This is a genomic window from Blattabacterium cuenoti, from assembly GCF_014252295.1.
Lineage (GTDB): Bacteria > Bacteroidota > Bacteroidia > Flavobacteriales > Blattabacteriaceae > Blattabacterium > Blattabacterium cuenoti_V.
In genome coordinates, this window is record NZ_CP059215.1 from 389,681 (window position 1) to 444,707 (window position 55,027).

Annotated in this window: 73 protein-coding genes and 1 other RNA gene; 17 read left to right on the forward strand and 57 right to left on the reverse strand. The window is 25.9% G+C overall.

Annotated elements, in window-relative coordinates; genetic code table 11:
* Positions 1 to 45: 45 nt before the first annotated feature.
* From rplQ to rplM, 37 genes are all read right to left on the reverse strand, one after another.
* Positions 46 to 627, reverse strand: a complete 582-nt coding sequence (gene rplQ, locus H0H40_RS01845) for a 50S ribosomal protein L17 (protein WP_185868828.1) — start codon at positions 625 to 627, stop codon at positions 46 to 48.
* 15 nt (positions 628 to 642) lie between these two features.
* A complete protein-coding gene (locus H0H40_RS01850) occupies positions 643 to 1,629 on the reverse strand; it encodes a DNA-directed RNA polymerase subunit alpha (protein WP_185868829.1) in 987 nt (328 codons plus the stop codon).
* A gap of 1 nt (position 1,630) precedes the next feature.
* Positions 1,631 to 2,239, reverse strand: a complete 609-nt coding sequence (gene rpsD / locus H0H40_RS01855) for a 30S ribosomal protein S4 (RefSeq protein WP_185868830.1) — start codon at positions 2,237 to 2,239, stop codon at positions 1,631 to 1,633.
* Between the two features lie 30 nt (positions 2,240 to 2,269).
* A complete protein-coding gene (rpsK, locus tag H0H40_RS01860; protein WP_185868831.1) occupies positions 2,270 to 2,656 on the reverse strand; it encodes a 30S ribosomal protein S11 in 387 nt (128 codons plus the stop codon).
* 15 nt (positions 2,657 to 2,671) lie between these two features.
* On the reverse strand, positions 2,672 to 3,052 hold the full coding sequence (gene rpsM / locus H0H40_RS01865; protein ID WP_185868832.1) for a 30S ribosomal protein S13: 381 nt from the start codon (positions 3,050 to 3,052) through the stop codon (positions 2,672 to 2,674).
* 9 nt (positions 3,053 to 3,061) lie between these two features.
* The gene (gene rpmJ / locus H0H40_RS01870; protein WP_185868833.1) at positions 3,062 to 3,178 is read right to left on the reverse strand and encodes a 50S ribosomal protein L36; all 117 of its coding nucleotides are present in this window, start codon (positions 3,176 to 3,178) and stop codon (positions 3,062 to 3,064) included.
* A 43-nt stretch (positions 3,179 to 3,221) separates the two neighbouring features.
* Positions 3,222 to 3,437, reverse strand: a complete 216-nt coding sequence (infA, locus tag H0H40_RS01875) for a translation initiation factor IF-1 (RefSeq protein WP_014726678.1) — start codon at positions 3,435 to 3,437, stop codon at positions 3,222 to 3,224.
* Positions 3,438 to 3,468: 31 nt separating this feature from the next.
* A complete protein-coding gene (secY, locus tag H0H40_RS01880; protein WP_185868834.1) occupies positions 3,469 to 4,845 on the reverse strand; it encodes a preprotein translocase subunit SecY in 1,377 nt (458 codons plus the stop codon).
* Positions 4,846 to 4,857: 12 nt separating this feature from the next.
* A complete protein-coding gene (rplO, locus tag H0H40_RS01885; protein ID WP_185868835.1) occupies positions 4,858 to 5,328 on the reverse strand; it encodes a 50S ribosomal protein L15 in 471 nt (156 codons plus the stop codon).
* Positions 5,321 to 5,815, reverse strand: coding sequence for a 30S ribosomal protein S5 (gene rpsE / locus H0H40_RS01890; protein WP_185868836.1), 495 nt, complete (start codon positions 5,813 to 5,815; stop codon positions 5,321 to 5,323). The genes rplO and rpsE overlap by 8 nt, the downstream gene beginning before the upstream one ends.
* A gap of 24 nt (positions 5,816 to 5,839) precedes the next feature.
* On the reverse strand, positions 5,840 to 6,163 hold the full coding sequence (gene rplR, locus H0H40_RS01895; protein WP_185868837.1) for a 50S ribosomal protein L18: 324 nt from the start codon (positions 6,161 to 6,163) through the stop codon (positions 5,840 to 5,842).
* A gap of 20 nt (positions 6,164 to 6,183) precedes the next feature.
* Positions 6,184 to 6,729 (reverse strand): 50S ribosomal protein L6, encoded by a 546-nt coding sequence (rplF, locus tag H0H40_RS01900; RefSeq protein ID WP_185868838.1) that lies wholly within the window; start codon positions 6,727 to 6,729, stop codon positions 6,184 to 6,186.
* Positions 6,730 to 6,744: 15 nt separating this feature from the next.
* Positions 6,745 to 7,134 (reverse strand): 30S ribosomal protein S8, encoded by a 390-nt coding sequence (gene rpsH / locus H0H40_RS01905; RefSeq protein ID WP_317167215.1) that lies wholly within the window; start codon positions 7,132 to 7,134, stop codon positions 6,745 to 6,747.
* 9 nt (positions 7,135 to 7,143) lie between these two features.
* Positions 7,144 to 7,413: a 30S ribosomal protein S14 gene (gene rpsN / locus H0H40_RS01910; protein WP_185868839.1), complete on the reverse strand. Its 270-nt coding sequence runs from the start codon at positions 7,411 to 7,413 to the stop codon at positions 7,144 to 7,146.
* Between the two features lie 3 nt (positions 7,414 to 7,416).
* Positions 7,417 to 7,965, reverse strand: a complete 549-nt coding sequence (gene rplE / locus H0H40_RS01915; RefSeq protein WP_185868840.1) for a 50S ribosomal protein L5 — start codon at positions 7,963 to 7,965, stop codon at positions 7,417 to 7,419.
* Positions 7,965 to 8,189 carry a 50S ribosomal protein L24 gene (gene rplX / locus H0H40_RS01920; RefSeq protein WP_185868841.1) on the reverse strand — a complete coding sequence of 75 codons (225 nt, stop codon included), beginning with the start codon at positions 8,187 to 8,189 and terminating at the stop codon, positions 7,965 to 7,967. The genes rplE and rplX overlap by 1 nt, the downstream gene beginning before the upstream one ends.
* 14 nt (positions 8,190 to 8,203) lie before the next feature.
* Complete coding sequence (rplN, locus tag H0H40_RS01925) at positions 8,204 to 8,578, reverse strand: 50S ribosomal protein L14 (protein WP_185868842.1); 375 nt, start codon at positions 8,576 to 8,578, stop codon at positions 8,204 to 8,206.
* A 6-nt stretch (positions 8,579 to 8,584) separates the two neighbouring features.
* Complete coding sequence (gene rpsQ / locus H0H40_RS01930; RefSeq protein ID WP_185868843.1) at positions 8,585 to 8,866, reverse strand: 30S ribosomal protein S17; 282 nt, start codon at positions 8,864 to 8,866, stop codon at positions 8,585 to 8,587.
* The gene (rpmC, locus tag H0H40_RS01935; protein WP_185868844.1) at positions 8,850 to 9,053 is read right to left on the reverse strand and encodes a 50S ribosomal protein L29; all 204 of its coding nucleotides are present in this window, start codon (positions 9,051 to 9,053) and stop codon (positions 8,850 to 8,852) included. Before rpmC ends, rpsQ begins: the two co-directional genes overlap by 17 nt.
* Entirely contained in the window at positions 9,050 to 9,469 is a 420-nt protein-coding gene (gene rplP / locus H0H40_RS01940; protein ID WP_185868845.1) for a 50S ribosomal protein L16, read from the reverse strand. The genes rpmC and rplP overlap by 4 nt, the downstream gene beginning before the upstream one ends.
* Positions 9,470 to 9,475: 6 nt before the next feature.
* Positions 9,476 to 10,171, reverse strand: a complete 696-nt coding sequence (gene rpsC, locus H0H40_RS01945) for a 30S ribosomal protein S3 (protein ID WP_185868846.1) — start codon at positions 10,169 to 10,171, stop codon at positions 9,476 to 9,478.
* Positions 10,172 to 10,178: 7 nt separating this feature from the next.
* The gene (locus H0H40_RS01950) at positions 10,179 to 10,568 is read right to left on the reverse strand and encodes a large ribosomal subunit protein uL22 (protein ID WP_185868847.1); all 390 of its coding nucleotides are present in this window, start codon (positions 10,566 to 10,568) and stop codon (positions 10,179 to 10,181) included.
* A 10-nt stretch (positions 10,569 to 10,578) separates the two neighbouring features.
* The gene (gene rpsS / locus H0H40_RS01955) at positions 10,579 to 10,863 is read right to left on the reverse strand and encodes a 30S ribosomal protein S19 (RefSeq protein WP_185868848.1); all 285 of its coding nucleotides are present in this window, start codon (positions 10,861 to 10,863) and stop codon (positions 10,579 to 10,581) included.
* A 10-nt stretch (positions 10,864 to 10,873) separates the two neighbouring features.
* The gene (gene rplB, locus H0H40_RS01960; RefSeq protein ID WP_185868849.1) at positions 10,874 to 11,698 is read right to left on the reverse strand and encodes a 50S ribosomal protein L2; all 825 of its coding nucleotides are present in this window, start codon (positions 11,696 to 11,698) and stop codon (positions 10,874 to 10,876) included.
* Complete coding sequence (rplW, locus tag H0H40_RS01965) at positions 11,698 to 11,991, reverse strand: 50S ribosomal protein L23 (RefSeq protein WP_185868850.1); 294 nt, start codon at positions 11,989 to 11,991, stop codon at positions 11,698 to 11,700. Before rplW ends, rplB begins: the two co-directional genes overlap by 1 nt.
* A 14-nt stretch (positions 11,992 to 12,005) precedes the next feature.
* Complete coding sequence (rplD, locus tag H0H40_RS01970) at positions 12,006 to 12,635, reverse strand: 50S ribosomal protein L4 (protein WP_185868851.1); 630 nt, start codon at positions 12,633 to 12,635, stop codon at positions 12,006 to 12,008.
* Positions 12,632 to 13,258, reverse strand: a complete 627-nt coding sequence (rplC, locus tag H0H40_RS01975) for a 50S ribosomal protein L3 (RefSeq protein ID WP_185868852.1) — start codon at positions 13,256 to 13,258, stop codon at positions 12,632 to 12,634. Before rplC ends, rplD begins: the two co-directional genes overlap by 4 nt.
* Positions 13,259 to 13,261: 3 nt before the next feature.
* The gene (rpsJ, locus tag H0H40_RS01980; RefSeq protein WP_185868853.1) at positions 13,262 to 13,567 is read right to left on the reverse strand and encodes a 30S ribosomal protein S10; all 306 of its coding nucleotides are present in this window, start codon (positions 13,565 to 13,567) and stop codon (positions 13,262 to 13,264) included.
* Between the two features lie 6 nt (positions 13,568 to 13,573).
* Positions 13,574 to 15,679 carry an elongation factor G gene (gene fusA / locus H0H40_RS01985; protein WP_185868854.1) on the reverse strand — a complete coding sequence of 702 codons (2,106 nt, stop codon included), beginning with the start codon at positions 15,677 to 15,679 and terminating at the stop codon, positions 13,574 to 13,576.
* Positions 15,680 to 15,690: 11 nt separating this feature from the next.
* On the reverse strand, positions 15,691 to 16,167 hold the full coding sequence (gene rpsG, locus H0H40_RS01990) for a 30S ribosomal protein S7 (RefSeq protein ID WP_185868855.1): 477 nt from the start codon (positions 16,165 to 16,167) through the stop codon (positions 15,691 to 15,693).
* A 4-nt stretch (positions 16,168 to 16,171) separates the two neighbouring features.
* Entirely contained in the window at positions 16,172 to 16,549 is a 378-nt protein-coding gene (gene rpsL / locus H0H40_RS01995) for a 30S ribosomal protein S12 (RefSeq protein ID WP_185868856.1), read from the reverse strand.
* Positions 16,550 to 16,617: 68 nt separating this feature from the next.
* Positions 16,618 to 17,436, reverse strand: coding sequence for a type I methionyl aminopeptidase (map, locus tag H0H40_RS02000; protein WP_185868857.1), 819 nt, complete (start codon positions 17,434 to 17,436; stop codon positions 16,618 to 16,620).
* A gap of 17 nt (positions 17,437 to 17,453) precedes the next feature.
* Positions 17,454 to 18,998, reverse strand: coding sequence for a 2,3-bisphosphoglycerate-independent phosphoglycerate mutase (gene gpmI, locus H0H40_RS02005; RefSeq protein WP_185868858.1), 1,545 nt, complete (start codon positions 18,996 to 18,998; stop codon positions 17,454 to 17,456).
* Between the two features lie 12 nt (positions 18,999 to 19,010).
* A complete protein-coding gene (gene tsf / locus H0H40_RS02010; RefSeq protein WP_185868859.1) occupies positions 19,011 to 19,838 on the reverse strand; it encodes a translation elongation factor Ts in 828 nt (275 codons plus the stop codon).
* A complete protein-coding gene (gene rpsB, locus H0H40_RS02015) occupies positions 19,835 to 20,560 on the reverse strand; it encodes a 30S ribosomal protein S2 (protein ID WP_185868860.1) in 726 nt (241 codons plus the stop codon). Before rpsB ends, tsf begins: the two co-directional genes overlap by 4 nt.
* A 19-nt stretch (positions 20,561 to 20,579) precedes the next feature.
* On the reverse strand, positions 20,580 to 20,957 hold the full coding sequence (gene rpsI, locus H0H40_RS02020) for a 30S ribosomal protein S9 (protein ID WP_394366752.1): 378 nt from the start codon (positions 20,955 to 20,957) through the stop codon (positions 20,580 to 20,582).
* Positions 20,957 to 21,400, reverse strand: coding sequence for a 50S ribosomal protein L13 (rplM, locus tag H0H40_RS02025; RefSeq protein WP_185868861.1), 444 nt, complete (start codon positions 21,398 to 21,400; stop codon positions 20,957 to 20,959). Before rplM ends, rpsI begins: the two co-directional genes overlap by 1 nt.
* Positions 21,401 to 21,608: 208 nt before the next feature.
* On the opposite strand from rplM, the gene dnaK reads away from it, so the two are divergent.
* Positions 21,609 to 23,528: a molecular chaperone DnaK gene (gene dnaK / locus H0H40_RS02030; protein WP_185868862.1), complete on the forward strand. Its 1,920-nt coding sequence runs from the start codon at positions 21,609 to 21,611 to the stop codon at positions 23,526 to 23,528.
* Positions 23,529 to 23,552: 24 nt separating this feature from the next.
* Here the strand turns inward: dnaK and H0H40_RS02035 are convergent, their stop codons facing one another.
* The 4 genes from H0H40_RS02035 to rsfS are packed head-to-tail and all read right to left on the reverse strand — an operon-like array spanning position 23,553 to position 27,419.
* Positions 23,553 to 24,224 carry a phosphatidylserine decarboxylase family protein gene (locus H0H40_RS02035; protein ID WP_185868863.1) on the reverse strand — a complete coding sequence of 224 codons (672 nt, stop codon included), beginning with the start codon at positions 24,222 to 24,224 and terminating at the stop codon, positions 23,553 to 23,555.
* A gap of 12 nt (positions 24,225 to 24,236) precedes the next feature.
* Positions 24,237 to 25,055 (reverse strand): phosphatidate cytidylyltransferase, encoded by an 819-nt coding sequence (locus tag H0H40_RS02040; RefSeq protein WP_185868864.1) that lies wholly within the window; start codon positions 25,053 to 25,055, stop codon positions 24,237 to 24,239.
* A gap of 36 nt (positions 25,056 to 25,091) precedes the next feature.
* A complete protein-coding gene (gene ftsH, locus H0H40_RS02045; RefSeq protein WP_185868865.1) occupies positions 25,092 to 27,044 on the reverse strand; it encodes an ATP-dependent zinc metalloprotease FtsH in 1,953 nt (650 codons plus the stop codon).
* Between the two features lie 54 nt (positions 27,045 to 27,098).
* Positions 27,099 to 27,419, reverse strand: a complete 321-nt coding sequence (rsfS, locus tag H0H40_RS02050; RefSeq protein ID WP_185868866.1) for a ribosome silencing factor — start codon at positions 27,417 to 27,419, stop codon at positions 27,099 to 27,101.
* Between the two features lie 242 nt (positions 27,420 to 27,661).
* On the opposite strand from rsfS, the gene H0H40_RS02055 reads away from it, so the two are divergent.
* The gene (locus H0H40_RS02055; RefSeq protein ID WP_238785700.1) at positions 27,662 to 28,279 is read left to right on the forward strand and encodes a biotin--[acetyl-CoA-carboxylase] ligase; all 618 of its coding nucleotides are present in this window, start codon (positions 27,662 to 27,664) and stop codon (positions 28,277 to 28,279) included.
* Here the strand turns inward: H0H40_RS02055 and yidC are convergent, their stop codons facing one another.
* Positions 28,280 to 29,992 carry a membrane protein insertase YidC gene (gene yidC / locus H0H40_RS02060; protein ID WP_185868867.1) on the reverse strand — a complete coding sequence of 571 codons (1,713 nt, stop codon included), beginning with the start codon at positions 29,990 to 29,992 and terminating at the stop codon, positions 28,280 to 28,282.
* Positions 29,989 to 31,626 (reverse strand): CTP synthase, encoded by a 1,638-nt coding sequence (locus H0H40_RS02065; protein WP_185869335.1) that lies wholly within the window; start codon positions 31,624 to 31,626, stop codon positions 29,989 to 29,991. Before H0H40_RS02065 ends, yidC begins: the two co-directional genes overlap by 4 nt.
* A 128-nt stretch (positions 31,627 to 31,754) precedes the next feature.
* Here H0H40_RS02065 and ffs point away from each other — a divergent pair.
* Both ffs and clpX read left to right on the forward strand, forming a co-directional pair.
* An RNA gene (gene ffs / locus H0H40_RS02070) (signal recognition particle sRNA small type) lies at positions 31,755 to 31,855 on the forward strand.
* Positions 31,856 to 31,886: 31 nt separating this feature from the next.
* On the forward strand, positions 31,887 to 33,128 hold the full coding sequence (clpX, locus tag H0H40_RS02075) for an ATP-dependent Clp protease ATP-binding subunit ClpX (protein WP_185868868.1): 1,242 nt from the start codon (positions 31,887 to 31,889) through the stop codon (positions 33,126 to 33,128).
* Here the strand turns inward: clpX and obgE are convergent, their stop codons facing one another.
* From obgE to lpdA, 3 genes are all read right to left on the reverse strand, one after another.
* On the reverse strand, positions 33,129 to 34,109 hold the full coding sequence (gene obgE, locus H0H40_RS02080) for a GTPase ObgE (protein WP_185868869.1): 981 nt from the start codon (positions 34,107 to 34,109) through the stop codon (positions 33,129 to 33,131).
* Positions 34,110 to 34,113: 4 nt separating this feature from the next.
* Entirely contained in the window at positions 34,114 to 34,710 is a 597-nt protein-coding gene (locus tag H0H40_RS02085) for an adenylate kinase family protein (RefSeq protein WP_185868870.1), read from the reverse strand.
* A gap of 154 nt (positions 34,711 to 34,864) precedes the next feature.
* The gene (lpdA, locus tag H0H40_RS02090) at positions 34,865 to 36,262 is read right to left on the reverse strand and encodes a dihydrolipoyl dehydrogenase (RefSeq protein WP_185869336.1); all 1,398 of its coding nucleotides are present in this window, start codon (positions 36,260 to 36,262) and stop codon (positions 34,865 to 34,867) included.
* 92 nt (positions 36,263 to 36,354) lie between these two features.
* Between lpdA and fsa the strand changes: the two genes are divergently transcribed.
* Positions 36,355 to 37,017, forward strand: a complete 663-nt coding sequence (gene fsa / locus H0H40_RS02095; protein ID WP_185868871.1) for a fructose-6-phosphate aldolase — start codon at positions 36,355 to 36,357, stop codon at positions 37,015 to 37,017.
* A 2-nt stretch (positions 37,018 to 37,019) separates the two neighbouring features.
* On the opposite strand, the gene H0H40_RS02100 is transcribed toward fsa, so the two are convergent.
* The 5 genes from H0H40_RS02100 to H0H40_RS02120 form a co-directional block, all read right to left on the reverse strand.
* Positions 37,020 to 37,334 carry a hypothetical protein gene (locus tag H0H40_RS02100; protein ID WP_185868872.1) on the reverse strand — a complete coding sequence of 105 codons (315 nt, stop codon included), beginning with the start codon at positions 37,332 to 37,334 and terminating at the stop codon, positions 37,020 to 37,022.
* Positions 37,331 to 37,840: an outer membrane protein assembly factor BamD gene (gene bamD / locus H0H40_RS02105; protein WP_185868873.1), complete on the reverse strand. Its 510-nt coding sequence runs from the start codon at positions 37,838 to 37,840 to the stop codon at positions 37,331 to 37,333. The genes H0H40_RS02100 and bamD overlap by 4 nt, the downstream gene beginning before the upstream one ends.
* Before the next feature lie 38 nt (positions 37,841 to 37,878).
* The gene (locus H0H40_RS02110; RefSeq protein ID WP_185868874.1) at positions 37,879 to 38,376 is read right to left on the reverse strand and encodes a ferritin; all 498 of its coding nucleotides are present in this window, start codon (positions 38,374 to 38,376) and stop codon (positions 37,879 to 37,881) included.
* A gap of 9 nt (positions 38,377 to 38,385) precedes the next feature.
* Entirely contained in the window at positions 38,386 to 39,267 is an 882-nt protein-coding gene (gene dapA / locus H0H40_RS02115) for a 4-hydroxy-tetrahydrodipicolinate synthase (protein ID WP_185868875.1), read from the reverse strand.
* Between the two features lie 123 nt (positions 39,268 to 39,390).
* Entirely contained in the window at positions 39,391 to 39,663 is a 273-nt protein-coding gene (locus tag H0H40_RS02120) for an RNA recognition motif domain-containing protein (RefSeq protein WP_185868876.1), read from the reverse strand.
* A gap of 132 nt (positions 39,664 to 39,795) precedes the next feature.
* Here H0H40_RS02120 and pncB point away from each other — a divergent pair, with 132 nt between their 5' ends.
* The 7 genes from pncB to groL all read left to right on the forward strand — a co-directional run bounded on the left by pncB (position 39,796) and on the right by groL (position 46,401).
* Positions 39,796 to 40,977 carry a nicotinate phosphoribosyltransferase gene (gene pncB, locus H0H40_RS02125; protein ID WP_185869337.1) on the forward strand — a complete coding sequence of 394 codons (1,182 nt, stop codon included), beginning with the start codon at positions 39,796 to 39,798 and terminating at the stop codon, positions 40,975 to 40,977.
* A 37-nt stretch (positions 40,978 to 41,014) separates the two neighbouring features.
* Positions 41,015 to 42,340 carry a tRNA (N6-isopentenyl adenosine(37)-C2)-methylthiotransferase MiaB gene (miaB, locus tag H0H40_RS02130; protein WP_185868877.1) on the forward strand — a complete coding sequence of 442 codons (1,326 nt, stop codon included), beginning with the start codon at positions 41,015 to 41,017 and terminating at the stop codon, positions 42,338 to 42,340.
* 16 nt (positions 42,341 to 42,356) lie between these two features.
* Entirely contained in the window at positions 42,357 to 43,619 is a 1,263-nt protein-coding gene (locus H0H40_RS02135; RefSeq protein WP_185868878.1) for a sigma-54 interaction domain-containing protein, read from the forward strand.
* Positions 43,609 to 44,094 carry a hypothetical protein gene (locus H0H40_RS02140; RefSeq protein WP_185868879.1) on the forward strand — a complete coding sequence of 162 codons (486 nt, stop codon included), beginning with the start codon at positions 43,609 to 43,611 and terminating at the stop codon, positions 44,092 to 44,094. The genes H0H40_RS02135 and H0H40_RS02140 overlap by 11 nt, the downstream gene beginning before the upstream one ends.
* Before the next feature lie 3 nt (positions 44,095 to 44,097).
* A complete protein-coding gene (gene secG, locus H0H40_RS02145; RefSeq protein WP_185868880.1) occupies positions 44,098 to 44,343 on the forward strand; it encodes a preprotein translocase subunit SecG in 246 nt (81 codons plus the stop codon).
* Between the two features lie 107 nt (positions 44,344 to 44,450).
* Positions 44,451 to 44,729, forward strand: a complete 279-nt coding sequence (locus H0H40_RS02150) for a co-chaperone GroES (RefSeq protein ID WP_185868881.1) — start codon at positions 44,451 to 44,453, stop codon at positions 44,727 to 44,729.
* Positions 44,730 to 44,757: 28 nt separating this feature from the next.
* On the forward strand, positions 44,758 to 46,401 hold the full coding sequence (gene groL, locus H0H40_RS02155; protein WP_185868882.1) for a chaperonin GroEL: 1,644 nt from the start codon (positions 44,758 to 44,760) through the stop codon (positions 46,399 to 46,401).
* 61 nt (positions 46,402 to 46,462) lie between these two features.
* Here groL and H0H40_RS02160 read toward each other — a convergent pair whose 3' ends face one another.
* From H0H40_RS02160 to H0H40_RS02170, 3 genes are all read right to left on the reverse strand, one after another.
* Positions 46,463 to 46,966 (reverse strand): KdsC family phosphatase, encoded by a 504-nt coding sequence (locus H0H40_RS02160; protein WP_185868883.1) that lies wholly within the window; start codon positions 46,964 to 46,966, stop codon positions 46,463 to 46,465.
* 95 nt (positions 46,967 to 47,061) lie between these two features.
* Positions 47,062 to 47,460, reverse strand: a complete 399-nt coding sequence (locus H0H40_RS02165) for a DUF3276 family protein (RefSeq protein WP_185868884.1) — start codon at positions 47,458 to 47,460, stop codon at positions 47,062 to 47,064.
* A 90-nt stretch (positions 47,461 to 47,550) separates the two neighbouring features.
* Positions 47,551 to 49,269, reverse strand: a complete 1,719-nt coding sequence (locus H0H40_RS02170; protein ID WP_185869338.1) for an ABC transporter ATP-binding protein — start codon at positions 49,267 to 49,269, stop codon at positions 47,551 to 47,553.
* A 98-nt stretch (positions 49,270 to 49,367) separates the two neighbouring features.
* Here H0H40_RS02170 and nusB point away from each other — a divergent pair, with 98 nt between their 5' ends.
* The 4 genes from nusB to H0H40_RS02190 all read left to right on the forward strand — a co-directional run bounded on the left by nusB (position 49,368) and on the right by H0H40_RS02190 (position 51,425).
* Positions 49,368 to 50,306 carry a transcription antitermination factor NusB gene (nusB, locus tag H0H40_RS02175; protein ID WP_185868885.1) on the forward strand — a complete coding sequence of 313 codons (939 nt, stop codon included), beginning with the start codon at positions 49,368 to 49,370 and terminating at the stop codon, positions 50,304 to 50,306.
* A gap of 69 nt (positions 50,307 to 50,375) precedes the next feature.
* A complete protein-coding gene (yajC, locus tag H0H40_RS02180) occupies positions 50,376 to 50,699 on the forward strand; it encodes a preprotein translocase subunit YajC (protein ID WP_185868886.1) in 324 nt (107 codons plus the stop codon).
* Positions 50,696 to 51,334, forward strand: coding sequence for a dephospho-CoA kinase (gene coaE, locus H0H40_RS02185; RefSeq protein WP_185868887.1), 639 nt, complete (start codon positions 50,696 to 50,698; stop codon positions 51,332 to 51,334). Before yajC ends, coaE begins: the two co-directional genes overlap by 4 nt.
* Positions 51,318 to 51,425, forward strand: a complete 108-nt coding sequence (locus H0H40_RS02190; RefSeq protein ID WP_185868888.1) for a 30S ribosomal protein THX — start codon at positions 51,318 to 51,320, stop codon at positions 51,423 to 51,425. Before coaE ends, H0H40_RS02190 begins: the two co-directional genes overlap by 17 nt.
* On the opposite strand, the gene H0H40_RS02195 is transcribed toward H0H40_RS02190, so the two are convergent.
* The gene (locus tag H0H40_RS02195) at positions 51,422 to 52,132 is read right to left on the reverse strand and encodes a zinc metallopeptidase (protein WP_185868889.1); all 711 of its coding nucleotides are present in this window, start codon (positions 52,130 to 52,132) and stop codon (positions 51,422 to 51,424) included. The genes H0H40_RS02190 and H0H40_RS02195 overlap by 4 nt on opposite strands.
* An 86-nt stretch (positions 52,133 to 52,218) precedes the next feature.
* Between H0H40_RS02195 and H0H40_RS02200 the strand changes: the two genes are divergently transcribed.
* Complete coding sequence (locus tag H0H40_RS02200) at positions 52,219 to 53,502, forward strand: NAD(P)/FAD-dependent oxidoreductase (RefSeq protein WP_185868890.1); 1,284 nt, start codon at positions 52,219 to 52,221, stop codon at positions 53,500 to 53,502.
* Here the strand turns inward: H0H40_RS02200 and H0H40_RS02205 are convergent.
* Positions 53,484 to 54,515 carry a chorismate-binding protein gene (locus H0H40_RS02205; protein ID WP_317167206.1) on the reverse strand — a complete coding sequence of 344 codons (1,032 nt, stop codon included), beginning with the start codon at positions 54,513 to 54,515 and terminating at the stop codon, positions 53,484 to 53,486. The two genes, H0H40_RS02200 and H0H40_RS02205, sit on opposite strands and share 19 nt — an antisense overlap.
* Before the next feature lie 4 nt (positions 54,516 to 54,519).
* Positions 54,520 to 54,957: a PaaI family thioesterase gene (locus tag H0H40_RS02210; RefSeq protein WP_185868891.1), complete on the reverse strand. Its 438-nt coding sequence runs from the start codon at positions 54,955 to 54,957 to the stop codon at positions 54,520 to 54,522.
* Positions 54,958 to 55,027 lie beyond the last annotated feature (70 nt).

The following is a 55,027-nucleotide window of genomic DNA, read 5'->3' on the forward strand; positions in this document are numbered from 1 at the left end:
GTTCCTCTTGAATCTAAGATCTGTCTAGCATGAATACTTTTAATTTTACTCATCATTCATTTTTTTTGTCTGTTTTTCTTCTACTACATCATTTATTTTTTTTGTCTGTTTTTCTTCTACTACATCATTCATTTTTTTTGTCTGTTTTTCTTCTACTACATCATTTATTTTTTTTGTCTGTTTTTCTTCTACTACATCATTCATTTTTTTATCTGTTTTTCTTCTACTACGTCTAACAGATTTTATTACTTTTTTGGATGTATAAATTTCATTAAAGTCTACTAACTCCATAAAAGACATAATTGATTGGTCTCCAAGCTTAAATCCAATTTTTATAATTCTAGTGTACCCACCAGGACGAATTCTAACTTTATCAAAAATAGATTTAAATAATTCTGAAACCGCTTTTTTATCTCTCAAATAAGAAAAAACATTTCTTCTGGAATGAACTGTATCAATTTTAGATTTCGTAATAATAGGTTCAATATATTTTTTTAAGGCTTTCGCTTTGGCTAAAGTAGTGAAAACTCTTTTTTCCTTAATTAAGGATGAAGCCATATTAGAGAGTATAGATTTACGATGTCCATATTTTCTTCCTAAATGATTATTTTTATTCCTATGATTCATCTATTCTTCTTTTCTTTATTTAAAATCTGACATATCCATTCCAAAATATAATCCTTTTTCTTTCATTTTACTTTCCAATTCATCTAAAGATTTTTTTCCAAAATTTCTCATTTTCAACATATTATTTCTGCTACAACTTACTAAATCTGCTATAGTTTCTATAGATGCATATTTTAAACAATTTTTTGTACGAACAGATAAATCCATATCATTTAATTTAGATTTTAATAAAGTCCGCATACGTAAAAACTCTTCGTCATATTTTTTATCCTTATTAATTTTTTCTTGTTTCTCTTTTCCTATTTTTTCATAAGAAAAAATAGAGAAGTATTGTATTAATATTTTAGATGCTTCCATTAAAGCTGATTTTGGACATATAGACCCATCAGTTTTAATTTCTATAGAGAGATTTTCAAAATCTGTCTTTTGCCCAACACGACAATTTTCTATTGTATATTTAACATTTCTGATAGGAGTATAAATAGAGTCTATAGGAATGGTTCCAATTAAATCATCATTATTTTTTTTATTTTCTTCTGCTGGAACATAACCTCTTCCTTCTTCAATTATAAAATTGATTTCTAATGAAACAGATTCATCCTTGTTACAAATAACTAAGTCTTTATTCAAAATTTGAAATCCGGAAATAAATTTGTTTAAAATACCTCCTGTAACTTTTTTTCCATGATTAATACATGCTTTTACTGTTTCTTTATGAGTTCCTGCAATTTTTCTTTTCAAACGAATTTTTTTAAAATTTAATACTATTTCAGTGACATCTTCAACTACACCCTCTATAGTTGAAAATTCATACTGAACTCCTTTAATCCTAATAAAAGTAACTGCAAAACCTTTTAATGATCCCAATAGAACTCTTCTTAAAGAATTACCTAAAGTAATTCCATACCCAGGTTCTAGTGGTTTTAAATGAAAAACACCTTTACTCTCTGACAATTCAGATATTGCAATTCTATCAGGTTTAACAAAATCTAAAATAGACATATTATTTTGAATATAATTCAACAATAAATTGCTCTTTAATATTTTCAGGGATTTGTTTCCTATTCGGCATTACTCGAAATATACCAAACATATTTTTTTCATCTAAAATTAACCAATCAAGAATTGAGCTTGTTTTTTTTTGAATAGAATCTAATATAACTGGATGTTTTTTTGATTTTTCCTTTACTCCTATTTTATCTCCAGGTTTTAATCTAAAAGATGGAATATTAACTACATGATCATTTACAACAATATGTCTATGAGAAACTATTTGACGAGCGGAAGATCTAGATGGAGCAAAATTTAGACGAAAAACTATGTTATCAAGACGACTTTCACAAGCTTGTAACAGAAGTTCTCCCGTAATTCCTTTTTTTCTAGAAGCTTCAAAAAACAATTTTTCAAACTGACCTTCTAATATTCCGTAAGTATATTTTGCTTTTTGTTTTTCTATTAATTGTATAAAATATTCAGATTTTTTTCCTCTACGACGATTATTTCCATGTTGTCCCGATGGATACTTTCTTCTATCAAAATATTTATCTTCTCCATAAAGAGATTCTCCAAACTTTCTAGAAATCTTAGTTTTGGGACCTATATATTTTGCCATAATTTTACTTTTGAATGAAAAAACATTAAATTATACTCTTCTTCTTTTTGGAGGACGACATCCATTATGTGGAAGAGGTGTTATATCCTTAATCATTGTGACTATAATACCAGAATTACTTAAAGCTCTTATAGCTGCATCTCTTCCTGATCCAGGTCCTTTTACTTTTACTTCTACTTTTTTAATTCCTGCATTTATAGCTTCTTTTGCTACATTTTCTGCTGCTATTTGAGCTGCATACGGTGTATTTTTTTTAGATCCTTTAAAATTCATTTTTCCAGCAGAAGACCATGCTATTACCTCTCCTTTTTTATTAGTTAGAGTTATAATAATATTATTAAAAGTAGATTGAATATGAGCTTCCCCTACAGAGTCAACAACTACTGATCTTTTTTTTCCTGATGATGATTTTGCCATTTAAAGATTATTTTATCATTTTGTAACTTTTTTCTTATTCGCTACAGTTTTTTTTCTTCCTTTTCTTGTTCTACAGTTATTTTTAGTTTTTTGACCTCTTAATGGTAATCCTTTTCTATGTCTAGTTCCTATATAAGATCCTATGTCCATTAATCGTTTTATATTAAACTGTATTTCAGATTTTAATTCCCCTTCTATCTTTACGTTATTAGATATGTATTTTCTAATTTTACTGATCTCTTCATCAGACCAATTTTCAACTTTTTTATTTTCATTTATACCAACAGAACATAAAATCATTTTTGATAAATTTTTTCCTATTCCATATAAATAAGTAAGAGCTATAACTCCTCTTTTAGATATAGGTATGTCTATTCCAGAAATTCTAACAGCCATATTTTTGTATTAACCCTGTTTTTGTTTAAATCTAGGATTTTTTTTATTAATAATCCGTAAACGTCCTTTTCTTCTAATAATTTTACAATTATCAGTCCTTTTTTTTAGAGAAGATCTTACTTTCATGATATATTTATGTATCTCATATTTAAAATAATAATAATAGGTTCTAGTATCTATAAGTTATTCTACCTCTTTCTAAATCATAAGAAGACATTTCCAACCTCACCTTATCTCCTGGTAATATTTTAATATAATGCATTCTCATCTTTCCAGATATATGAGCTTTTACTATACATCCATTTTCTAATTCAACACGAAACATAGCATTAGGTGAAGATTCTATGATTGTTCCATCAACTTCAATATGTTTTTGTTTAGCCATAATATTATTGTTTTTTAATATACAAAAAAAATTATAATCTAGTATTACGATTTTTCATCATCATTAATCCATCATAATGATAATTTAATAGATGAATATTCACTTGTTGTGAAATATCTAAAATAACTCCTACAACAATTAATAATGAAGTTCCTCCATAAAATAATGCAAAATTTTGAGTTATTCCTATACGAAAAACTATAGATGGGAAAATAGCTATTATAGATAACAAACAAGCTCCAGGTAATGTAATTTTAGATAGAATATTATCTATATATTCAGCCGTTTCTTTTCCAGGTCTTACTTTCGGTATATGTCCTCCATTTCTTTTTAAATCATCAGCCATTTGATGGACTGGAATTGTAATAGCTGTATAAAAAAAAGTAAAAATTATTACCAGTATAGAAATTGTTAAATTATACCATAATCCATATATATCTTGAAAAAGATGCAAAAAATTTTTAATTTTTATATTTTTTATGTAATCAGAAAAAGTTAGAGGAAATAACATAATAGCTTGAGAAAATATAATAGGCATAACTCCAGCAGAAGTCATTTTCAATGGAATATATTGATGTTTTTTTTGAATTAACTGACTTCCCAATTCTAAAGATCTATAATGAGAAACATATTGTACAGGTATTTTCCGAATAGCCTGAATAACTATAACAGTAAATAAAATAACCAATAACCACAATAAAAATTCAAAAAACAAAATTATTAATCCTCCATTTCCAATTCCCAACTTACTAAAAATCTCCTTTACTATTGCATCTGGGAAACGTGCTATTATTCCAGACATAATTATTAATGACATCCCGTTTCCTATTCCTTTATCTGTAATCTTATCTCCTAACCACATAGTAAATAAAGTTCCGGAAGTTAAAATTATTATTCCTATAGAAAAAAACATACTTTTACCATAAAAAGTATCTATATCAATTAGATAAGTTTTTTCATTGGATGAAAAAGGAATAAACTGTTGAGTTAAAGAAAGAAGATATACAGGTGCCTGTACTAAACAAATTCCTACCGTTAACCATCTTGTAATAAAATTAATTTTTTTTCTTCCATTTTCTCCATCTCTTTGCAATCTTTGTAAAGATGGAATAATGATACACATCAATTGAATAATAATAGAAGATGAGATATAAGGCATAATTCCTAAAGCTAAAATTGAAGCACGATTAAATGCTCCACCAGTAAAAGAAGATAAAATTTGCATTAATCCTTTAGATCCAGAATTAAATTTTTCCATAAAATCACTAATCCCTAAGGGATTAATCCCTGGAATAGGAATATATGCTCCAAATCGGTAAGTCAATAATAAACTTATAGTTATTATTATTTTTTTTCTTAGTTCTTTAATATTCCAAATTTTTTGAAAAAATGTTAAAAAATTATTCATAATAATTTTTTATCATATGGAAAATGCTTTTCCTCCTGATTTTTTTATAGATAATAAAGCTTTTTTACTAAATTTAGATGCAAATATCTTCAATGGAGAAGATAACTCTCCTCTTCCTAAAATTTTTACTAAATTACTTTTCTTTATTAAATTATTTTTTAATAAAATTTTCTTATTCACCACATCTCCAATTTTTCCTGTATTTACATATTTTTGAATTGTATCTATATTAATTAAAGAAAATTTACTACGTAGATAGTGTCTTCTAAATCCAAATTTAGGGATTCTCCTTTGAAGAGGCATTTGACCTCCTTCAAAACCTATTTTTTTAGAAAATCCAGATCTGGATTTTGCTCCTTTATGTCCTCTTCCACAAGTTCCACCTTTTCCAGACCCTTGACCTCTCCCTAATCTTAATTTTCCTTTATTGGATCCGTTTTTTGGAAACAATTGATTAGTATTGCTAATGTTTTTTTTATCCATTATACACTTTTTTTATAGAAATTCCTCTTTGCTTGGAAATAATATGAACATCTCTCATTTTACTTAACGCTTTAATAGTTGCCTTAATCACATTATGATGATTAGAAGATCCTTTAGATTTTGATAACACATTTCTTAACCCTGCTGCTTCAAGAACAGCTCTTAAAGGTCCTCCTGCTATAATTCCTGTTCCATCAGATGCAGGTTTAATAAGAACACGTGCTCCTCCATATTTAGCTTCTTGATCATGAGGAATAGTACCATTAAAAATACAAACCTTACAAAGGTTTCTTTTAGCCTGTTCTCCTGCTTTATGAATTGCATCAGGAGCTTCTTTTGACTTTCCAAAACCATAACCTACAACTCCGTTCTCATTTCCTTTTATAACAATAGCACTAAAACTAAAATACCTTCTACCTTTAGTGACTTTGCATACTCTTGTTACTCCAACCAATTTTTCTTTTAATTCCAATCCCGTAGATTTCATTTTATATTTTTTTATATTAAAAAATTAAAACTCTAATCCAATTTCTCTAATTCCATCAGCTAAAGATTTAACTCTTCCGTGATATAAATACCTTCCTTTATCAAAAATTAATTTTTTAATTTTCAATTTTTTTATTTTATTACCTATTAATTTTCCAACTTCATTAGATAATTCTGTTTTTGTTTTTTTGTAGTTATGAAATATTTTTTCTTTTGATGATGATGAAACCAAAGTTTTTCCAGAAACATCATCAATAATTTGAACATAAATGCCCCTATTACTTCTAAAAACAGAAATTCTAGGTCTATCTGATTTTCCAAAAATTTTTCTCAGTACTTTTTTTCTCATTTTTTATTAGATCAAAAAAATTAAGCGGATTTTCCTGTTTTTCTACGAATATCTTCTCCTAAATATCTTATACCCTTTCCCTTATAAGGTTCTGGAGGTCTAAAAGATTTAATTTTTGCCGCTATTATTCCTAACAGTTGTTTATCTTTCGATTGTAAAACTAAAATAGTATTTTTTCCTTTTTCAGATTTCACTTCAACGTGAACTTCCTCTGGAATTTGTATCATAATATTATGAGAAAATCCTAAATTCAAATCCAAAATATTTTTATTACAAGATGCTCTATATCCAATTCCCACTAACTCCAACTTTTTCATAAATCCTATTGTAACTCCTAAGATCATGTTATTAATTAAAACACGATATAAACCATGTAATGATTTAGTCAATTTATTTTCCTTAATTCTAGTAATTATTAATTGATTATCTTGAAAATTAAATTTTAATTTTTTAGAAACTTCTCGATTTAAAGATCCCAAAGGTCCTTTTACTGATATTTTATTATCAGATATCATCATGTTAACATTTTCGGGAATCAGAATAGGTTTTTTTCCAATCCTAGACATTTTAAAAAAAATTTATTAATATACGTAACATAATATTTCACCTCCTATTCCCTTTTTTCTTGCTTGTTTATCTGTTATAACTCCGCTTGAAGTAGAAATTATAGCAATTCCTAATCCATTTAACACACGAGGAATATCTTTACATTTACAATATTTTCTAAGTCCTGGCTTACTAATTCTGATTATTTTTTGAATAACAGATGTTTTTCCTTGATAGTACTTCAAAGCTATTTTAATAGTTTTTTTTTCTGTTACTTTTTTATAACCTAAAATATATCCATTATTTAATAGAACATTAGAAATCTCTTCTTTTATTTTAGAATAAAAAACTTCTAAAAGTCTGTGTTTTGCTAAACTAGCATTTCTAATTCTTGTTAAAAAATCTGCAATTGTATCCATAATTATTGATTTCATTTACCAACTAGCTTTCTTAACACCAGGAATCAGTCCTTGAGATACTAAACTTCTAAAAACAATACGAGAAATACCAAATTGCCGCATATATCCTCTACATCTCCCAGTAATAGAACATCTATTTCTTAAACGAACAGGAGATGCATTTCTAGGTAACTTTTGTAACAAATCATAATTTTTTGCTTTCTTTAACATCTTTCTTTTACTAGCATATTTCATTACTATTTTTTCTCTTTTTCTTTGCCTTGCCTTTACTGATTCTTTAGCCATTTTTTATTTTTTTTTAAAAGGAATTCCAAAAGAAGATAACAAATTTTTTGCTTCTATATCCTTTGTAGTGGAAGTTACAAATGTAATATTCATCCCCATATTTTTTTTAATTTTATCAATGTTTATTTCAGGATAAATTATTTGCTCTGATATTCCCATATTATAATTTCCATACCCATCAAAACTACTGTTTTTAACACCATTAAAATCTCTTACTCTAGGTAAAGAAATAAAAATTAATCTTTCTAAAAATTCAAACATCTTTGTTCTCCGTAAAGTAACTTTAATTCCTATAACCATTCCTTTTCTGAGTTTAAAACCAGACTCATCATGTTTAGAATAGCAAAAAACAGATTTTTGTCCTGTTATATTTGTTATTTCTTTCATAGAAAAATCTATGATTTTTTTATCAAAAACAGATAATCCAATTCCTTGATGAATAACTATTTTTTTCAATTTAGGAACCTCCATTACAGTTCTATATCCAAATTTTTTTATTAAATCTGGGACTATTTCTTTCTTATATAACTTTTGTAAGTTAGATTGATACATTACTTATTCAATTTTTTCAAATTGGATATATGAACAGGTGCCTCTTTTTCTATGATACCTCCCTTAGGATTTTTAATATTTGCTTTTAAATGTTTTTTTACCATATTTAATCCACGAATGATTACTTTATTTTTTTTCGATAAAACTTTCAAAACAACACTCTCATTTCCTCTATAATTTCCTGATAAAACTAAAACTTTATCTTTTTTTTTTATTTTTTTCATCACTATAAATATTTTCATAACACTTCTTGTGCTAAAGATATAATTTTCATATACTCTTTTTCTCGAAGTTCTCTTGCTACCGGCCCGAAAACTCTTGTTCCTATCATTTCTCCGGAGGTATTAATCAATACACAAGCATTATCATCAAAACTTATATAAGATCCATCTTTTCTTTTTCTTCTATTTTTTGTTCTAATAATTACAGCCTTACATACTTGACCTTTTTTAATGGAATTTCCTTTTCCTGGAGTAGCTATTTTTATAGTAACAATTATAGAATCTCCTAAAGATGCGTATCTTTTTTTAGTACCTCCTAACACTCTAATTACTAAAGCTTCTTTTGCCCCCGTATTATCTGATACTTTGCAAATGGATTCTTGTTGCAACATATATCATTATTTATTTAATATAGAAACTAAACGCCAACACTTATTCTTACTTACAGGACGTGTTTCCATAATACTAACTATATCTCCATTTTTAGAAATATTTTTTTCATCATGAACCATATACTTTTTTTTCTTCGTAATACTCTTCCCATAATATCTATGTTTTACTTTTTTAATTTCAGATATTATAATAGTTTTATCCATTTTATCACTTATAACTATTCCTTGTTTCTGTTTTCTACTATTTCTACATTTTTTTATAGTGGATTGTTTATTTTTTCTTATCATTGATTATTTTTCTATTTAACTCCGTTTTCAATTGAGCGATTCTCTTCCTAAGAATTCTAATTAACAAAGGATTTTTTTGATTTTTTATGGAATGAGAAAATTTCATTTTTTGAAATGTATTTTTATCAACACTAATTTTTTGAATCAAATCTTTAATAGATAAAGTTTTAATTTCTGAGTTTTTCATATTTTTATTTCATTAGAAAAAATAAATTTCATCTTTATAGGAAGTTTTTGAGCTGCCAATCTTAAAGCTTCTTTTGCTATATTCATCTCCACTCCGTCAATTTCAAATAAAATTCTTCCTGGTTTAACTACAGAAACCCAAAACTCAACAGGACCTTTTCCTTTTCCCATACGTACTTCTTGAGGTTTCTTTGTTGCAGGTTTATCTGGAAATATATTAATCCAAAGTTTCCCTTCTCTTTTCATGTATCTTGTAGCGGCTACTCGTGCTGCCTCTAATTGTTTCGATGTAATCCAAGATCTTTCTAAAGACTTTATTCCATATAAACCTCTAGTAAGAGAGTTTCCTCTATTAGAATTCCCACGAATTCTTCCTTTTTGTTTTTTTTTATATTTTGTCTTCTTTGGCTGTAACATAAAATACTATTTCTTTTTTCTGTGAACATTTTTATTCCCCTTTTGTTTTTTTTGTATTCCTAATAAAGGAGATAATTCCCTTTTTCCATAGATTTCTCCTTTCATGATCCATACTTTAATTCCTATACTACCATAAACAGTATGAGCTACTGCCATATGATAATCTACATCAGCTCGAAAAGTTCCAAGAGAAATCCTTCCTTCTTTATAAGTTTCACATCTAGCCATTTCAGACCCATTAAGTCTTCCAGAAATTTGAATTCTTATTCCCTGGGCACTCATTCTCATAGCAGAAAGAATAAATAATTTAATCGCTTTTTTATACGAAATCCTATTTTCTAATTGTCTAACTAATCCTTTTGCTACTAGTGGAGCATCTAATTCTGGACGTTTAACCTCAGATATGTTGATTTGAACTTCTTTTTTAGTAAGTTTTTTTAATTCTTTTCTAACTGTATCTACTTCATCACCTCCTTTTCCTATTACAAGGGCTGGACGTGATGTACGAATGGTAATGGTTATAAATTTTAAAGTTCTTTCAATAAAAATACGAGAAACTATTCCTTTAGGAAACCTAGCTTCTATATATCTTCTTACTTTAAAATCTTCTTTTATTCTATCCTTATAATTGTTACACCAACTTGATTGCCATCCTGTAATAATACCAAGACGATTAACGATTGGATTTGTTTTTTGTCCCATATAAAAATTACATTTTTTTTCTTTTTCCCAAAACAGCTATAATATTGCTAGATTTTTTTTTAATTTTATGCCCTCTTCCTTGAGGAACAGGACGTAACCTTTTCAAGGTTTTGCCTTGATTTACTCTAATTTCCTTTATATATAAGGAAACTTTTTTTTCATTTTCATTTCTAAAATCAGAATGAGATTCGTTATATTTTCTTTTCCAATTATCCCACAATGAAAGAAGCAACTTTCTTAAAGAGAAAGATATTTTCTTTTTACTACTATATCTTAATAGATCCAAAGCTTCTTGGATTTCTTTATTTCGAATCAAATTTACTACCAACCTCATTTTTCTTGGAGAGCTTCTAATTCCGTTTAGAGAAGCAGAAACTACATTACTTTCTTTTTTCATGTTTATTGCATCAACTCTTGATTTTCAATTTATTTTTAGATCCTGAATGTCCTCTAAAAGTACGAGTAGGAGCAAATTCTCCCAATTTATGTCCAATCATATTTTCAGTTATATACACATTAATAAATTGTTTTCCATTATGGACAGAAAACGTTTGTCCTACAAAATCAGGTAAAATAGTAGATGGCCTAGACCAAGTTTTAATAATAATTTTTTTATCTAATTTTATATTATTCAATACTTTTTTATATAATGTGTGAGATACATAAGGACCTTTTTTTAAAGATCTTCCCATAATTAAAAATTTATTTTTTTCTTCTTTGCAAAATATATTTATTAGAATATCGTTTTTTAGAACGAGTTCTGAATCCTTTGGAAGGTTTTCCCGTTCTACTTCTTGGTATTCCTCCAGAAGCTTTTCCTTCTCCTCCTCCCATTGGATGATCTACAGGATTCATTGCTACCCCCCTAGTCCTAGGTCTTTTTCCAAAATTTCTTTTCTTTCCTGCTTTTCCATACGTTTCCAATTGATGATCAGCATTAGAAACAACTCCAATCGTAGCCATACATTTAATCATAATCATTCTCATTTCTCCAGAAGGCAATTTAATAGTAGCATACTTATCATCTTTTGCAGATAATTGAGCAAAAGAACCCGCACTTCTAGCTATTCTAGCTCCTTTTCCAGGAATAAGTTCTACACAAGATATGTTAGTTCCTAAAGGGATTTCACTTAAAAAAGTAGAATTTCCTATATGAAAAGGTATATTTTTTCCAGAAACAACCTCTTGTCCTATTTTTAATCCATCTACCGCAACTATATATCTTTTTTCTCCATCTTTATAATAAAGTAATGCTATAAAAGAAGATCTATTAGGATCATATTCTATAGATTTTATGATAGCAGGAACTCCAAACTTTCTTCTTTTAAAATCTATCTTTCTATATTTTCTTTTATGGCCACCTCCAGAATAACGTATAGTCATTTTTCCTGTATTATTTCTTCCACCAGACTTACATTTTCCTTTAACTAAAGTTTTTTCGGGGTGATGAACTGTAATATCATCAAAACAATTTACTATTCTAAAACGTTGACCAGGTGTAATTGGTTTTAATTTTTTAATTGACATTAAATTTCTTTTTTATTAAAAAAATCAATTTTCTGGTTCTTTTCAATGTGAATAATTGCTTTTTTCATTTTATTAGTTTTTCCGCAAAGAAATCCTTTTTTAGTATATTTAGACTTATCCTTTTTAGGATAAATCATGGTTTTAACATCTTTTGCAGAAAATCCAAAAATTTTCTTAAATTCTTTTTTTATTTGAATTTTATTAGAATTCACGTTTACAGAAAAAATACAAGAACTAACTTTCTTTTTTTTTTTAGAATCTTTTTCTGTAAGAAAAGGTTTTATAAAAATCATAAAACATATAAAATTTATATAGATAAAAATCTATGAACTTTTTTTATTGAATTTTCAAAAAAAATAATATATGGAAAATTCAACAATAGATAACAATTCAATTCATTTACATTTATCAATTTTAAATTTTCTAAATTTCGTGATGATAAATATAAATTATTATTTTGTTTTCCAATAACCATCAATAATTTTTTATTATTCAACTGTAAAGATTCCAAAATTTTCAAAATTAACTTAGTTTTTGGAACATTTAATTCAATATCTTCAATAATCTTTATCCGATTACATAATAATTTCTGTTCAATAATAAATTTTTTTACACTATTTTTAGTATTTCTATTTAATTTAGGAAAATATTTTTTAGGTCTTGGTCCAAATACTCTTCCTCCTCCTCTAAAAATAGGATTTTTAATATTTCCTTTTCTAGATCCTCCAGTTCCTTTCTGTCTGTGCAATTTTTTAGTACTACCAGATAACTCTCCCCTTTCTTTAGATTTATGTGTACCTTGACGTTGAGTAGATAAATATCTTTTTATTTCTAAATAAACAGGATGATTATAAGATTTTTTCAAAAAAATATTTTCATTAAACTCTACTTCCTTATTAGTACAATTTCCTTTGATATCTAAAACTATTAATTTCATTTTTTTTTACTAATTATTAAATATGACTTTTTATTTCCAGGAACAGATCCCTTCAAAATTATCAAATTTTTATAATTATCTATCTTTAATATTTTTAAATTTTTAATAGTAATACTCATTTTTCCTGTTCTTCCTCCCATTTTTTTGCCTTTAAAAACACGTGAAGGGTCAGAACCTGCTCCTATAGATCCAGGAGCCCTTAAACGATTATGTTGTCCATGACTCTTTTCTCCAACTCCTGAAAAGTTATGTCTTTTAACAACCCCTTGAAATCCTTTCCCTTTAGAAATTCCTTTAACATTAACTAATTCTCCTTCTTGAAAAATATCTAAACTTATCTTAGATCCTATATTGAAATTAGATACTGAATTTACCTTAAATTCTAATAATTTTTTTTTCGGAGACAATCCAGATTTTTTAAAATGACCCAATAAAGGTTTATTTGTTTTTTGATTTTTTTTTTCATCAACACCAAGTTGAATTGAAGAATACCCATCATTCTTCATTGTTTTTATTTGAACAATATAACAAGGATTTACTTGTATAACAGTACAAGGGACATTTTTCTCATTATTCAAGAAAATACTCGTCATTCCGATATTTTTTCCTATTAATCCAAACATTTCTTATACTTTTATTTCCGCTTCAACTCCACTTGGCAACTCTAATTTCATTAATGCATCCACTGTTTTAGATGATGCATTATGAATTTGCAAAAGCCTTTTATGAGTAGGAAGAAAGAATTGCTCTCTTGATTTCTTATTTACATGTGGAGAACGTAACACCGTGAATATTTTTTTTTCAGTAGGAAGAGGAACAGGTCCATTCAATACAACTCCAGTTGGTAAAACAGAATTTACAATTCTTTCAGCTGATTTATCCAATAAATTATAATCATAAGACTTTAATTTTATTTTTATATCATGACTCATAAATACTTATTTTTTTGTTTTTTTATTACGATTTTCTATAATAATATTGTCTATTACATTAATAGGAGCAGCCTCATAATGAGAATACTCCATTACAGAAGTTCCCCTACCAGAAGAAAGAGTTCGTAAGACTGTGACATATCCGAACATTTCAGATAACGGAACTAAAGCCTGAATGATTTTTACATTATTTTTAGTATTCATATCTTGAACAATTCCTCTTCTCCGATTTAAATCTCCTATTACATCTCCCATATTTTCTTCCGGAACAATTACTTCTAATTTCATAATTGGTTCTAATAAAACAGGTTTAGCTTTTTTAGCAGCTTCCTTAAATCCCAATTTTCCCGCTATTTCAAAAGATAATTGATCAGAATCAACAGAATGATAAGATCCATCTAAAATAGTTACTTTAACGCTATCTATTTCATATCCAGATAAAGGTCCATTTTTCATCATTTCTTTGCATCCCTTTTCTATAGAAGGAACGTACTCTTTAGGAATGTTACCTCCTTTTATTTTATTAATGAATACCAATCCGGATTTTCCAATGTCTCCTGGTTCTAATCTAAACAATATATCTGCATATTTTCCTCTACCTCCTGTTTGTTTTTTATAAATTTCTCTATGTTCTACAGAATGAGTCAATGCTTCTTTATATTCAACTTGTGGTTTTCCTTGATTTACCTCTACTTTAAATTCTCTTTTCATACGATCTACAATTATTTCTAAATGAAGTTCTCCCATACCAGAAATAATAGTTTGTCCTGTATATGGATCTGTTCTTACTTGAAAAGTTGGATCTTCTTCCATTAATTTATATAAAGCTAAACTCATTTTATCAATATCTGATTTGAATTTAGGTTCAATAGCTAAACCAATAACTGGATCTGGAAATAGTATATTTTCTAATAAAATTGGATGTTTTTCATCACATAGAGTATCACCTGTTTTGATATCTTTAAATCCAACTACAGCAGCTATATCTCCAGCTCCAATTTTTTCTACTGGATTTTGTTTATTTGCATGCATTTGATATATTCTAGAAATCCTTTCTTTATTTCTAGATCTTGCATTAAAACTATAAGAACCTGATTCTACTTTTCCAGAATAAACTCTAAAAAAAGCTAAACGACCTACAAAAGGATCACTTGCTATTTTAAAAGCTAAAGCTGAAAAAGGTTCATTTTCATCTGGTTTTCTTATCTCTTTCTTTTTACTAATAGGATGAATTCCTATTATATCTCCCACTTCTAGTGGAGAAGGTAAATACCTGCATATCGCATCCAGCATAGTCTGGACACCTTTATTCTTAAAAGAGGAACCACACAAAATAGGAATAATTTTCATTTTTATTGTATTCTTTTGTAAAGAATGAATAATATCTTCTTCTGATATAGAATAATTATCATATAAAAATTTTTCCATTATCACATCATCATGTTCAGATAAAGCTTCAATAAGCTTATTATGGTAATCACTAACTGAATTTTTCATATCATCTGGTATAGGATATTCTTCATATGTCATTCCATAGTTCTTATCATTCCATTTTATAGCTTTATTTGCTATTAAATCAATTACTCCTACAAAATCATCTCCACTACCAATAGGTATTTGTAATGGAATAGAATTAGCTCCTAAAATTTTTTTTATTTGATGACAAACATCAAAAAAATCAGCACCTTGCCTATCCATCTTATTAACAAAAGCTATTCTAGGTATTTCGTATTTATCTGCTTGTCTCCACACTGTCTCAGATTGCGGTTCTACACCATCAACTCCGCTAAATAAAACAACCATTCCGTCTAAAACCCTCATCGACCTTTCTACTTCTACAGTAAAATCTACATGACCTGGAGTATCTATAATATTAATTTGATATTTTCTATTATTATACATCCACTCACAAAATGTAGCAGCAGAAGTTATAGTTATTCCACGTTCCTGTTCTTGTTTCATCCAATCCATAGTAGCAGCTCCATCATGAACTTCTCCTATTCTATGATTGATCCCCGTATAAAATAAAATTCTTTCTGTAGTAGTAGTTTTCCCTGCATCAATATGAGCTGCAATTCCTATATTTCTCGTATATTTTAAATTTCTTTCCATAAAAAAAATTACTAAAATCTAAAATGTGAAAATGCTTTATTAGATTCAGCCATTTTGTGAATATTTTCTTTTCTTTTAACAGCTTCCCCTTGTTCACGAAAAGCGTCCCATATTTCATATGCTAATTTATTTGCCATAGTTTTTTCATTTCTAATAGATGAAGAGGATATCAACAATTTCATGGACTTTGTTATTTTACTATTAGGTGAAATAGGAACAGGAACCTGAATATTAGATCCACCCATACGACGACTTCTTACTTCTACATGAGGCATTGCGTTTTTCAATCCTTCTTTCCATATATCTAACGCAGATTTTTCCTCTTTTTCTTTTATTGCATCTATTTTATTCATAGCGTTATAAAATATTTTATACGCTATATTCTTTTTTCCATTTTTCATTAAATGATTAACAAAACGTGTAACAAAGGGATCATTGAATTTTGGATCTGGTAAATAAACCTTTTCTTTTTTTCTCACTTTTCTCATCGAATCAACTTTTTTTAACTATTTTTGCCCCATATTTACTTCTACTTTTTTTTCTTCCATTTACTCCAGCCGTATCACGAGCTCCTCTCACTATTTTATATTTTACACCCGGCAAATCTTTAACTCTACCTCCTTTAACTAATACGATAGAATGTTCTTGAAGATTATGTCCTTCTCCTGTTATATAACTAATAACCTCTCTTCCATTTGTAAAACGAACACGAGCTACTTTTCGCATAGCTGAATTTGGTTTTTTTGGAGTTGTAGTATAAACTCTAGTACAAACTCCTCTCCTTTGAGGACAAAATTCCAAAGCAATAGATTTCCTCTTTTTAGGAACAGAAGATCGACCTTTTCTAATTAATTGTTGTATAGTTGGCATGTTCTATATTTAATCTGCAAATTATGCTATTTAACGAAAAAAAACAACTAAATTTCAACAAATTAACACTAAAAATCAATTTTTTTATTTTGAAAGATATCCTCTTCAAATGATTTAATATTAAGTTCTTTATAAATATAACGAAAGGTAGAAAGCAAGCAAGGTGATCCATTTACAATAGCTACATTATGTTCATAATGTGATGACACCTTACCATCTAAAGTTGTTATAGTCCATCCATCCTCATGAAATAAAATTTCAGATTTTCCTATATTTATCATAGGTTCTACGGAAATAACAAATCCATCTCTCAATCTAACTCCTTTCCTTTTTTTCCCAAAATTAGGAACATGAGGTTCTTCATGCATTTGTTTTCCTATTCCATGTCCTACAAGATCTCTTACAACATTATATCCATTTTTTTCAACATAAGACTGAATAGAATAACCTATATCTCCAACGCTATTTCCAGTTTTACATTTAGAAATTCCAATATATAAAGATTTTTTAGAACAATTTAAAAATTTTTTTATTTCTTTAGAAACTTTTCCAACCTCAAAAGTATAAGCATGTTCTCCGTAAAATCCATTCATATAAACTCCACAATCTATAGACAAAATATCTCCATTATGTAAACAAGACTTATTAGGAATACCATGTACTACTTGATAATTTGGAGATACGCATAAAGTATTTGGAAATCCATATAAACCTAAAAAAGCTGGTTTTCCACCATGATCACGAATAAAAATTTCTGCAAGTTTGTCTAAATAAAGAGTATTTATTCCAGGTTTAACCTCTTTAGCTAACATTCCTAATGTTTTAGAAGCTAAAAAAGCACTTTTTTTTATTAAAATTATTTCTTCGATAGTTTTTAACTGGATCAAAACATAACTATTTTTTCCTATATTTTGTTATGATCAATGATCATAGATGATCCAGTCATAATATTAGGAATAGGGATACCCATTAATTGAAGAATAGTAGGAGCAACATCTGATAAAGATCCTTTTTTCTTTAATAAAAAATTTTGTTTGTTTATTTTTTGATCTAAAATAATGAAAGGAACTAAAGATGTAGTATGTGTTGTATTTGGACTTCCATCTGGATTAATCATACAATCTGCATTTCCGTGATCCCCCACAATGATAACTATGTATGAATTTTTTATTGCTTCTTCTACGCAAGATTTCGTATAAAAATCAACAAATTCACAAGCCTTTATTGTTTTGTCCATTTTTCCAGTATGACCGACCATATCTGGATTTGCAAAATTTAAACAAATGAAATCTGAAATTTTTTTATTTAATTCAGGAATAATTTTTTTTACAATATTTTTCGCACTCATTTCTGGTTTCAAATCATAAGTAGACACTTTCGGAGAAGAACAAATAATTCTAGTTTCTTTATCAAAAGGAGTTTCTCTTCCTCCGGAGAAAAAAAAAGTAACATGTGGGTATTTTTCTGTTTCAGCTATACGAATTTGTTTTCTCCCTTCTTTTTCCAAAATTTCACCCAATGTATTTATTAAATAATCCCTTTCAAAAAGAACACTAACATTTTTATATTTAGGATTAAAACAAGTCATAGTTATATAATGAGATAAATTTATTTTTCTTAAATCTGAATAATCTAAAAAAGAATCATTATCATTCAAGAATTCTGTTATTTGTCTAGATCGATCTGATCTAAAATTAAAACAAAAAACAACATCTCCATTCTCTATTTTTGCAACAGGAACACCTTTATCATCAATAATTATTAAAGGAGATAAAAATTCATCTGTAATTCCATTTTTATAAAATTCTTCAATAGAAGAAAAAACATTTTTAGTATAAAAACCTTTTGAATGAACCATTGCATTATACGCTTTATTAGTTCTTTCTAATCTTTGATCTCTATCCATTGAGTAATATCTTCCTGTAACAGTAGATAACTTTCCAACATATTTTTTGGTTTTTTTTAAAAGCTCTTTAATGTAGAAAATGCTCATTCTTGGAGACGAATCTCTACCATCTGTAAAAACATGTATAAAAACGTCGTTTATTTTTTTTTCATGTGCTATTTTAAGCAAATAGAAAAGATGATTCATGTGTGAATGAACACCTCCATCTGACAACAAACCAATAAAATGAATTCTTTTTTTACGTATTTTATCAAAAATAGGATTAATTTTTTTCCTAAATAATCCATTTTCAATAGATCTATTTATTTTTTCTAAAGTTTGAACAACTTTCCGTCCAGATCCTAAATTCATGTGTCCAACTTCAGAATTTCCCATTTGATTTTTAGGTAAACCAACATAAGCCCCTGAAGCTTCCAATTTGCTAAAAGGATAGTTATCACAACAATAATCAATAAATGGAGTATAGGCTTGTTCTATAGCAGAACAATTAATAGAAGAAGATATCCCCCAACCATCTAAAATTATTAACATTAATTTTTTCATCTACTGAATTTATCAAATTACAATTCTTTTAAATAAATTAATTTTTAAATGCTTATTATTATCAAACTTATTTAAATATTCTTGAACATTTATATTATTATTTCTTACAAATTTTTGATTTAAAAGAGTATTATTGATAATAAACTTTTGAAGTTTACCTTCTATTATTTTCTGTTTCATTTCATCTGATTTGATTTCTTTTTTGATCTGACTTTTTATAACATCTATTTCCTTTTCTATTACAGAATTTGGTATTTCTTCTTTATTTATAGATATAGGATTCATCGCTGTGATATGCATTGCTATGTTTCTAGCAGCGTGCATATCAATATCAGAAGAAAACCCAACTATAGTTGCTATTTTATAGTTATTATGAGTATAATCTATTACAAATGGAGAATCTATTCTTTCAAAAAATTTTAATTCTATTTTTTCTCCTGAAACTCCCATTTCCTTGATAATTAAATCTTTTATTTTCATTTTTTCATTTTTATGAAAAAAACTATCTAAAAAATCTTTTTTATTGTAAAAATTTAAAGATTTCTTTGATAACATTAATAAAAAATTTAAAAATTCTTGGCTTTTTGAAAGAAAATCAGTTTCACAAGTAAGACCTATAATAGTTCCTGTTGTATGGTTACAATTCACAGTAGAAATTACAGATCCTTCTTTTACTTGAAAAGTAGAACGATTTATTGCAATTTTTTCTCCTTTTTTTCTTAACAGATGAATAGCTTCTTCTATATTTCCATTTGAACTTATCAAAGCTTCTTTACAATCCATAATTCCAATTCCTGTTAACTTTCTAAGTTTATTAATTTGATACACAGAAACTTTCATAATTTTTTATTTATAGAATTTTTATTTTCACGTTCACTTTGATTAATCATAATTCCATTATGAATAGCCTTTGTTACATATTTTAAAATAATATCTATAGATTTAGATGAATCATCATTAGAAGGAATGGGAAAATGAATCTCATTAGGATCTGTGTTTGTATCTACCATAGCAAATATTGGTATTTTCAATATTTTAGCTTCCGTTAAAGCTATTTTTTCTTTATTTGGATCTACCAAAAAAATACCACCTGGTATATGATTCATATTTGAAATACTCCCTAAATTTTTATGTAGTTTTTCATACAATCTATTAATTAATAATCTTTCTTTTTTTGACAAAGTATTAAAAGTTCCATTTTTCTTCATTTTCTCTATACTATTCATTTTTTTCACAGATTTTCTAATAGTTGCAAAATTTGTTAAAAAACCTCCAAGCCATCTTTCTGTTACACATGGCATATTTATACTTTTTGCATAAAAAAAAACCTTTTCTTTAGCTTGATCTTTAGTTCCTACTAGCAATATTTTTTTTCCAATTGTTGCTATCTTTTTTAATTCATTGCAAGCTTCTTCTAATTTTAAAATTGTTTTTGATAAATCTATAATATGAATTCCACCTTTTTTCATAAAAATAAAAGAACGCATATTAGGATTCCATTTACGTGCAATATGTCCAAAATGAACTCCAGCCTTCAGTAATTCTTGAGTGTTAACTTTCATTTTATTTCTCAATTTTTTTCTATCTTTTTGAAAATTGATATTTTTTTCTCGCTTTTTTCTGACCAAATTTTTTTCTTTCAACTTCTCTGGAATCACGAGTTAACAATCCTTCGGATTTCAATTTTTTTCTATTCTTCATATCTAATTGACAAAGTGCACGAGAAATCGCAAGACGAATTGCTTCTGCTTGTCCATTAAAACCACCTCCTAGTACTTTTACTTTTACATCAAATTGATCCAATTTATCAATAATCTTAATGGGATACAAAATTTTTTGATAAACGTATTTTGGAAAATATTGATCAATTTTCTTTTTATTAACAACAATTAATCCTTTTCCTGGTTTTAAATATATTCTAGCAAGAGATCTTTTTCTTCTTCCTATGGTATGATATATCATGATTTTAATAAAATAGGTTTTTGAGATTCATGTTTGTGTTGAGATTTATGATACACATGCAATTTTTTCAAAATTAAATGTCTTAAACGATTTTTAGGAAGCATTCCTTTTACTGCTTTGTGTATTAAAATCCTGGAATCTTTATCAAACAAATTTTTAACAGAAGTCGTTTTTTGTCCCCCTGGGTATCCAGTATAATGAATATACTCTTTATTATTCCACTTTTTTCCGGTAAGTCTAATATTATTAGAATTAATCACAATTACATGATCTCCACAATCTATATGAGGAGAAAAAAAAGGCTTATGTTTTCCTCGTAAAATCAAAGCTATTTTAGAAGAAAATCTTCCAAGAATTTGATCAGTAGCATCCATTATTAACCATGACTTGACTATTAAATTTTTTTTGATTGAAACTGTTTTTAAACTTAATGAATCCATTTTCTTTTTATTGTAACCTGTAATATAATAAGAAATTTTAAGAATATTTATACTAAATGACTTTTTGGCATAAAAAACTTTTTTTTCAAAAGCTTTTTAATGTCATACATTATACTTGGTTATTTATAAAAAGTTTTATTTTCATTAATGGCATAATGATTGGAGATCTATTATAAACAATTAACTAATGTGAAAAAACGAAACAAAAATGAGTAAAATTATAGGAATAGATTTAGGAACAACAAATTCTTGTGTTGCTGTTATGGAAATAAATGATCCTGTTGTAATACCAAATTCGGAAGGAAAAAGAACTACTCCATCGATAATTGCTTTTGTAGAAGGAGGAGAAAGGAAGATAGGAGATCCGGCAAAAAGACAAGCGGTTACTAATCCACAAAAAACTATTTTTTCCATTAAACGTTTTATGGGTAGAATGTATTCTGAAGTTGCAGAAGAATTAAAACATATTCCCTACAAAGTAATAAAAGGAGGAAATAATACACCACGTGTTGATATAGAAAAAAGATTATACGCTCCTCAAGAAATATCGGCAATGATATTACAAAAAATGAAAAAAACAGCTGAAGATTATTTAGGAGAAGAAGTAAGCAGAGCCGTTATTACAGTTCCAGCCTACTTTAATGATGCACAAAGACAAGCTACCAAAGAATCTGGGGAAATAGCTGGCTTAAAAGTAGAAAGAATTATCAATGAACCTACAGCAGCAGCTTTAGCTTATGGATTAGATAAAAGTAATCAAAATAAAAAAATAGCTGTGTATGATTTAGGAGGAGGAACATTTGATGTTTCTATTTTAGAATTAGGAGATGGTGTCTTTGAAGTTCTTTCTACAAATGGAGATACTCACCTAGGTGGTGATGATTTTGATCAAGTAATAATTGATCATTTAGCAAATGAATTTCAATCTAAAGAAAGACTAGATCTAAGAAAGGATCCTATGGCCTTACAACGTTTAAAAGAAGCTTCTGAAAAAGCAAAAATAGAATTATCTTCCTCTAATAGAACAGAAATTAACCTTCCATATATTACAGCAACAGAATCTGGACCTAAACATTTAGTTGTTACATTAACTCGTGCAAAATTTGAACAATTATCAGAAAAATTAATACAACGTTCTATTAATCCTTGTTCTAAAGCTTTGAATGATGCAAAATTAACAACTAAAGATATAGATGAAATTATTTTAGTAGGAGGATCTACACGTATACCAAAAGTACAAGAAGAAGTAGAGAAATTTTTTAAAAAAAAGCCTTCTAAAGGAGTCAATCCAGATGAGGTAGTAGCTATAGGTGCCGCTATTCAAGGAGGAGTTTTAAGTGGAGATGTCCAAAATGTATTACTATTAGATGTCACTCCTTTATCCTTAGGTATTGAAACTTTGGGAGGAGTTTTTACAAAACTTATTGAGTCTAATACTACCATTCCTACTAAAAAATCTGAAACTTTTTCTACAGCAGCTGATAATCAATCAGCAGTAACTATACGTGTAGGGCAAGGAGAAAGACCTATTTTTAATGATAATAAGGAAATTGGGAGATTTGATTTAGTAGATATACCACCAGCACCGAGAGGAATCCCTCAAATAGAAGTAACTTTTGATATAGATGCCAATGGAATATTGAATGTATCCGCAAAAGATAAAGGAACAGGAAAAGAACAATCTATACGAATTGAAACTTCTTCAGGATTAAATCAAGAAGAAATAGAAAGAATGAAAAAGGAAGCAGAAAACAATGCTCAAAAAGATGAAAAAATAAAAAAAGAAATAGAAAAATTAAATTCTGCTGATAATCTAATTTTTCAATCTGAAAAACAATTGAAAGATTATGGAAATAAATTATCAGAAAATAATAAAAAGAATATAGAAACTTCTTTAGAAGAATTAAAAAAAGCTCATTCAGAGAAAAATTTTTCTTCTATCGATAATAGTATTAAAAAATTAAATGAAGCTTGGGCTAATGCGTCTCAAGAACTCTATCCAGGAAAAGAAAATGAAAAAACAGAAATAAATAAAAAAGAAAAAGAAAATGATAAAAAAAATGATAATGATAATAAAAATAAAGGGAATGAAAATGTACAAGATGTTGATTATGAAGAAGTAAAATAAATCGTTTAAAATAAAGGGAGTTGATTATGATCGGATAATGGAAATTTCTGTTTCCCCTCCGGAAACTTTTTCTCCCTTCTTCACTAATATTAAAGAATTTAAAGGTAAAAAAATATCAATTCTAGATCCAAACTTGATAAATCCAAACTCTTCACCTTTTTTTATTACAGAATTTTTCTTTGCATAAAGAATAATACGTCTAGCTAAAAATCCTGCTATTTGCCTAAATAATATTTTATTTTTATTATTTGTTTCAACAACAATAGTAGTGTGTTCGTTCTCTAACGATGACTTCTTTAACCAAGCTATAAAATATTTTCCTGTATGATACTTCGTATATATTACTTTACCAGAAACAGGATATCTATTTACATGAACATCAAAAGGAGACATAAAAATAGAAATACATATACACTTGTTTTTTAAAAATTCAGTTTCAAAAATATTTTGTATTTCAACAATTTTACCATCAGCTGGGGATACAATTATTTCTTTTTTTTTATCATAAAAATTTTCATCATAAAAAAATTTTTTTGGATTTCTAAAAAAAAAAATTAAAAAAACATAAAAGACAACTAAAAAAATAGATAATAAAAAAAAAATTACACTAGAAAATATGAAGAAAAAAATAAATATTAATAATAATATTATCATCAAAGTATAAGATAATAATGATGTTCCCTCTCTATGAATCATGTTAATAGATTTTTAAAAAAGATAAATAACACTAATTACTATTACAGCTATAATTGGAATAACAAAAATAAAACTATCCAATCTATCTAAAAATCCACCATGTCCAGGAAATAATATTCCAGAATCTTTGACATTATAAGATCTCTTAATAAGAGATTCAATAAGATCTCCAATAGTAGAAAAAATAGGAATCATAAAAGATAGAATAAACCAATATTTTTCTCCCCAAATTTTGTAGAAAAAAAAACCTATTATTAAACAAAATAATAAACCTCCAATAAAACCTTCTACTGATTTTTTAGGAGAAATAGATACAGCTATTTTTTTCTTTCCCCATTTTTTTCCAATCAAATAGGATAAAGTGTCATTTGTCCATATTAATATAAAAATACCTAAAATTATTTCTTTTCCATGATTTATGGAAGAATAAATATAAGAAGCTAAATAAAAAGGAATTATGATGTATACAAATCCAAAAGTTAAATGACTTATTTGTTTTATTTTTTCTCTATGAGAATGTTTTTTAGAAAACAATTGAATAATGAAAAAAGTTATAGAATAAAGAACGAAACATACCATATACAGAATAAGTCCTTTGTTTATAAAAACGTCCATTAATACAGAAAATAAAAAAAACAAAGAAGCTATTTTAACTAAAAAAATATCAGTTTCTAATATTATTAAAAATTCAAATAAACAAAAAAAAGATAACATCATCATTACAATTCTGAATATCTTTTCTCCTTTTTCAATAGAAAAAATAATTAAAAAAACATAAATAAAACCAGTAATAAATCTTATTAAAAAGTTTAAATCTTTCTTTTTTTTCATTTTCTTTCAATTTCAAATTGAAAAATGTGAAAATAACTAAGAAATATTTCCTAACATATCTCCAATTTCATCAGGATAAGGTCTTTCTCCAAACATTTTTTTTAAATCTTCTCTAAAAAGAACTTCTTTTTCTAAGAGTTCATTAGCTAACATAGATAGCTTTTTTTCATTATTTTTCAATATATCCTTGGCTCTTTGATACTGTTCTTTTATAATTTTTGATATTTCTTCATCTATAATCTGAGCTGTTTTTTCACTATAAGGTTTAGAAAAGGAAAATTCATTTTGACCTGTAGAATCATAATAAGAAATATTTCCAATCCTCTCATTCAATCCAAATATTGCTACCATAGATTGTGCTTGTTTAGTTACTCTTTCTAAATCATTCAACGCTCCTGTAGAAACATTACTAAAAATAATTTCCTCTGCTGATCTTCCTGCTAGTAAAGCACAAATTTCATCCTTCATTTGTTCCGGAGTAGTTATCTGTCTTTCTTCTGGAAGATACCATGCAGATCCAAGAGATCTTCCTCTCGGAACTATAGTAACCTTTACTAAAGGAGAAGCATGTTCTAACAACCAACTTATTATAGCATGACCTGCTTCATGATAAGCAATTCTCTTTTTTTCATTTGGTTTAATAATCTTATTTTTTTTTTCTAAACCTCCTATAATACGATCTATTGCATCTAAAAAATCTTGGTTCTCTATTTCAGATCTATCTTTTCTTGCTGCAATAAGAGCAGATTCATTACAAACATTTGCTATATCTGCTCCACTAAATCCTGGAGTTTGTCTAGATAAAAAATCTATGTCCACATTATTAGATAATACCAATTTTTGAAGATGAACTTTAAATATTTCTTTTCTTTCATTTAATTCAGGAGGATCTACTAATATAGTTCGATCAAAACGTCCAGGACGAAGTAATGCTTTATCCAAAATATCTGATCTATTTGTAGCTGCTAAAACAATTACATTTGTGTTAGTTCCAAATCCATCCATTTCTGTTAACAATTGATTCAAAGTATTTTCTCTTTCATCATTTGATCCAGCTATACTACTTTTTCCTCTTGCTCTTCCTATTGCATCAATTTCATCAATAAATATTATGCATGGAGACTTTTCTTTAGCTTTTTCAAATAAATCTCTTACTCTAGAAGCTCCAACTCCCACAAACATTTCTACAAAATCTGAACCTGATAAAGAAAAAAATGGAACTTTAGCTTCTCCAGCAACAGCTTTTGCTAATAAAGTCTTTCCTGTTCCTGGAGCACCTATTAATAAAGCTCCTTTTGGTATTTTACCTCCAAGTTTAGTATATTTTTGAGGACTTTTTAAAAATTCTACTATTTCTTGAACTTCTTCTTTTGCTCCTTCTAATCCAGCTACATCTTTAAATGTAATTTTTACATTATCATTTTCATCAAATAATCTAGCTCTAGATTTTCCTATATTGAATATTTGACTTCCTGGACCTCCACTTGTAGAACCTATTCTTCTAAAAAGAAAAATCCAAAAAATGATTAACAACATAAAAAATATACCATAATCAAAGAAAAATTTAGTTATTGTATATTCTTGCTGATTTTTAAAATCGATAATAGTATTCAGATTATACTTTTTTTTATATTCTTCAAATTTTGTTTGGAAAAACTGTAAATCTCCAATTTCAAATTCATATCGTAAAGATTGTGCAATGAATTTTTTTTCATCATCATCTTTTTCTCTACTGAATGCAGGATTTGTCGAATTTATTTCATTTAAATCTAAAAATTCTTTTTTTAAATAAACATGCACTATTTCTCTATGTTTAACTATAATTTTTTGAACTTCTCCTTTTGACAAAATATCAAAAAAAGTATCCTGATCTATTTTTTTAGGACTTGAAAAAGAAGATTTAAAAAAAAATATTCCAAGAAATATAGCAAATATGACTGCATATACCCAAAAAAAATTATTCTTGCTTTTGGCTTTTTTATCTATCATATAGGTTTCCTCATTATTTATCTAATTTAAATCAAAACCAAATCTCAAATTTTATTATGAATTTTGATTCCAAAGATTCTCTATATTATAATATAATCTTGATTCTTTTTGAAAAATGTGTACGACAATAGAAATATAATCTACTAATATCCATTTTTTACTTTTCAATCCTTCTATATGCCAAGGTTTTTCTTGTAATTTCTGAAATATAGTATTTTCTATAGATTGAGAAATGGCATAAATTTGATTGTAAGAATCTCCGTTACAAATAACAAAATAATCACAAATAAAATTTTTTCTATTTTTTAAATTTATAATGGAAATATCTTTTCCTTTAACCATTTGAATTCCTTCTATGATTTTTTTTAATAACAAAATAAATATTATTTAATATTAACTTTTTTTCAATTTTTTATCAAAAGACAAAAATAAGGTTTTCGTTTTAAAGAATTTAAATTTTTCAATATAAAACATTTATCAAATCTTATGAAAAAATATATTTGGCCTATACATTTAATTCTATTACAAAAAGTTAATTCTACAAACCAATATTCTAGAAGATATATTTATAAAAAAAAAATTGGATAGTTATTTGGTCAACAAATCAAATTCAAGGAATAGGAGTTGGAAAAAATTTATGGAATACAGAAAAAGAAAAAAATTTAACTTTTAGTATTATATTCAAACCAGTAATTTTTTTCCCCATTGAGAAAAAATATATAATTAATATTATTACGAGTAATGCAATTCATAAAATTTTATCAAAAAAATATAAGAAAGAATTTTGGATTAAATGGCCTAATGATATTTTTTTATGTGGAAAAAAAATAGGAGGAATTTTAATAGAAAATAGTATTTTTTTAAAAAAAATTCATACTTCTATTATTGGAGTTGGTTTAAATGTTTATCAAACAAAATTTGAAAAAGAATGGAATGCTTCTTCTTTAATAGAAATTTGTAATACAAATTTCGAACTAGATGACATTTTTTATAATATTATATATTTCATTCAAAAAGAATACTTACTTTTCATAAGTAAAGGAGAAAATTATATTAGAAAATATTACATTGACCATCTTTATTTAAAAGATAAAAATTCTATTTTTTATGTATACAAAACAAATAGTTACATTCAAGGTATAATACGGACAGTAACAGATCAAGGTTATTTAATTGTTGAATTTAACAAAAAATTTTATTCTTTCCATCAAAAGGAAATAAAATTTATTAATTAACTATTTCTTATTCTTAATACTTTTTTCTTGAATTTTTACAAGAATTTTATTTTCATCTAACATAAACTTCTTTATTAAAAATAAAAAACAAATATTAATAATATTAGAAGTAAAATAATATAAAGATAAAGCAGAAGCGTAACTATTTATAAATAATAGCATAATAACAGGCATCAAATACAATATGAAATTTATATCTGGAATAGAATTTGAATTCTTTCCATTTTGAGAAATTTCTTTTTTATCATTATTACTTAATTTTGTATAAAACAATAATGCTAGTGAATATAATAAAGTAAGTAAACTTACATGATTTCCGTAAAAAGGAATAAAAAAAGGTAATTCAATAATTGAATCATATGATGTTAAATCTTCTACCCATAAAAAAGATTTTCCTCTTAAATTAATTATAGTAGGAAAAAATTTAAATAATGAATAAAAAATAGGAATTTGAAATAATGTAGAGATACATCCTGACATTGGACTTACTCCCGCTTTCCTATATAATTCCATCATTTTTCTTTGTTTTTGAAAAGAATTTTCATTATTTCTATATTCATTGTTTAATTTTTCTATTTCTGGCCGAATCAATTTCATGATAGCACTCAACTTATACTGCTTATAAGTAATTGGAGATAATATCATTTTTACTACTATAGTCATTAAAATAATGATAACACCATAGTTCAAATTTGTTTTTTCCAAAAATTGAAAAATTACTAGAAAAAAATATTTATTAATCCATTTTAAAAAACCCCATCCGAATGGAATAATATTTTCAAATTCGTTTTTGTACTTTCTTAATAAATTAAAATCTAAAGGACCAAAATAAAAACGAAAAGAAAAATCAATTTCTTTATTTTCATCATTTTTTAGATAAGTTTTAAACTGAATTCTTTTCAAAAAATTTCCTAAAGAAAAATTATCAGATCGAATAAAAACGTTTTTTAATATTTTTTCTGGTATAAATATACAAGCAAAAAATTGTTGTTTGTAAGCAATCCAATTTATATTAGATATATTTTTTTCTTCTGTTTTTTTTTCAGATAAATATTTTACAGATGCAAAATCTTTATTAAGATTAGAATAATATGCTTGAGTGTAAGAATTTTCCCAATTTCTATCCTTTTCCAAGGATAAAATTTTTTGGTCCAAATTGATAGAAACTAATTTTTTATAAGGAAAAAAATTTGTTGTTTTTACAGAAAATCCAATATCATATTGGTTTTTACTACCAATTTCATATATATAATCTAAAAATCCTTTTCCTAAAGGACTTTTTGCTCTCATTATAAGAATTTTAGTGCCTTTTTTTTTATTTTTAAAAAAAATAGGTTGAAAAAATAAATTTTCTGTATTAATATTCAATCCTTTTTTGTTTATAAAGGACATTCTATATAAAAGACTAGAATTTTTTACTAAAAAAAGATTTTTTGCATGATACGATAATGAAGTATCATACGCTTTATATTTTTTTAGAAGAACTTCATTTATTATTCCTCCTATATTAGATATTCTTAATCTTAAAACATTATTTTCTAATAAAAAAAAATTATTTTTTTCTTTCCTAAAAAGAACGTCTTTTTTATAATTAAAAAATTCCTTATTTACTTTGTATTCTTTTTCTTTATTAAGAAATGTAAAAATAGTTAAAATTAACAATATAAGAAACAATCCTATTATAGAATTATAATCTAAATGTTTATTCTTCATATATAAGAAGAATTCTGATAATTTAAATATCCATACCTTTTAGAAACTTGTATAAAGTTAATAAACAAAGGATGTGGATTTGTTACGGTGCTCTGATATTCTGGATGATATTGTACACCTAGAAAAAATATATGATTTTCTAATTCCATTGCTTCTACTAAACCTGTATCTGGATTAATTCCAACAGGTTTCATTCCAGCATTAGAAAAATAATTTAAATAATTATTATTAAATTCATATCTATGACGATGTCTTTCAACAATATCTTTTTTACCTCCATAAATAGAAAATATTTTTGAACCTTCCAAAAGAGTACATTTCCAATTTCCTAAACGCATAGTTCCACCTTTTTGAGTCAGATTTTTTTGTTCTTCCATTAAGCATATTACTGGATGAGAAGTAGAAGGATTTGTCTCGTAACTTTCTGCTTTTTTTAACCCAAGAACGTTTCTTGCAAACTCTATTACAGATATTTGCATTCCTAAACATATTCCAAGGAATGGAATTTTATTTTCTCTTGCATATTTTGTAGCAAGGATTTTCCCTTCTATACCTCTTTTTCCAAACCCTGGAGCAACTAAAATTCCTGAAATTCCTTCAAAATATTTTTTTATATTTTTTTCTTTTATCATTTCTGAATAAACCCATTTTATATTAACGTAAGTTTCATTTTCAGTACCTGCATGAATTAAGGCTTCACTAATCGATTTATAAGAATCATGCAAAGAAACGTATTTTCCAACCAATGCTATTTTAATCTCATGTTTAGGATTTTTATATTTTTTGATAAAATGTTTCCATTTTTTTAGTTTTGGAGAAATAATAGTAGATAAATTTAAACGATTTAATACTTCTTTATCAAAATTTTGAAAATGCAATAAACAAGGAATTTCATATATAATCTTGGTATCAATTGATTCTATAACATGTTTTGGTTTTACATTACAAAATAATGCAATCTTTTCTCTGATTTTTTTAGAAAGGCGCTTTTCTGTTCTACAAACAATAATATCTGCTTGTATCCCATTTTCCATTAAATTTCGAACAGAATGTTGCGTTGGTTTAGTTTTTATTTCTCCAGTAACTGTTATATGAGGAAGCAATGTTAAATGAATTACTAATGTATTGAATTCACCCAATTCCCACTTTAATTGACGTACTGATTCAATATATGGAAGACTTTCTATATCTCCTACTGTTCCTCCTATTTCTGTAATAATAATATCATATTTTTTTGATTTTCCAAATATTTTAATTCGTCTTTTTATTTCATTAGTAATATGAGGAATAACCTGTACAGTTTTTCCTAAATAATTTCCTTTTCTTTCATTATCTATAACTGTTTTATATATTAACCCAGATGTTACATTATTTTCTTTAGTGGTATTTTGATTTAAAAATCTTTCATAATGTCCTAAATCTAAATCTGTTTCCGCTCCATCTTTAGTGACAAAACATTCTCCATGTTCATAAGGGTTTAAAGTTCCTGGATCTATATTAAAATAAGGATCTAGTTTTAAAATTGAAACTTTATAACCTCTAGATTTCAATAACATTCCTAATGAAGCTGAAACAATTCCTTTTCCTAAAGAAGAAGTGACACCTCCTGTAACAAAAATATATTTTGTTCTCATCATAAAATGAAAATAAAATAACACGAATACATCAAGTCTATATATACTAAATAACTACTTTAATAAGTAAATTTCTAATTTAGAAAAAACGAAAATTTATGATTTTTTTTTTATATTTACCAAACTTGGAGCAAGTTCTACACAATCAGCTCCCTATAAATCCTCCAGAGTGGGAACGCAGCAAAGGTAATTAGGTTGTAGCGATGTGATGTAGTATAGCTTGCTCCATATTTTAAATGTAGAAGGTGGAATAATAATTTATGGAAGATTTATTAATCTGTAATTTTTGTGGTAGAAAAAAAAATGAAATAACTTTTTTAATATCTGGAATTAGCGGACATATTTGCAATTTTTGTATAGAAAAAACTTATTCCATAATTCATAGAAAATTTTTAGAAAAAAAAATTCAAAATAACTTTACAAAAAAACAAATAAATAAACCAAAAGAAATAAAATCTTTCTTAGACAAATATATTATTGGACAAAATGATGCAAAAAAAATAGTTTCCGTTGCCGTATATAATCATTATAAAAGAATACTACAAAATTACTCAGATATCGTAGATAATAATAGTAAAGAAGAAAATCAAAAAAAGAAAAACGAATATATAGAGATAGAAAAATCTAACATATTATTAATTGGAAATACTGGAACAGGAAAAACTTTATTAGCGAAAAGTATATCAAAATTTTTAAAAGTTCCTTTTGCTATAGCAGATGCAACTACTTTAACAGAAGCAGGATACGTAGGAGAAGATGTAGAATCTATACTAACTAGGCTTTTACAATCAGTAAATTACGATGTCAACTCTGCTGAAAAAGGAATCATATTTCTGGATGAAATAGATAAAATATCCAGAAAAAGTAATAGTCCTTCTATTACTAGGGATGTTTCTGGAGAAGGAGTACAACAAGCTTTGCTAAAAATATTAGAAGGATCAATAATTAATGTTCCTCCACAAGGAGGAAGAAAACATCCAGATCAAAAAATGATACAAATGAATACTGAAAATATATTATTCATAGCTGGAGGAACATTCGATGGAATAGAAAAAATAATTTCCGATAGAATAAGAAAAATACCCATAGGTTTTATAAATAAAGAAAAAAAAGAAAAAAACAATAATTTTCTTTTAAAAAATATCATTTCTACAGACTTGAAAAAGTTCGGGTTAATTCCAGAAATTATAGGTAGATTTCCTATTATTACTTATCTAAATCCATTAGATAAAAATATGTTAAAAAAAATATTGTTAGAGCCAGAAAACGCTTTAATTAAGCAATATCAAAAATTATTTGACATGGATAATATATCTATGAGTATAACAGATGAAGCATTAGATGTTATAATAAATAATACTTTCCAAATTGGATTAGGAGCAAGAGGATTACGAACTATTTGTGAAAAAATTTTTATGGATTATATTTATAATATAGAAAATGTTCATTCTGTATTAAAAATAGATAAAGAAACTGTTTTAAATAAACTTAATTACTCTTAATTAGACTAGAGCATATAATTTTTCTTTTAATTCCATTAATCCTTCTCCCGTAAAAGAAGAAATAAAAATAAGATTTTCCTTAATCTTAAAAAAAGTTTTTCTTATTTTATCTTTTTCTTTATTACTAATTAAATCTGATTTAGAAATAACCAACAAACGTTTTTTATTTAAAAAATCCAAATTAAATTTACTTAGTTCTTTTAATAAAATTAAATATTTTTGCTTTTTATTTTTTGTATCTGCAGAAATCACAAATAATAAAACAGAATTTCTTTCTGCATGTCTAAGAAATCGATGTCCTAGTCCTTTTCCTTCGGATGCATTTTCTATAATACCAGGAATATCGGCTATCAAAAAAGAATTAAAATTCATTTTTACTACTCCTAAATTCGGATATTTTGTTGTAAAAAAAAAATTACCTATTTTTGGTTTTGCTTTTGTAATAACAGAAAGAAGGGTGGATTTTCCAGTATTAGGAAATCCTAATAATCCTACATCTGCTAAAATTTTCAATTCTAAAAAAATATAATAACCTTTTGTTTTTACTCCTTTTTGTGCGTGATAAGGTGATTGATTTACTGAGTTTTTAAAAAAAGCATTTCCTTTTCCTCCTTTTCCTCCTTTAAATAAAATTTTTTTTTCGTAATTTTTAACAATTTCTGTTATTATATTTTTATTTTCATCTTTAACAACAGTTCCTATAGGGACTTCTATTAAGAAATCTTTTCCATTAGACCCAGTAACGTTATTTTCTCTACCAGGATATCCTGATTGTGCTATGCAATGTCTATTATATCTTAAATGAAAAAAAGTATGAATACTAGAATTTCCTTGAATAATAATATTTCCGCCTCTTCCTCCTGTTCCTCCATCTGGACCACCTCTTGATATATATTTATCTCTGTAAAAATGAATACATCCAGATCCTCCGTCTCCACTTTTACAATAAATTTTTATAAAATCAATAAAACAATTTTTCATAAAACTAATTATTTTTTTTTTTCAAAAACTTTTTTATTTTTTTCTCTATAAAAAGAGAAATTGTTTCTACAGATAAAGAAGCATTTATTTTTATTATATTATTTATCCATTTAGGATTGTTATCCCATATTAAAGAAGTTTCTTTTTCATATTCTTTTATTCTTTTCTGAACTATAGCAATATTTATATCATCATTTCTGCGACTTATTTTTCCTCTCCTTAATAATCTATTTATTATCAAATTTTTTTGAATAGAAAAATAGAAAATTATATCTATTGTTTCCGAAAAAAAATTTCCTAAAATCTTTTCTAAAGAAATAATTTGATTTTTTGTTCTAGGATATCCATCATAAATAATTCCTTTAGAATAAAAATGTTTTCGAATTTCTATATTTAACATATCTGTAGTAATTATATCCGGAACTAATATTCCTTTATTAATATAAGAACTAGCAAATTTTCCTAAATTTGTTTCTTTTTTTATATGATTCCTAAATATCATTCCAGTAGATAAGTGAATAAATCCAAATTTTTTTGAAATAATCTTAGCTTGAGTCCCTTTTCCACATCCTGGTGGTCCAAACAATATAATATGTATCATAAAAAAATAAAATTACGAATCTTATCTTGTGTAAAAAAAAAGATATGGAATGAACCAATTGCAAGATTAGTTCTTAATAAAAAGAAGATTTAACAAATTATGGAAAATATAAAAAAAATACAGAAGAAATATAAAATTGATGAATGAAAAAAGTTCACAAAGAATGAATAGACTTGTCATATGCTTTTGAAACAGATTCTAAAATAGATTCGCTTAACGAAGGATGAGGATGGATACTCCCTATAATTTCATAACTAGTTGCTTCCAATTTTCTTGCAACAACTACTTCTGATATTAAATCAGTAACATTATTTCCTATCATGTGACATCCTAACCATTCATCATATTCTTCATCAAAAATTACTTTTACAAAACCATCAGTATTTTCATCAGAAATAGACCTTCCAAGAGAACTAAATGGAAATTTAGCTACTTTAATTCGAAATCCTTTTTCTTGAGATTCTTTCTCCGTATATCCAACTGAAGCTATTTCAGGAAAAGAATATACGCATTTTGGAATATTATTATAATCTATTTTTTGACAATTTAATCCTTTTATGGTTTCAATACAATTTATCGCTTCATGTGAAGCCACATGAGCTAAAGAAGGTGTTTGAATTACATCTCCAATTGCATAATATCCATCTATGTTTGTACGATATTTATCATCTACATAAATAAATTCTTTTTCAACTTGGATACCTATCTCTTCTAATCCAATAGATTTAATGTTAGGAACAACACCAACACTACAAAGAATTATATCTGCTTTTAAAAAAATATTTCCTGTAGAGGAATTAATCTCTGCCATAACTTTCCCATTATTATCATAAGTTATTTTTTTTATAGAAGAAGATGTATAAGTTTTAATTCCTTTTTTTTCAAAGGAAAGTTTTAAATAATCGGATATTTCATCATCTCCACTTGGAAAAAGTTTTGTACAAATTTCTATAATGAAAACCTCTGATCCCATAGAATTATAAAAATAAGCAAATTCTAATCCAATAGATCCAGATCCTATAATGATTATTCTTTTTGGTAAAGAAGACAAACAAAGAGCTTCTTTATATGTTATAATTTTTTTTCCATCATATTGAAATTTTTTTTCAATTTTAGGAATTGATCCAGTAGAAATAATTATATGTGATGCTGAATACTCACCTATATTTTTTTCGTTTTCAAATACTTCAACTTTTTTTCCTTTTTTTAATATTGCATTTCCATAAATAACATGAATTCCATTTTTTTTCATTAAAAATGAAATTCCTTTTCTCATTTTTTCTACTGCATTTCTACTTTTAGTAAGTATTTGAGGATAATTTATTTTTATTTGATCATTTTTTATTCCAAATAGTCCTCCATTTTTTTTTATGTCATGCAAAATTTTTGCACTATTTAAAAGAGATTTTGTAGGAATACATCCTAAGTTTAAACAGATCCCTCCAAGAGATTCTTTTTCAATTAAAGCCGTTTTCATGCCGAGTTGTGAAGCACGAATAGAAGCTACATACCCTCCTGGTCCACTTCCTAAAATAATAACATCAAAATTCATCATAATTATAAATTTACAGATTTTTATGTTTTTTATGATAACAAAAATTTTAGATAACTTTGTTAGAGTAATTATAAAATGATATATAAATTATGAAGTTTTTTATAGATACAGCTAATTTAAAGGAAATTGAAGATGCAAGATCACTTGGTATATTAGATGGAGTCACAACTAATCCATCTTTAATTTCTAAAGAATCTGTTTCCAATAAAGAAGAAATTAAAGATCATTATATATCTATATGTAATCTTTTAAAAGATGAAGAAAATCTTAGTGCGGAAATTATTAGCAATAATTATGAAGAAATGATCCAAGAAGGAGAAAAACTCTCTATTCTTCATCCAAGAATTGTAGTAAAAGTACCTATGACTTATAACGGAATTAAAGCCATTAAATATTTCTCAAGTAAAAATATAAGAACTAATTGCACTCTTATTTTTTCTACAGGACAAGCTCTTGTCGCAGCAAAAGTTGGAGCTGATTATATATCACCTTTTATAGGTAGAATAGACGACGTATCTTACGATGGATTAAATTTGATAAAAGAAATAAAGAAAATATATGACAGCTATCATTTCAAAACAAAGATTCTAGGAGCATCTATACGTCATTCTTTACATATTATAGAGTGTTCAAAGATTGGAATACATGCAATCACTTCTCCAATAAAAATTATACATTCTCTTATTTATCATCCATTAACAAATATAGGATTAGAAAAATTTTTAACAGATTATAAAAGAAAAATTAAATGATTTTAAACTCTTATTTTTATTTTTTCATTCAATAAATATTGAATAGAAATAGACGTGGATTTTGGAAGTTTTTCATAAAATTTTGAGAGTTCTATTTGTTCTTTATTTTCAAAAATTTCTTCCAAATTATTTTTAGTAAGAACATTAAATTCTTCTAACTTTTTATCTAAATCTTTTTTCAGATCATTACTAATTACCTGGCTTATTTTTTCTAATATACATATGCTTTCATATATATTTTTTCCTGATTTTTCTTCCAATTTTATACGATCAATAGTTTCAGTATTAATTGGTACGTTATCAATCAAATGATTCATAATTTTTTTAGTTTTTTATACAACATTTTCAATTTTTTCGCATGGATATGATATGAAAAATGTTTCATATATTCATTGTAGGATTTAAAAAAATCTTTTTTCCTAGAAAGGAAAAATTGAGATATACAAATTTTGTATAAAATTTTCTCTTTGAAACGACTTTCTGGAAAATATTGTATTAAATCTTGAAAAAACTTTAAGGAAGTTTTATATCTTCCCATCAAAAAATAAGAATCTGCTATACAATAGTTTTTTTTTTCTATTTTTTTCAATAAATCATGAAGCATACTATAAGCTTCTTTGACTTTTGAACTTTGAGGATATTTTTTGACAAATTGATTGAATTTATTAATTGCATTTCTAGCTTTTGCTGGATCTAAATCAAAATTTAAGGAAGAAAAATAATAGTTCTTTCCACTATTAAACAATAGATTTTCTTCTAACTCTTCTTCTTCTTTTAAAGAAATATGTTCTTTTTCAGAAAGACAACTTGTAAGAAAAATCATGAGTATCACCGTTAAAAAAATGTTCTTGGTATTCACAGTTACTTTTTTTTATGAAAATTTTTTATGTCTTTATCAAATAAGTATAATCCCCCTTTATCTTCTTCGATTAATTCAATTTTATTTAAAATTGTTTTTATCAAAGTCTCTTCTTCTACTTGTTCTTCAACGTACCATTGCAAGAAATTATATGTAAAATAATCTTTTTCTTGTAAACATAACTCTACTAAAATATTTATTTCATTAGATATTTTTTTTTCATGTTCAAATAGTATTTGAAATAATTCTCTCAAAGATCCGTATGTTATTTTATTAATACAAATATTATCCAAAATAATGAAACCTCCTCTTTTACTAATATATCTTATTAATTTTAACATATGTATTCTTTCTTCATTAGAATGATCATACAGAAATTCGCATATTCCTTCAAATCCTTTTCTTTCTGTCCAAGAAGCCATGGACAAATATAATTGAGAGGATTCTGATTCCTTATTTAATTGTTTTGTTAATCCTGTTTGTATTTTGTTACTAAACATATCATAATTTCAGTTTATTCTTTTTAATAAATTTATCATTTTCTTTTTTAAAGAGGAAGAACCAATTATCAAAGGAAGTCTAACATATGGATGACATATATCTATTAGACTTAAAAAAGTTTTAATCCCTGTAGGATTTCCTTCTTCATAAATTAAGTTTATCATTTTAAAAATTTTATAAAAAATTGAAAAGGCTTTTTCTGCTTGATTATTTCTAGCAAAAGAAACCATTTTAGAAATTTTATCAGGAAATCCTTGAGCAATCACAGAAATTACACTCTCACCACCTCCTAATATAACAGGTAAGGTGATAAAATCATCTCCGGATATTACACTGAAATTCTTTGGTTTTTTTTCAATAATCTTATAAGATTGTAAAACATTTCCAGAGGCTTCTTTTATTCCTATTATATTTTTACAATTTTTAGCTAAACGTAAAACAGTTTCTGGTATAACATTAGTTCCTGTTCTTTTAGGAACATTGTAAATAATAATTTTTGATTCAGTATAATTAGCTATAGATTTAAAATGTTCATATATTCCATCTTGTGATGGTCTATTATAATATGGAGAAACTGAAAGAATAGCATAAAAATTTGATAAATTTTCTATTCTATTCACCTGATTGATAATCTCATTTGTGTTATTTCCTCCTATTCCTAATATTAAAGGAAGTTTTTTATAATTTGCACTTTGAATGCATTCTATTATATCTTTTTTTTCTTCTATTTTTAGAGTAGCTGTCTCAGCAGTTGTACCCAATGCCACTAAATAATCGACTTTATTATCTAAAACGTATTTTACTAGTTTTTCAAGTCCATTAAAGTCAATTTTTTCATCCTCTTTAAAAGGAGTAACTAACGCTACACCTGTTCCATATAATTTTTTCATAGATTAGTTTGATATGTGATATTAAATATCATTAGTTATTTCATATTGAATATATCATCAATCGTTATTAAAAAAAACAAAAAAAACAGATGTAAGCGTGTGTACGTCATAGATAACTAATATCTAATAATCTTTCTTTATTCTAGGTTTAGCTGCAGATACAATAATATTTCTTCCCATAAACTCTGTTCCATTTAATTTTTCTATAGCTTGTTTTGCTTTTTCTTCATCAGCCATTTCTATGAATCCAAATCCTTTACTTCTTTTATTCGATGTAGATTCGTCAAAAATTATCTTAGCATGAGTTACTTCTCCTATAGATTCAAAATATTCTTTTAATTCTTGTTCTGTCATATCATAAGATAAGTTACCTACGTATAATTTCGTATTGTCCATATTAAAAATAAATTGTTTTAAAAGCAAATTTAGAGAAATATTTTTTCTAAAAAATATGATTTATTTATTAAATATAGAAATTTTCCATTTTTTATATTAAATTAAAAATTTTTCATGTTTATTTCTAAAGTAATGTTTTTAAAAAATAATTTTTCTATCATTTCATCATTATTAGATAATGATTTTTATAAATTTACTATGCAAAACGCTGTCATTAAATTGTTCCCATTTGCAAAAGCAAAATATGAGTTTATCAACAGGGGGAACCATTCTTTTCCAGAAAATTTTTCCAAAATACTCAAAGAATCCTTAAATAAAATGTCTCATTTAAAATTGTCGAAAGAAGAAAGAACTTATTTAGAAAAATACTGTCCCTATTTAGATTCTTCTTATCTAGATTTTTTAAATCAATATCAATATAATCCAAAAGAAGTAAATATATATCAGAAAGGGAAAAATATAAAAATGGACATAGAGGGATTATGGAGCAGAACTATTTTATGGGAAGTTCCTTTAATGGCTATTATTTCTGAATTGTATTATAAACTAGCAGGAATAAAACGTATATCTGATAAGAAAATAGTTTTTTTAACTAAGAAAAAACTTAAGGAATATAAAAAACTAAAAGTTAAAATAGGAGAATATGGAACAAGAAGAAGATATTCTTACCAAGTTCATAAACTAGTGTTAAAAATATTAATAGATGAAGGAGCTCCTTTTTTTGTTGGTAGCAGCAATGTACACCTATCTCATATTTTTTCAATTAAACCAATAGGAACTAAAGGACATGAATGGATTATGTTTCATGGATCAAAATATGGATTGAATACAGCAGATCGAATAGCTATGGAAAATTGGTTAAATATTTATAAAGGAAATTTAGGAATAGCTTTATCTGATACATATACATCTTCAGTTTTTTTTAAAAATTTTAACGAAAAACTTTCCAATTCTTTTAAAGGTATTAGACATGACAGTGGGGATCCTATCCTTTTTGCTAAAGAAGCAATCAAACATTATCAAAAATTTAAAATAAACCCTATCAAAAAAGAAATTATATTTTCTGATAATCTTAATCCATATAAAGTCTCTTATATTTCCTCTTTTTGTAAAGAAAAAATTAATCCTTTTTTCGGAATAGGTACAAATTTCACTAATGATGTAGGAGTTCCTTCCATGAACATGGTTATAAAAATGGTTGAATCTTTTCCAAAAAAAAATTGGATTTCAGTAGTTAAATTATCCAATGTTAAAGAAAAATCAACTGGAAAAAAAAATATGATTTTCTTAGCAAGAAAAATTCTTCATTTATGACATTTTGTCATTTTTATATTTAATAAATTACATGATAATGGAAAAAAATCAAAAAAAATTGAATAAAAGTTTTTATATAGAAAATTATGGATGTCAAATGAATATATCAGATAGTGAAATCGTTACATCTATTCTATTAGATAATAAATTCATACTGTCCGATAATTTAGAAAATGCAAATATAATATTACTTAATTCTTGTTCTGTTCGAGAAAAAGCAGAATTAAGTATAAAAAAAAGATTAGAAGAATTAAAATTTCTTAAAAAGAAAAAAGAAACTATATTTGGTATTATAGGATGTTTATCAAAACAGTCTAGAGATTTTCTTTTACAAGAAAAAAAAATAAATTTTTTTGTAAATCCTAATTCTTACAAAGAATTACCTAATTTTATTCTATATGCTATATCTAATAAAAAATATTTTCCTTCAAAAAGTTTTCAAACAAAAGAAACATATACAGATATAAATCCATTTTATGGAAAAAAGAAAATCACAACTTTTTTAAGTATTACTAGAGGATGTAACAACATGTGTACATTTTGTATAGTTCCCTTTACAAGGGGAAGAGAAAAAAATACTGATCCATATTATATAATTGAAGAATGCAAAAGATTATATAAAAATGGATATAAGGAAGTAACTCTTTTAGGACAAAATGTTGATTCCTATCTTTGGAAGAAGATCGATTTTTCTTATTTGTTAGATTTCTTAGCACAAGAAGTACCTCTAATGAGAATAAGATTTTCTACATCTAATCCTCATGATATGTCAGATAAAGTGTTAAAAATAATTTCTAAACATTCAAATATTTGTAAACATATTCATCTACCAGTTCAATCTGGAAGTAATAAAATACTGAAACTAATGAACAGAAAATATACCAGAGAAGAATATCTTTCTTTGATTAAAAAAATTAGAAAGATAATTCCTGAATGTTCTATATCACATGATATCATGACTGGATTTTGTAATGAAGATGAAGAAGATCATAAATATACTATTGATTTAATGAATAAAATTCAATATAATTATGGTTATATGTTTTCCTATTCTCCTAGACCTGGTACTTATGCATACAGAAGATTAAAAGATAATGTTCCTCAACATGTAAAAAAGAACCGTTTAAGTGAAATTATAGAATTGCAAAAAAAACATTCGTTCTTTCGTATGAAAGAATATTTAGGAAAAGTACAAGAAGTTTTAATAGAAGGTGAATCTAAAAAAAATGATAAACATTGGTATGGAAGAAATACACAAAATTTAGTTGTAGTCTTTCCAAAAAAATTATCTAAAATAGGAGATATTGTATTTGTAAAAATTATAGAAAACACCTCCGCTACTTTAATCGGAAAAATTTCTTAAAAAAAAGATGTAAAAAATGGAATTTATCCAAAATATAAAACAAAAGTTTGGAATCGTTGGATATGATTATGCATTACATCGAGCATTAGAAAAAGCAATTCAAGTAGCTCCTACGGATATTTCTGTATTAGTTCTTGGAGAAAGTGGAGTAGGAAAAGAATTTATACCAAAAATTATTCATCAATTTTCTTCTAGAAAACATCATTCTTATATTGCTGTAAATTGTGGAGCTATTCCAGAAGGAACAATTGATAGTGAACTATTTGGGCATGAAAAAGGCTCTTTTACAGGAGCTACAAGTATGAGGAAAGGTTATTTTGAAGGAGCTAATGGAGGAACCATATTTTTGGATGAAGTAGGAGAACTACCTTTAACAACACAAGTTCGTCTTCTTAGAGTATTGGAATCGGGAGAATTCATAAAAGTGGGTTCCTCTAAAATTCAAAAAACTAATATAAGAATTGTTGCTGCAACCAATCTAAACATGATAGAATCTATACAGAAAGGAAAATTTAGAGAAGATTTATATTATAGACTTAATACAGTACAAATTAATGTACCTTCTTTACGTTTTCGTAAAGATGATATTAAACTTTTATTCAAAAAATTTTCTAATGATTTTGCAGAAAAATATCATATGCCATCTATTACTCTTACTCAAGAATCTTTAAAATATCTAGAAAATTATTCTTGGCCGGGAAATATAAGACAGCTAAAAAATCTTACAGAGCAAATTTCTGTGGTAGAAAAAAATCGTGAAGTTTCTGTAGAAAAATTAAAAGAATATATTCCAGAAAATGTTCCTTCTATATCATGTTCTTATTCTAAGAATGAAACTTTTTTTCAAGGACTTTCTAGAGAAAGAGATTTTTTGTATAAAATTTTATTTGATATGAAGAAAAATTTAAATAATTTAAAAAATATTACTTTTCAATTAATTAAAAATCACGAAAACACGAGGTTTATAGAAAAAAATCAAGAACTCATGGAAAAAGTTTTTGGTAAAATGATTCATAATAATATAAATAATTCCATTTTTCAATTAGAAGAAACTCCTAATCCATTATCATCATCTTCGGATGATTTAGATTACGAAGAAGTAGAGGATAATTCATCTAAATTATCAAATGATTTATCTTCTTTTTCTTTACAAAAAAAGGAAATAGAGTTTATTCAAAAAACTTTAAAAAAAAATAATGGAAAAAGAAGAAAAACAGCTAAAGAATTAGGAATTTCAGAAAGAACATTGTATAGAAAAATTAAACAATATGGCTTATAATAAAATATATTTTTTTTTAATTTTCATTTTTTTTGCAATAAATTCTTGTTATCATCCTTCTACATATCCATTTATTGATTCAAAGAAGAGAATAGAAATAGGAAAATTTTCGGAAAAAATAAAAATACCTAGAAGGTCCATTGCTTTTGATTTTAAAAAAAATATGGAGGAGTATATTCTGAATAAAAATCCATATTCTTTAGCAATAAGAAATGGAGATGTAATTTTAGAAGGAGAATTTTTGGAATGTATTATTATTCCAATAGGAGGTTCTCATTTGAAAAAAATTCAGATAAAAGCAAAAATATATTACAGAGATCGTTTTGATCCAGATCAAAGTTGGGAGAAACATTTTTTGATATCAGAAAAATTTTATCATAAAAAGGAACTTTTTTTAAAAAAATCTATTGATAGAATTATAGAAAAACTTACGATTCAAGTATATCATGAAATATTCAAAGAAAATAAGAATTAGTAAATGAGGACTATTCCTATAATATTTGGATTTTTTATTATTGTAAAATGTCTTTTTCTTATATTAGTTATATTAATACAAACACCTAAAAAAGAAAATATTAATCAATCATTTATGGAAAAAAATTCCAGATTTTTTGGAATTAAGAGGACAAATACATTTCTAGAAAATTTGACTTGGTTTTTATCCGTTATCATATTCTTTTTAATTTTGTTATTTAATTTTTTTCTAAAATTGAATGTGTCATAATGACACTTAATATCACTTAAGTGAAAAAAGTTATATAATTTTTTATTTGGCATGTTTTTGGCTTTTTTACGTTTTAGTGTCGTAAAACTATAAAATTATTTAAAATTATGATGGAAGTAAAGATTAAACCTTTAGCGGATCGTGTCCTCGTACAACCTGATCCCGCTGAAACAAAAACAGCTTCAGGAATAATAATTCCTGATACTGCAAAAGAAAAACCACAAAAAGGAATTATAATAGCAGTAGGAAAAGGTAAAAAAAATGAACCGATGATTCTAAAAGAAGGAGATAGGGTTTTATATGGAAAATATTCTGGAACAGAACTGAAATGGGAAGGAGAAGAATATCTTATTATGCGAGAATCTGACGTAATAGCTATCATATAATTTATTTGTTTAAAAAAATTAAAAAATTATGGCAAAAGATATTAAATTTGATATTGAAGCAAGAGATAAACTAAAAAAAGGAGTAGATGCATTAGCTAATGCAGTAAAAGTTACTCTAGGACCAAAAGGTCGTAATGTTGTATTACAAAAATCATTCGGGGGACCTCAAGTTACTAAAGATGGTGTTACTGTTGCTAAAGAGATTGAATTAGAAGATCCTATAGAAAATCTAGGAGCTCAAATGGTTAAAGAAGTCGCTTCCAAAACAAATGACGTAGCTGGAGATGGAACTACAACCGCAACTGTTTTAGCTCAAGCTATTGTTAGAGAAGGATTAAAAAATGTAGCAGCTGGAGCTAATCCAATGGATTTAAAAAGAGGAATAGATAAAGCTTTAGAATCTGTAATTATAGATTTAAGAAAACAATCTAGAGAAGTAGGAGGAAATACAGAAAAAATAAAGCAGGTAGCTTCTATTTCTGCGAATAATGATGAAAAAACTGGAGCTTTGATAGCTGATGCTTTCGAAAAAGTAGGAAAAGAGGGGGTTATCACAGTAGAAGAAGCAAAGGGAACAGATACATCTGTTGATGTTGTTGAAGGAATGCAATTTGATAGAGGTTATCAGTCTCCATACTTTGTTACAAATACTGAGAAAATGATAACTGAATTTGACCAACCTAAAATTTTGTTATCTGATAAAAAAATAGCGGCAATGAAAGATTTGTTGCCTATATTAGAACCTGTAGCACAGTCTGGAAAACCACTTCTTATTATTTCTGAAGAAGTGGAAGGAGAAGCTTTAGCAACATTAGTAGTCAATAAAATACGTGGAACTTTAAAAGTTGCTGCTATAAAAGCTCCTGGATTCGGAGATAGAAGAAAATCAATGTTGGAAGACATCGCTATTTTAACAGGAGGAACCGTTATTTCTGAAGAAACAGGAAGTAAATTGGAGGATGTAAAATTGAATATGCTAGGTAAAGCAGAAAGAGTAATAGTAGACAAAGACAATACTACTATTGTTAATGGAGGAGGAAATAAAAAAGATATAAGAGCAAGAGTAGAGCAAATTAAAGCACAAATAGAATCAACTACATCAGATTATGATAAAGAAAAATTGCAAGAACGTCTTGCGAAATTAGCAGGAGGAGTTGCAGTTCTTTATGTTGGAGCTGCTTCTGAAGTGGAAATGAAAGAGAAAAAGGATCGTGTAGATGATGCTTTAAACGCTACAAGGGCTGCAGTAGAAGAAGGAATAGTAGCTGGAGGTGGAGTTGCTTTAGTTCGTTCTATTAACTCTTTAAATAATTTAAGAGGAGAAAATTCAGATCAAGATACTGGAATACAAATAGTAAGAAGATCATTAGAAGAACCTTTACGTCAAATTGTAGCTAATGCAGGTGGAGAAGGATCCGTTGTTGTTGCTAAAGTAGCAGAAGGAAAAGGAGATTATGGATATGATGCAAAAATTGGAGAATATAAAAATATGATAGTAGAAGGTATTATAGATCCTACTAAAGTAGCTAGAGTTGCATTAGAGAATGCAGCTTCAGTATCTGGAATGTTATTGACAACTGAATGTGTTGTGACAGAAATTAAAAAAGATGAACCTAATTCTGGTCCTCCAATGCCAGGATCTGGAGGAGGTGGAATGGGAGGAATGATGTAAAATGTAATAAAGAAAAAAAAATAGTGTCTAAAAAGACACTATTTTTTTTGAAAGTTAGTTTTTAACTAAACCAATTATTTTGTACTTTTAAAGTTTTCTCAATAACATCTCTTACGCATCCTTTCCCTCCTTTTTTTGGAGAAATATATTTAGATATATTTTTAACTTCTTGAACGGCATCTATTGGAGAACAAGGTAAGGCAACAGATTCCATAATCTCAATATCCGGGAGATCATCTCCCATATAAAGAACTTTTTTTTTCGAAATATTTTGAATATCACAATATTCGTCTAAATATTTCTTTTTATTATTAACTCCCTGATAAACATAACGAATATTTAAACCTCTTAAACGTCGAAATACCATTAAATCTGAACATCTTGTAATAATACATAAATTATACCCCTTTTTTTTCGCCAATTGCATAGCAAAACCATCTTTAGCAAACATTTGACGAACCATATTTCCATCTGGAAATAAATTTAAAGTACAATTTGTTAATACTCCATCTACATCAAATATAAAAGTATTAATATCATTCATTATATCCATATAGTTTCTCATATCTATTTTATCATCTACTTAGTAAATTTAATACTAAAAAAAATTTCTGTTCGAATTAAACAAAATAAATATAAAAACTGTATAAATAACTATGTTTAAATATCCTCAAAGTTAATATTTGTAAAATCTTTTACATTCGACGTTTTTTTTGGAACATCTTTAATTTCTTGATTATGACTGTATGTTGTGTGATTTTTAAAATCTTTCTGATGACGTTCAGAAATAACTTCTCTTCCTTTCTCGTTAATAATAAATCGGATCATATCATCAAGTATACTTTGGAATTTAGAAAAGTCTTCTTTATACAAATATATTTTGTGTTTTTTATAAGTTATTTCTCCTGTTTCAGAAAAATTTTTTTTACTTTCAGTAATTGTTAAATAATAATCACCAGCTCTAGTTTCTCTAGCATCGAAAAAATACGTACGACTGCCAGTTTTTAGTGTTTTTGAACAAATTTCATTTCTTTCTTTGATATTTTCTTTTTCGTCCATTTCAAAATGTATTATATATTATAATAAAATAAAGCAAATCTAAATAAAAAAAATATAGAATGATTATTCGAATCAAATTTTTTTAAAATTTTACAATAAAATATTATGATATTCTATTTTTGATATTTTTCCTTTTTTTAAAACAATAAATAAATCAAAATCAGATATATAAGAAGTATCATGAGTAATAATAATAATAGTACTGTTTCTCATTTCTTTCTTTAGATAATGAATAATTAATTTTCTATTTTTCTGATCTATAGCAGAAAAGCTATCATCAAATATAAGAATTTTAGGATTTCTTATAATAGCTCTTGCTATACATATTCTTTGTTTTTGTCCTCCAGATAAAGTAATTCCTCTTTCTCCTATAATTGTATCATATCCATTTTTAAAATTTAAAATATCATTTTCAATCATAGCTTTTCTTGCAGCTTCATATACCTTATACGAAGAAACTTTTTCTATACTTCCTAAAGCTATATTATTATAAATTGAATCTGAAAAAAGAAAAGATTCTTGAGGAACATAACCTATATTTTTTCTAAAATCATATAAATTATGATTTCTTAAAGACAAATTATCTATTAATATATCTCCATCATTAGGATCATACAAACGAGAAATTAATCTTCCTACAGTTGTCTTTCCAGACCCTGTTTCTCCTGTTAAAATCAAAGTCTTTCCTCTCATAAGTGTAAAAGAAATATCACTAATTGCATCAATAACATTTTTTGTTTTATAATAAATGAAACTAACATTTTTAAATTGAACTTTTCCAAAAATTTTTGTTCTCACCAAATTATTATTAATGATTTCAGGTTCTTCATTTAAGAATTCATTTATACGAATTTGTGATACCTTAGCTCTTTCAGCAATAGAAACAACCCACCCTAATATGATAAAAGGAAAAATTAATACATTAATGTATGTAAAAAATTCAGCAATGGTTCCTATATCTTTTATTTCTCCTTCAAAATATTTCTTTCCTCCTAAAAAAATAATTAATAAATGACTTATTCCTATAAAGAATAGGATAACAGAATATAAAATAGTATCTATTTTTGCTAATTCTATATTTTTTATTTGATATTCCCGTATAATTTTATTATGTTTTTTTTGAAAAAAAGACTCTGCAACAAATGATTTGACAATATGAATACCAGAAAAAGTTTCTTGAATAAAAGAACAAACAATAGATTGGTAATTCTGAACTTCATGACTTTTCCTAGTAATGAAAATACTTATATAATAAACAAGAATAAAAAGAATAGGAATAGGTAATATCACATAAAAAGTAAGAGATTTATTAATTCTTAACATTTGCACAAGAACCATGAAAAAAAGAATAATAAGATTAACAAAATACATTATACCAGGACCTATATATTGCCTTATAAAAGAAACATCTTCTGTTAATCTGTTCATTAAATCACCTGTTGAATTTTTTTTATAAAAAGACAAACTCAATTTTTGATAATGTAAAAAAATTTCATTCTTTATATCAAATTCTATCATCCTGGATGTTGTTATAATACACTGCCTCATTTGATATTTAACAAATCCTCCAATAATTGGAACTATTAATATAATGCTTGCATAAACACAAATTTCTCTTTTCAAAGAAAGAGAATATGATGTGTTTGAAATACTGATAAAAAGATTGTTAATTGCATTAACAGATTTTCCTATATAAGGTATAGGAAGTAAAGTTAAAATATTTGATATGAAAATCAATAAAAAACCTATACATAAACGTAATTTGTATCTTTGACAATATTTTTTGCTAAAAGCAAACAAACCATTCATATGATACACAAAAATACAAACTTTTTAAGTTTAATTATTTATTTATATAATTGCAAAAAATATTGTTGTATATAAAAAATTAACATCATTGAACAAAAATGTCAATAAGACGACACTTTAGAATAAGAAGTTTACAATTTTTATATGCTCAATACTTATCTAAAGTAGATTCAAACAAAGTTGAAGAAAATATGATTCAAAGTATTGAAGAATTGCATGACTTATATATTTCTCTTCTTTGTTTAATATTAAAAATTAGAGAAAACGCTATAAATGTAAAAAAAAATGTCTGTACTAAAATCAATATTGATCCTATACAAAAATTTGCATATAACTCTGTTATAAAAATACTCTCTCACAACAAATATTTAATAGAAAAATATAGGTCTACAGAAAAAACTGGAATAATTTTTTGGGAAAAACAAGATAGATACATTTTTCTTTTATTACAAGAGATGCAACAATCAATTTTATGTCACAAATATTTTTATAAACCTTGTAATTCTTTTGAAGAAGAAAAAAAATTTATAATAAAATACTATAAAAACATTATTATTCCCAACAAAAAATTAATAACATACATAGAAGACTTATATATTAATGGAAAAGAAAATTTATATATAGCTCACAACATGGTTTGCAAAACTTTACAACATATAAAACATTCAACTTCTCCAAACTTTAAATTATATAACATTTATAACAAAAATAATGAAAACAAAAAATTTATTATTGATTTATATAGGAATACAATTTTTCACAAAAATGAATTTAACGATTTGATTAACAATACATCAAATAACTGGGATGTAAAAAGAATAGCAATCATAGACTTAATTATATTACAAATGGCTATTTGTGAATTCTTATATTTTCCAAATATTCCTCCAAAAGCTACTATGAACGAATATATAGAAATTACAAAAATATTTTGTATGGAAAAAAGTAAAATTTTTATTAATGGGATTTTAGACCAAATATTCAAATTTTTACATAAAAAAAATAAAATATTTAAAGTAGGAAAAGGTCTTTTGTAAATAACAGTGTAATGAAAATACTTTAATAATCTGTAATTTAAATTTAACTATCTTATTAATATTACTTGTATGTTTTTTTTATTGCAACAAAATTCTATTGCAAATACCGTTTTGATGTTTGCATTGATTTTCATTATATTTTATTTTTTTATGATTCGTCCTCAAATACGAAAACAAAAAATTGAAAAAAAATTTCAGGATAATTTAAAAAAAGGAAATTATATAGTAACAAATGCAGGAATACATGGAAAAATCGTAGAAGTTGCAGATAATTTTTATATTTTAGAAATTATTACAGGAAAAATAAAACTCGAAAAAAGTACAGTGTCCAAGGATTTAACACAATTACGTTATAATGAAAATATTCAAAATAAAAAAATTGAAAAAAAATGAAATTTTTATTGATAGGAGTAACAGGAAAAATGGGAGTTGGAAAAAGTTTATTTTCTTCTTTTTTAAAAAAAAAAGGAATTCCTGTTTACTCTTCAGATGAAAGAGGAAAAATATTAATGAATCAAACAGAAATTATAAAAAAAAACATTATTAAACATTTTGGAAATAATTCTTATAAAGAAAAAAAAATTAATAAAACTTATTTATCTAACATTGTATTTCAAAATCCTAATGCACTAAAATTGCTATGTTCTATTGTACATCCTTGGATTTCCGTAGATTTTAAAAAATGGATTTTTTCTATACGGGGAAAATTTTTTTATCTTATTAAAGAATCTGCTCTCTTATTTGAGAGTAAAAGTTATAAAGAATGTGATCATGTTATTACAATAACTTCACCTGTAGAAGAAATGATTAGTAGAGTCATAAAAAGAGATAACTTAAATGAATATCAGATTGTAAATCGTCTAAAAAATCAAATGTCTAACAAAAAAAGAAAAGAAAAATCTTCTCTTTTTATTGAGAACAATTCATCTGTAAATTACTTGAAAAAAAAATCAGATGAAATTCACAATTTATTCATTGATCTATACAAAAATCAAGATATACAAAAAAAATATGGGAAAAGGAGATAAAAAAACTAAGAAAGGAAAAATAAGAAAAAAAACTTATGGTAACATCCGTCCAAAACCAAGAAATGCAAAAAAAAAGAAAAAAAATAATTAAAATTTTTCATTTTTTTTACCTACGCTTGTAAAAAGAGATAAAAAATATATTAATTGAGCTAAACTTCCTAAAGCAGAAATTATATAAGTCATTGCTGCCCACCTCAAAGATTCTTTCGCTTTATTGTACTCTTGATAGTTTACTACATTATTTTTTTTCATCCAATTTAAAGCTCTTTTGCTAGCATCGAACTCTATTGGTAAAGTTAGAAAATAAAAAATGACAATGAATAAAAATAATCCTATTCCTATTTTGAGGATAATAGAATTTTTTCCTCCTGAACTATAAAAAATAGTTAACCCATACATTATAGCAGCACTAGTAAAATTTGAACTGAAATTAAGAATTAGTATTAAATGATTCCGTAATTTCAATAAATTATAACCTAATTTATGTTGTAAAGCATGACCACATTCATGAGCTGCTACTGCTACAGAAGCGGCATTTCTTCCATTATACACTGTTTCACTTAAATTTATTGTTTTATTTAAAGGATTATAATGGTCTACCAAATTTTCTTTACCTTCTATTAAAAGTACATTTACGTCAAAAATTCCGTTTTCTTTTAACATTCTCTCTGCTACTTCTTTTCCACTCATACAAGAGTGTAAATGAAATTTAGAAAATGATCGAAATTTACTTTTTAAAATAAAATTAGCGATAACACTGACTAGAAAAGTTGATCCTACAATAAAATAGTAATTCATAAGAACCTATTTTTAAAACAAAAATATTAATTTATTAATTAAAATGAAAATATATATAAATTAGCTTACGTGTCAAATTTTTGATTATGAATATTCCAACAATAAGTAATCTAAAAAGAGTTGTTATTATTGGAGCTGGATTTGCTGGGTTGCAAGTAGCAAAAAAATTAAGAAGAGACAAATTTCAAGTTGTTCTTATAGATAAAAATAATTATCATACTTTTCAACCATTATTATATCAAGTTGCAACAGCTGGATTAGAACCAGATTCTATAGCACATTCTATTAGAAATGTTATTAAAAAAACAAAAAACTTTTTTTTTAGACTAGCTAATGTTCATTATATCAATACAGAAAAACAAAAAATATATACTAATGTAGGAGATTTGCATTATGATTATTTAATAATATCTACAGGATCTGTTACTAACTATTTTGGAAATAATAACATTGAATCTTTTTCATTGCCAATGAAATCAATTCCAGAAGCTCTAAATCTTAGAAGTGTTATTTTGCAAGATTTTGAATCTTCTTTGTTAATAAAAGATTCTAAAGAAAGAGAAAGACTTATGACTTTTGTGATTGTCGGTGGAGGTCCTACTGGTGTAGAATTAGCTGGAGCTTTAGCCGAAATGAAAAAATATATTCTTCCACATGACTACCCTGATTTAGACATTCAATCTATGAACATTCATTTATTACAAGCTACTACAAGATTATTAGATGGAATGTCTGAAGAATCTGCAAAACAAGCTTATAAAAGTTTGAAAGAATTAGGAGTTACCATTTGGTTAAATTGTTTAGTCAAAGACTATGATGGAAAAATAGTTTTTATGGAAAAAGACAAAAAAATAGAATCTTCTAATGTTATATGGGCAGCCGGGGTAAAAGGAGCTATTATAAAAGGTTTTTTAAAAGAAGATATAATGGGACATAGAATTTTAGTAGATGATTATCTTAAAACAATAAGATATGAAAATATTTTTGCTATTGGAGATGTAGCTTATATGAAATCTTATCCTAACGGTCATCCTATGACAGCTCAACCTGCTATTCAACAAGGAAATTATTTATCTGAAAATTTTAATCGTTGTTCATCATATCAAAAAAATCCTTTTATTTATAAAAATTTAGGTTCTATGGCTACCATTGGTAGAAACAAGGCTGTATGTGATTTCCCTTATTTTAAATTAAAAGGTTTTTTAGCATGGATTATATGGATGTTTGTTCATTTAGTTAGTTTAGTTGGATTTAGAAATAGAGTAATAGCTTTAACAAATTGGATTATTCAATATTTTCATTATAATAAAAGTGTACGTTTAATCATAAGACCATATCATAGAAGAAAAAATCATTTAAAAAAAAGTTGAGAAAAAATATTTTGTACTTTTTTTTCTGTTTCTATATATTCTATATTTATATCACTATCTACAGTAATTCCACTACCAGCGTATAAAGTAATTTCTTTTTTTTTTTCTTGAATTCTTGCACATCTCAAATGAAGATATAACTCCATGTTTTTTTTATTTACAATACCAATATATCCTGTATAAAAACTCCTTTCATATCCTTCATATTTTTGAATAAAATCTAAAGATTCTTTTTTGGGGTAACCACAAATAGAAGGAGTTGGATATAAGCGATCTAATATTTCATAATAATTAGGATTTTCCAAAAAAGAAAAAGAAATATTAGTTTTTAAATGTCTTAAGGATCCCATTTTTATGGATTCTATCCTTCCTAAAAAAAGGGATCCTTTATAGGATTTTAATAAATGAACCATGTATTCTGTTACAATTTTATGTTCTTCCATCTCTTTCTTTGTCCATTTATTATTCCCCCAAATAGTTCCTGCTAAAGATACAGTTTGAAATTTTTTTTTACGAGATTTCATTAGTAATTCTGGGGAACATCCTATCCAAAATCCATGATGGATATCATACCATAAACTGATAAAAGCATTTGGATAAGAAAAAATTAAATTTTGAAAAGTTTTTTTAAAATCAAAATTATGAAAAGAAATTTTTATAGATCTGGATAAAACTACTTTTTTAAAGTATCCTTTCTGAATTTTTTCTACTGATTTTTTTAGTAAATTTTTGTATTCTATAGAATGAATTAAGTTAGGACGATTATTAGTTTCTATAAAGCAATTTTTTTGTATAATAAATGCACAATAAATTTTTTTCGGAACTATTTTTATAGTATAATCACGATTAAAATCTTGAATTAAAAAAAAATTATCCTTATTAGAATCAGAGTTAGAATCAGAATAAAGGAATATCTTATTTTCATAAGGCTTCCTAAAAATAACAAATTTATTTTTTTCCCAATAATTTTTTATGATTTTTTTGTACAAAGAAAAAATACTGATTTTTTTCAAAATATTATTTTCTTTTTTTTTTAATTATAATATTGGTCATTTTACAAAAACTAATAATGTTGTTTTTTTCATTAAAAACTGTTATTTGAATAACATGTAAAGTTTTTCCTTTATGAAAAATTTTAGCTTTAGCGAATAACATTCCTTTTTTAATAGATCGAACATGGTTTGCAGAAATTTCAATATTAAAAACTTTTTCATTTTCTTGTTCTTTTATATTCATAAAAGATAAAGAACTTCCAACGCTTTCTGCAAAAGCTACTGTTGCTCCTCCATGTAAATAACCGAAAGGTTGAAGAATTTTATAGCTTATTGGCATTTTTGCTATTAAAAAATCTATTTTTGGAGATAAAAAAATAAATTTAATAAACATTTCATTCATCAATGTATCTTTTTTTAAACTATTCAATTTTTTTAATAATTTTTTAGTTTTTTCTTCCATAAATAAAGGTAATCATTCGATGAGTTTTTTAATTCATATTAAAAAAAACTTGTGAAACAATTAACGAACA

Bases quoted from the DNA above. Each gene is read 5' to 3' on its own strand.
- rplN (WP_185868842.1), bottom strand. From the start codon at position 8,578: ATGTTGCAACAAGAATCCATTTGCAAAGTATCAGATAATACGGGGGCA.
- secY (WP_185868834.1), bottom strand. From the start codon at position 4,845: ATGAATAATTTTTTAACATTTTTTCAAAAAATTTGGAATATTAAAGAA.
- rplF (WP_185868838.1), bottom strand. From the start codon at position 6,729: ATGTCTAGGATTGGAAAAAAACCTATTCTGATTCCCGAAAATGTTAAC.
- H0H40_RS02190 (WP_185868888.1), top strand. From the start codon at position 51,318: ATGGGAAAAGGAGATAAAAAAACTAAGAAAGGAAAAATAAGAAAAAAA.
- H0H40_RS02110 (WP_185868874.1), bottom strand. From the start codon at position 38,376: ATGTTTAGTAACAAAATACAAACAGGATTAACAAAACAATTAAATAAG.
- rpsJ (WP_185868853.1), bottom strand. From the start codon at position 13,567: ATGAGTCATGATATAAAAATAAAATTAAAGTCTTATGATTATAATTTA.
- gpmI (WP_185868858.1), bottom strand. From the start codon at position 18,998: ATGAAAAAATTAATGTTAATAATTTTAGATGGTTGGGGGATATCTTCT.
- H0H40_RS02035 (WP_185868863.1), bottom strand. From the start codon at position 24,224: ATGATTCATAGAGAGGGAACATCATTATTATCTTATACTTTGATGATA.
- yajC (WP_185868886.1), top strand. From the start codon at position 50,376: ATGTTTTTTTTATTGCAACAAAATTCTATTGCAAATACCGTTTTGATG.
- H0H40_RS02140 (WP_185868879.1), top strand. From the start codon at position 43,609: ATGGCTTATAATAAAATATATTTTTTTTTAATTTTCATTTTTTTTGCA.
- rplM (WP_185868861.1), bottom strand. From the start codon at position 21,400: ATGGATTCATTAAGTTTAAAAACAGTTTCAATCAAAAAAAATTTAATA.
- infA (WP_014726678.1), bottom strand. From the start codon at position 3,437: ATGGCTAAACAAAAACATATTGAAGTTGATGGAACAATCATAGAATCT.
- rplO (WP_185868835.1), bottom strand. From the start codon at position 5,328: ATGGATAAAAAAAACATTAGCAATACTAATCAATTGTTTCCAAAAAAC.
- H0H40_RS02170 (WP_185869338.1), bottom strand. From the start codon at position 49,269: ATGAATGGTTTGTTTGCTTTTAGCAAAAAATATTGTCAAAGATACAAA.
- rpsM (WP_185868832.1), bottom strand. From the start codon at position 3,052: ATGGCTGTTAGAATTTCTGGAATAGACATACCTATATCTAAAAGAGGA.
- H0H40_RS02210 (WP_185868891.1), bottom strand. From the start codon at position 54,957: ATGGAAGAAAAAACTAAAAAATTATTAAAAAAATTGAATAGTTTAAAA.
- rpmC (WP_185868844.1), bottom strand. From the start codon at position 9,053: ATGAAAAACTCAGAAATTAAAACTTTATCTATTAAAGATTTGATTCAA.
- H0H40_RS02100 (WP_185868872.1), bottom strand. From the start codon at position 37,334: ATGAATCATTTGATTGATAACGTACCAATTAATACTGAAACTATTGAT.
- rplR (WP_185868837.1), bottom strand. From the start codon at position 6,163: ATGAGAAAAAAAGTACTGAGAAAAATTTTTGGAAAATCAGATAGACCT.
- rplX (WP_185868841.1), bottom strand. From the start codon at position 8,189: ATGAAAAAAATAAAAAAAAAAGATAAAGTTTTAGTTTTATCAGGAAAT.
- H0H40_RS02195 (WP_185868889.1), bottom strand. From the start codon at position 52,132: ATGAATTACTATTTTATTGTAGGATCAACTTTTCTAGTCAGTGTTATC.
- rplB (WP_185868849.1), bottom strand. From the start codon at position 11,698: ATGTCAATTAAAAAATTAAAACCAATTACACCTGGTCAACGTTTTAGA.
- coaE (WP_185868887.1), top strand. From the start codon at position 50,696: ATGAAATTTTTATTGATAGGAGTAACAGGAAAAATGGGAGTTGGAAAA.
- groL (WP_185868882.1), top strand. From the start codon at position 44,758: ATGGCAAAAGATATTAAATTTGATATTGAAGCAAGAGATAAACTAAAA.
- lpdA (WP_185869336.1), bottom strand. From the start codon at position 36,262: ATGAATTTTGATGTTATTATTTTAGGAAGTGGACCAGGAGGGTATGTA.
- dnaK (WP_185868862.1), top strand. From the start codon at position 21,609: ATGAGTAAAATTATAGGAATAGATTTAGGAACAACAAATTCTTGTGTT.
- rpsB (WP_185868860.1), bottom strand. From the start codon at position 20,560: ATGAAAGTTAACACTCAAGAATTACTGAAGGCTGGAGTTCATTTTGGA.
- H0H40_RS01850 (WP_185868829.1), bottom strand. From the start codon at position 1,629: ATGTCTATTTTAGATTTTGTTAAACCTGATAGAATTGCAATATCTGAA.
- miaB (WP_185868877.1), top strand. From the start codon at position 41,015: ATGGAAAAAAATCAAAAAAAATTGAATAAAAGTTTTTATATAGAAAAT.
- rpsD (WP_185868830.1), bottom strand. From the start codon at position 2,239: ATGGCAAAATATATAGGTCCCAAAACTAAGATTTCTAGAAAGTTTGGA.
- H0H40_RS01950 (WP_185868847.1), bottom strand. From the start codon at position 10,568: ATGAAAAAAGAAAGTAATGTAGTTTCTGCTTCTCTAAACGGAATTAGA.
- dapA (WP_185868875.1), bottom strand. From the start codon at position 39,267: ATGAAAAAATTATATGGAACAGGTGTAGCGTTAGTTACTCCTTTTAAA.
- H0H40_RS02150 (WP_185868881.1), top strand. From the start codon at position 44,451: ATGATGGAAGTAAAGATTAAACCTTTAGCGGATCGTGTCCTCGTACAA.
- rpsL (WP_185868856.1), bottom strand. From the start codon at position 16,549: ATGCCAACTATACAACAATTAATTAGAAAAGGTCGATCTTCTGTTCCT.
- rpmJ (WP_185868833.1), bottom strand. From the start codon at position 3,178: ATGAAAGTAAGATCTTCTCTAAAAAAAAGGACTGATAATTGTAAAATT.
- yidC (WP_185868867.1), bottom strand. From the start codon at position 29,992: ATGAAGAATAAACATTTAGATTATAATTCTATAATAGGATTGTTTCTT.
- H0H40_RS02085 (WP_185868870.1), bottom strand. From the start codon at position 34,710: ATGATACATATTATATTGTTTGGACCACCAGGATGTGGAAAAGGGACT.
- H0H40_RS02200 (WP_185868890.1), top strand. From the start codon at position 52,219: ATGAATATTCCAACAATAAGTAATCTAAAAAGAGTTGTTATTATTGGA.
- H0H40_RS02160 (WP_185868883.1), bottom strand. From the start codon at position 46,966: ATGAGAAACTATATGGATATAATGAATGATATTAATACTTTTATATTT.
- nusB (WP_185868885.1), top strand. From the start codon at position 49,368: ATGTCAATAAGACGACACTTTAGAATAAGAAGTTTACAATTTTTATAT.
- rpsE (WP_185868836.1), bottom strand. From the start codon at position 5,815: ATGAAATCTACGGGATTGGAATTAAAAGAAAAATTGGTTGGAGTAACA.
- rpsS (WP_185868848.1), bottom strand. From the start codon at position 10,863: ATGGGAAGATCTTTAAAAAAAGGTCCTTATGTATCTCACACATTATAT.
- H0H40_RS02165 (WP_185868884.1), bottom strand. From the start codon at position 47,460: ATGGACGAAAAAGAAAATATCAAAGAAAGAAATGAAATTTGTTCAAAA.
- tsf (WP_185868859.1), bottom strand. From the start codon at position 19,838: ATGAAAGTTTCTGTGTATCAAATTAATAAACTTAGAAAGTTAACAGGA.
- H0H40_RS02135 (WP_185868878.1), top strand. From the start codon at position 42,357: ATGGAATTTATCCAAAATATAAAACAAAAGTTTGGAATCGTTGGATAT.
- rpsN (WP_185868839.1), bottom strand. From the start codon at position 7,413: ATGGCTAAAGAATCAGTAAAGGCAAGGCAAAGAAAAAGAGAAAAAATA.
- rplD (WP_185868851.1), bottom strand. From the start codon at position 12,635: ATGAAATTAATAGTTTTAGATATCAAAGGAAATTGTACTAATAAGGAA.
- H0H40_RS02040 (WP_185868864.1), bottom strand. From the start codon at position 25,055: ATGAAAAAAAAGAAAGATTTAAACTTTTTAATAAGATTTATTACTGGT.
- rpsK (WP_185868831.1), bottom strand. From the start codon at position 2,656: ATGGCAAAATCATCATCAGGAAAAAAAAGATCAGTAGTTGTTGACTCT.
- rplC (WP_185868852.1), bottom strand. From the start codon at position 13,258: ATGTTTGGATTAATAGGAAAAAATATCGGAATGACGAGTATTTTCTTG.
- secG (WP_185868880.1), top strand. From the start codon at position 44,098: ATGAGGACTATTCCTATAATATTTGGATTTTTTATTATTGTAAAATGT.
- ftsH (WP_185868865.1), bottom strand. From the start codon at position 27,044: ATGATAGATAAAAAAGCCAAAAGCAAGAATAATTTTTTTTGGGTATAT.
- fsa (WP_185868871.1), top strand. From the start codon at position 36,355: ATGAAGTTTTTTATAGATACAGCTAATTTAAAGGAAATTGAAGATGCA.
- rplP (WP_185868845.1), bottom strand. From the start codon at position 9,469: ATGTTACAGCCAAAGAAGACAAAATATAAAAAAAAACAAAAAGGAAGA.
- rpsQ (WP_185868843.1), bottom strand. From the start codon at position 8,866: ATGATAAGAAAAAATAAACAATCCACTATAAAAAAATGTAGAAATAGT.
- fusA (WP_185868854.1), bottom strand. From the start codon at position 15,679: ATGGAAAGAAATTTAAAATATACGAGAAATATAGGAATTGCAGCTCAT.
- rplW (WP_185868850.1), bottom strand. From the start codon at position 11,991: ATGATTTTTATAAAACCTTTTCTTACAGAAAAAGATTCTAAAAAAAAA.
- clpX (WP_185868868.1), top strand. From the start codon at position 31,887: ATGGAAGATTTATTAATCTGTAATTTTTGTGGTAGAAAAAAAAATGAA.
- H0H40_RS02120 (WP_185868876.1), bottom strand. From the start codon at position 39,663: ATGGACAATACGAAATTATACGTAGGTAACTTATCTTATGATATGACA.
- rplE (WP_185868840.1), bottom strand. From the start codon at position 7,965: ATGTATCAATCTAACTTACAAAAGTTATATAAGAAAGAAATAGTCCCA.
- bamD (WP_185868873.1), bottom strand. From the start codon at position 37,840: ATGATTTTTCTTACAAGTTGTCTTTCTGAAAAAGAACATATTTCTTTA.
- H0H40_RS02065 (WP_185869335.1), bottom strand. From the start codon at position 31,626: ATGAGAACAAAATATATTTTTGTTACAGGAGGTGTCACTTCTTCTTTA.
- obgE (WP_185868869.1), bottom strand. From the start codon at position 34,109: ATGAAAAATTGTTTTATTGATTTTATAAAAATTTATTGTAAAAGTGGA.
- rpsC (WP_185868846.1), bottom strand. From the start codon at position 10,171: ATGGGACAAAAAACAAATCCAATCGTTAATCGTCTTGGTATTATTACA.
- pncB (WP_185869337.1), top strand. From the start codon at position 39,796: ATGTTTTTAAAAAATAATTTTTCTATCATTTCATCATTATTAGATAAT.
- rplQ (WP_185868828.1), bottom strand. From the start codon at position 627: ATGAATCATAGGAATAAAAATAATCATTTAGGAAGAAAATATGGACAT.
- rpsG (WP_185868855.1), bottom strand. From the start codon at position 16,167: ATGAGAAAAGTGAGAAAAAAAGAAAAGGTTTATTTACCAGATCCAAAA.